Below are 57,671 nucleotides of genomic sequence, written 5' to 3' on the forward strand. Positions count from 1 at the left end.
CTGACGGATCATACGCTGTTCAAGACCATTTTCTCTTGAGATGCTCGACAGAGATTTATTTCTTTTTAATACCTGATTGACGATAGTCAATTTAAATTCTAAGCTGTGCTTAACTTGTCTACTCATAAAAATGCCCCCATAAAGTGTCTAACTTTTTGGGGGCACTGCAAAATTGAAGAGGGGTTTTATATTTATAAATGGTTATCTATTTCAACTTACTTAAAGCTGTTTTAATTCTCGGTAACATGTCTTTAATATCTTGCAAGGTACAAGCACCTACCGATGCCCGGAACCAAGGCATACTGTGTTCGTTTCCGAATGCAGAGAATGGCACCAAAGCTGCTCCAGCTTCTTTAATTAAATAGAAGTTAACATCGGCACTATCTTTTAAAAGCTGACCATCTTCAGTTGTTTTTCCGATATAATCAATTTTAATGGTGAGGTAAATGGCCCCCATTGGCTCTACCGCATCAACATTAAATCCTTCGGCCTTTAAAGCGTTAAAACCATTATAAAGCGCGTTTAAGCTATCTTGTATCTGGGCCTTAAAGCTGGTTAAGAACGCATCAACCTGCGGCTTGTCGTTAAAATAGTTAGACATGGCAACTTGCTCTGCTTTTGGCGCCCAGGCACCCATGTGGCCAACAAGTGCTTTCATCCGGTTTACAATATCTTCCGGACCAAATCCCCAACCTACACGTACACCAGTTGCAGCTAAACATTTAGAGCTACCATCTACAAAAATGGTAAACTCGCGCATAGCCGGACGTAAAGAAACCGGATTTACATGCACTTTATCAAAAGTTAAAAGCGAATAAATCTGATCGTACATCAGGTAAAGTGGTTTTTCATCAGCTCCTCTGGTTGCATTTTCTTCCAGCACAGCATCACAAATCTCAGCTAAAGCATCGGCATCGAACATGGTACCGGTAGGGTTTAGTGGCGAACACAGCGCCAGTAAAGTAGCACCTTTTAAATGCGGTTTTAATTGTGCCGCAGTAGGCATAAAATTATGCGCTGCATCGGTTTCAACTGCAATGGCCTTTGCTGATGTTAAATGACAATAGTGGTTATTGTTCCATGATGGAGCCGGAAACACTACAGTATCGCCCGGATCAATTAGTGCCAGAAAGGTAGCATAAATTAACGGACGCGAACCTCCCGAAACCAAAATACTGTTGGTATTGTATTCCAGACCAAATCTGTCTTTTAACAATTCTGAAACGGTTTCACGTAAAGGCAAAACACCATCAGCAGGTGGATAATTGGTTTGGTTGGCATTGTAGGCTTCCACAATTCCAGCTTTTAACTCAGCAGGGATTGGATAAATATTCGAATCGAAATCGCCGATAGTAAGGTTAGCAATCGATGCGCCTTTGCGCTTCATTTCATTAACTTCGTTACCAATTTTTATGATTTCTGAGCCAATTAATGAGTTGGCTATTACTGAAACTTTCATATATATTTTTTTATTCGCTACGTAGGTCTTATTTCTTCTTGTTATTCAGCGTGATAATATTCGCAAAAAGTTTACCTGTCTCATCCTTACCCAATTCTACCTTTCTTATCATTGTTTTGCTTGCTAAGAAATTCTCCATGATTTTTAACGCACTGCTATTAACTTTAATTAGTCCTTGATTTTCAACAGGAACCTCATAATATTTAAAGAAGGTTGTTAAATTCATTACCTCTGCATCTTCTTTCAAAGAAACATCAATACCTACCGATTTATCTATCTTTGGCTTTAACATGTCCGCAGCGTTTATGCCAGACAAACCTACTGCTTTAAAATCTTTTGGGTCAACAAGTTGCGCAACCAGAATATCACAAGTATTGCCATTAAATGAAGCTTTAGATATCGGATTAGGTTTTTCCAGGCGACTAGGCTTTTTTTGTGCATTAGCAATATTTACAGCGAACAAAAAGGCGAAGGTAACTAGGTACAATTTCATTTCTTTAAATTATCTTTTGTAAGATTTCACATTCTGAGATTTAGTCAAATTTATTTAACCAAATCTGCTATTGCTTTATTCACTTTTTCGAAGCCAAACTGTGCCAATACAGCTTTCATTGATGCATCAATCTGCTCGTTGCAAAGATTACCTATACTCCCTTCGTGGGTATGGTGGATTTGGTTCGATGGTGCAAAAGTACCACTTTCAATCTGCTCACCAACAATTTTGTAAGCTTCTCTAAACGGAACACCTTGTAGGGCCAGTTCATTAACCACTTCAACACTAAACAGGTAATCGTACTTTTTATCTTTCAAAATATCATCCTTTATGGTAATGTTCTGGAACATAAAGGTGGCAATTTCCAGGCACTCATTAAGCGAAGTAATTGCCGGGAAAAGATTTTCCTTTAACAATTGTAAATCGCGGTGATAGCCTGAAGGTAAATTGGTAATCATCATGGCAATTTCATTTGGCAAAGCCTGAACCTTATTACAACGCGAACGGATCAGCTCAAAAACATCGGGATTCTTTTTATGTGGCATAATGCTCGAACCTGTAGTCAGTTCGGGTGGAAAGCTGATAAAACCGAAATTCTGGTTAATGAAAAGGCAAACATCCATGGCCATTTTAGCCAGAGTAGCTGCAACAGCACTCATGGCCTGCGCCAAAATTCTTTCTGTTTTACCACGGCCCATTTGCGCATAAACCACATTATAGTTTAAGCTTTCAAATCCCAGTAGTTGAGTGGTTAAAGTTCTGTTCAAGGGGAATGATGAACCATAACCAGCTGCAGAACCCAGTGGGTTTTTATTCGTAATTTTCCAGGCGGCCAACATCAGTTCCATATCATCGGCAAGGCTTTCTGCATAAGCACCAAACCACAAACCAAACGATGAAGGCATCGCAATTTGCAAATGCGTATAACCTGGCAATAATTTATCTTTATGGGTATTGCTCAGTTCAATTAACTGATTAAATAAAGTAGAAGTCTGATTAACCATATCTTCAATGCAGGCACGGAAAAACAGTTTTAAATCAACCAAAACCTGGTCATTACGTGAACGACCACTGTGGATTTTCTTACCCGCCTCACCAATACGTTGTGTTAGCAACCACTCTACTTGCGAGTGCACATCTTCAACTGTATCTTCGATGGTAAAGTTACCGGCCTCAATTTCGGCGTAAATATTTTTAAGTTCCTGCTGAACGGTTTTTAACTCATCAGCAGTCAGCAAATTAATGGTTTCCAACATTTCGGTGTGAGCCAGTGAGCCCAGCACATCAAATTTCGCCATTTGCAGATCGAGTTCACGGTCTTTACCTACAGTAAAATTTTCTACAAACTGATTTACATCAATATTTTTTTGCCAAATCTTCATTTTAATTTATTTAACCGCAAAGGGCGCCAGGCTTTTCGCAAAGCACGCTAAGCATTTTATTGAATTTCTAAACAGGAGAATTCTTCCTGCTTTATAAATTCTTCTATTAATTCTTTTTTTGCTAAAAGTATCTGTGATACCGAGAGGGTTGTATTGTTGCGCGTTCTGAGCCAGATTATTTTCGGTGGATGCCCATATAAATTAGAAAATTCATAAAAATCGGCATCAAAAGTAACCACTGTAAAACCATTTTGACCAGCAAATGCCCAGATCTCTTTATCTGATTTATTCTCCAGATTTAATTTCCTGATTTGCTCACTCTGTGGGAAAGCCTGCTGAATAAGCTTAATAATCCGGAAAGAGATATTCTGATCAAATAGTAATTTCACTAGGCCACCCTTATTTTATGTTCCCGATCGGCAGCATAAGCCAAACAAGCTAAAATCTGTGCCTCGGTCAACTCATCAAAATCTTCCAAAATCTGTTCCAGGGTCATTCCGTTCGCAAACCAGTTTAAAACATCATAAACTGCAATTCTAGTTCCAATTATACAGGGCCGGCCGAATCGTTTATCGGCATTAATCTCGATAAAATTAGCATAGGTGTTCATAACCCAAAGATAAACATTATTTAAAGGAATTTATTTTAGCTATCCTACAACAACCGGCTTTAACATATTAACGTATCCTGCAACCCCTTCCGCAACCTCACGCACGTATAAAAACTCATCGGCCATGTGCGAACGGCCAGAAAAACCCGGACCAACTTTTACTGAAGGAATATCCAGCAATGCCTGATCTGAAGTAGTTGGCGAGCCATAAGTCGTTCTTCCCAAGGCTACACCTGCCTGCACAACCGGATGGTTTTTATCGATAGACGAAGGTTTTAAACGGATAGAGCGTGGCGTAACATCACAATCCACATTTGCACGGATAATTTCCAATACCTCTTCGTTGGTATATGCATCTGTTACGCGTACATCAACGGTAAAAGTACAATTGGCAGGCACCACATTATGCTGCGAACCTGCATTGATTATCGTTACCGTCATTTTCAAGGGGCCAAAAACTTCCGAAACTTTAGGGAACTGGTAGTTTCTGAACCACTCTATATCTTTTAATGCTTTGTAAATGGCATTCTCTCCTTCTTCGCGGGCAGCATGTCCTGCTTTACCGTGCGATACACAATCTAACACCAACAAACCACGCTCAGCAATTGCTAAATTCATTTCAGTAGGTTCACCTACAATACCAAATTCTAGCTCACCTAAATCAGGTAGCACCAGTTCTAAACCGTTATTCCCCGAAATTTCCTCCTCAGCAGTGGCTGCCAAGCAGATGTTATATTTTAAATTTTCCTGCTCGTAGTAGTACAAAAATGTTCCGATTAACGAAACCAGACAGCCACCTGCATCGTTACTACCCAGGCCAAATAATTTATCGCCCTCAATTGCCGCATCGTACGGATCGCGGGTATAACCAGAATTTGGCTTAACCGTATCGTGATGTGAGTTCAACAATAAGGTTGGCTTATTGGCATCAAAATGCTTGTTATATGCCCAAACATTATTCATTTTACGCTGGGTCTTAATCCCTCTCTCTTCCAGAAACTGAGCAATTAAATTCGCGGTCCTGTCTTCTTCTTTACTAAAAGACTGGATGCGGATCAATTGCCTCAATAAGTCCAGGCTTTCTTTTTGTATATTTTCTAGTAACATAGTATCAAGTAGTTAGTATCAAGTATCGAGTAGAGTTCAGACCCTACACCTTATACCTTTAACCTTCCTTTGTGTACAAATTCCCAGCTTTTAGGGCTGAAAGTTTAATACCTTTTATTAGCGATGAGCTAAAACCATTGTGTTCCATTTCATTTAAGCCGGCAATGGTGCAACCTTTCGGCGAAGTTACCTTATCTATTTCTGATTCCGGGTGTGTTCCGTGTAATAAAAGTAAATCGGCCGCACCTTTTGCAGTTTGCACAGCCATTTTCAGTGCTTCATCTGCATGGAAACCAATTTCTACACCACCTTGCGATGCAGCTCTGATCCCTCTTAAAAAGAAAGCAATACCACAGGCGCAAAGCGCAGTAGCCGAAGTCATCAAATCTTCATTGATTTTAACCACCGAACCTACAGTTTCGAACATGCGGGTAACATCTTCCATGTTTTGCGGCGAAGCATTGTCGCTCGCAATACAGGTCATCGATTGGCCTATCGCAATGGCGGTATTGGGCATTGCCCTGATTATCTGAACATCACTATCCAATTTTTCGCGAACCGCGGCACAGCTTACGCCCGAGATTACGGAAATTACCAAATGTTTGGCAGGATTAATGGCGGGTTGGATTTCATCCAAAACCAAATTCAGCTGTTGAGGTAGTACCGCTAAAATAATTACATCGGCTTCTGCAGCCGCTTCAGCATTATTGGCTGTAACTTTGTAGCGTTCCTGCGCAAATTTATAGAGGTTGGCCGTGTTTCGCCGGGTTAAGGTGATGTTTTTAGTAGTAGTATAATTGGCTTTAACCAATCCTTTGGCTAAAGAAAGACCAATGTTTCCGCTACCGATAATGGCAATTTTTTTCATTTGTGGTTCGTTTATTATTTCCTTCGGATTCATTTCACAGATCATGTGATTTCTCCGATTGCTGTTTATTTCTGAAAATCAGTTTCAGTACTTCTATTCATATGCAGTCCTGCTATCCGCTTTATCCCGATGAATCGGAATGCCCGCTACTATCAGGTTTATTGGGCAAAAACAGTAATTCTTCGGCTCCTTTTTCCTTGCAATATCAAAACCTTTCGCCCTCTACCTTTTAACCTTCCGCCTTCTCCCCCCTCAACCTTTAAGCTTTCTGCCGTACTTCAGCATTTTGGTACCAAAAGTACCGGTAGCCAACTCTACCAGCTCATCAGCCTTCCCAATATATACTGCCGAAACCCCTTTTTTAATGGCTTCGAAAGCGTTATGCAATTTCGGGATCATTCCACCAGCTACCGTTCCATCAGCCTTTAAGCCATCAAATTCATCTGCTTTAATTTCTCTCACTACAGAGCCATCGTCATTTACATCTCTCAGCACGCCCTTTTTCTCAAAGCAATATACCAAACGGGTTTCGTACAAGCCTGCCATAGCCACCGCTACCGATGAGGCAATAGTATCGGCATTGGTATTTAGCAATTGCGTTTCACCATCATGCGTAATGGCACATAAAACAGGTACCAGTCCAGCTTTCAATAAGTTATCTAATGTGGTTGCTGAAACGGAGTTTTCATCCAGATCGCCAACAAAACCATAATCAATTTCTTTAACCGGACGTTTTTTGGCCTGAATTACATTTCCATCGGCACCAGTTAAACCAATGGCGTTACTACCTTTAGCCTGCAATTGGGCAACCATATTTTTATTGATTAAACCAGCATAAACCATCGTTACAATCCGCAAAGTTTCAATATCAGTAATCCGGCGGCCTTCAACCATTTTCGCTTCAATACCTAAGCTTTCGCCCAGTTCGGTTGCAATTTTGCCTCCGCCATGCACCAGAATTTTATCGCCAGGTAAAGCCGTAAAATCCAATAAAAACCGGTGCAGGTTTTCAGAATTATCAATTACGTTTCCGCCAATTTTTATAATAGTGAGTTGGTTCATTTCTATTTATTAGTTAACCACAGATGTGCACAGATAAACACAGATTTAAATTATAAAAAGTATCTGTATTCATCCTTTTTATCTGTGATTAAATTTGGGCAAAATTATTATTTCAATTCTTCCAGTACCGCTTTAATTACAGCTTGTGCGGCCCATAAACGGTTCCCTGCTTCGTGGATTACCAATGAATTTGGACCATCCAAAATCTCTGAAGATAATTCCAGATCGCGGCGAACCGGTAGGCAATGCATAACCTTTGCATCGTTGGTAATTTTTAACTTTTCGTTATTCATCATCCAGCCATCAGGGTAAGTTAGTACCTTACCATATTCTTTGTAGCTGCTCCAGTTTTTCACATATACATAATCGGCACCAACCAGGGCTTCTTCCAAATTATATTCAATTTTAGCACCTGGTGTAAAATCTTCAGCCAGCTCATAACCTTCCGGCTGGGCAATTGTAAAATCAATCATACCCTCTTCCTGTGCTTTGCACATCCATTCGGCAAAGGAATTTGGAACGGCCTGCGGTAAAGCTTTTACGTGCGGTGCCCAGGCCAAAACTACTTTAGGTTTTGTGCCATCAGGTTTCTTGGTCCAGGTTTCGTGAATGGTTATGATATCGGCAAAACTCTGCAAAGGGTGGCGTGTTGCACTCTCCAGACTTACTACCGGTACTGCGCAGTATTTTACAAACTTGTTAAAAAAATCTTCACTGTAATCTTCCTCACGGTTGTTTAATTTTGGAAATGACCGCAAGCCCAAAATATCGCAATATTGGCCCATAACCGCGGCAGCTTCGCGAATATGCTCAACTGTAGAGCCATTCATAACAACTCCGTCCTGGGTTTCTAACGCCCAGCCTTCTTTATCCAGGTTCATCACCATCACATTCATACCTAAATTTAATGCGGCTTTTTGCGTGCTTAAACGGGTACGTAAGCTTGGGTTCATAAAAACCAAACCCAGGGTTTTGTTCTTACCTAAATCCTGATGTGCATAAGGGTTAGCCTTCAATGCCAATGCATCAGTTACAAATTGCTTGATGTTTCGAACATCGTGTACGGAAGTGAAAAGTTTCATAATAAGGTCTAAGGTTTGAGGTATAGGGTTTAAGGTTTTTCCCCTCCACCTGCTCTTAAAAATTTCAAAAATGAAATTAGCATAGCCCTAACTTCATTAATTGATTTGTTTACTTTTTTATAATCTTATTCGCTTATGTATTTCAATTCTGAAGCACATAAACAACAATAATCTATTTCATTTATTGAGCCCAAAGCCGTATCGAGAAAATGTGCAAAATCTTTGTCGGTAAACCTGCCGCATCCCTCTACAATATTTAAAGGTACAGATAATGAAGCTCGTGTAAGTTGAGACGTTAATTCAAACCTTTCTTCTTTTGGAAACTTTGTTGCTATCTCTTTTTAATGAACATATTTAGTTCATGAGATTTTTTCCAAACATCAAGCTTTTTGTAGTCTCTCATTACCTTAAGCCTTATGCCCTACACCTTTCACCGCTTTTGTAAACGCTTCCAAAAACTCATCAGCGTGCGATTTAGTTAAATTTAATGCTGGCAATAAACGGATTACATTTGGTTTTGCCTCACCGGTGAAGATGAAATGTTTAAATAATAATTCTTTTTTAACATGCGCCAGTTCCTCAGGCAATTCAATACCAATCATTAGACCACGGCCACGAACTTCTTTTACCTGTTCAAATTTCTTTAATTCAGCAATTAAATAGTTTCCAACCTCTTCGGCATTTTTCATCAGATTATCCTGCTCCATCACTTCCAGTACGGCTAATGCTGCAGCGCAAGCCAGGTGGTTACCGCCAAAGGTTGTACCCAATTCGCCATGCCAAGGTTTAAATTTAGGAGCAATAGCAATTCCAGCTACCGGAAATCCGTTGCCCATGCCTTTTGCCATAGTATACACATCGGCTTCTACTCCGGCCCAATCGTGCGAGTAAAATAAACCTGTACGGCCGTAACCACATTGTACTGAATCGGCAATGTAAACGGCATTATACTCATCGCACAACGAACGGATTTTTTGAAGGAAACTTTTCGAAGCTTCTTTAATTCCACCAACGCCTTGTATGCCTTCAATAATTACCGCACAAATTTCGTTGCCTTGTGCTTTAAAAGTCTCTTCTAAAGCCACTTCGTTGTTGTGTGGCAAAAAGATAACATTTTCAGTTTGGTTAACAGGAGCTACAATTTTGGGGTTATCGGTTACGGCAACTGCTAAAGAGGTACGTCCGTGAAAAGCGCCGGTAAAAGCAATCACCTTTTTTCTCCCATTGTAAAACGAAGCCAGTTTAAGTGCATTTTCGTTTGCTTCGGCACCAGAATTACATAAAAATAACTGAAAATCTTTTTTGCCTGATACTTCGCCCAGCTTTTCAGCCAGTTGTACCTGCAAAGGAATTTTAACAGAATTAGAATAAAAGCCAACCTTGTTTAACTGATCGGTTAAACGGCCTACATAATGCGGATTGGTATGACCAATTGAAATTACGGCATGTCCGCCGTATAAATCTAAATATTGTTGTCCGTTAGCATCCCAAACATTGCTGCCAGCTGCTTTGGTAATTTCTATATCGTTAAGTGGGTAAACGTCGAATAAGTTCATCTTGTTAAGGTTAAAGACTAAAGACTAAAGACCAAAGCTTCCTATCATTTTTTAAAATAGCAGTTAGCTCAATTCAATAGCATTCAATCCTGTTAAGGTCTTAGGTGTTTTATTAAGCCAATTAACATTGCTTTAACTTCACCTGTCATTTTATATATTTCTAAATACTTATTTTCTTCAAGGTATTCTAAATCCTTTGCCAGAAAACAAGCGTATTCCAACTCCTGAACCGAGCCCAAAGCATTGTCAAGAAAGTGGGCAAAATCCTTCTCAGTGCGCCTACTGGCTCCTTCAACAATGTTTAGCGGAACAGAATAAGCTGCCCGTTTCACCTGGCTTTGCAAATCATATTTTTCATGAGCCGGAAAATCAGGCAAAATAGCCTTGTAAACATATAAAACCATCAAATGTGATTTTTTCCAAACATCTAACTTTTGATAATCTCTCATATGTTTTAGCTATTCAGGCTTTGGTCTTTGGTCTTTCCGCTTTCGTCTAAAAGTTGGCTGCCTTCAATTTTAAGCCTGCGGTTTCATCCAATCCAAACATTAAGTTCATGTTCTGAACAGCCTGACCGCTGGCGCCTTTTAACAGGTTATCGATAATACTGATGACAAACAGTTTGTTGCCATGTTTCTCGATGTGTACCAATGCTTTATTGGTATTTACCACCTGCTTTAAATCAATGTTTTTCCGGCTTACATGTGTAAAAGGATGTGCGCTGTAATAATCTTCGTAAATAGCTTGCGCTTCTTCCAAAGTAAGATCGCTCTCCATGTACATTGCCGCCAAAATACCACGGGTAAAGGCACCACGTTGCGGGATGAAATTCAAGGTGTCAGTAAGCGAGGGTTGTAACTGCAACAAACTTTCACTGATTTCGTTCAGGTGCTGGTGTTCAAAAGCCTTGTAAATAGAAAGATTGTTGTTTCTCCAGCTAAAATGTGAGGTCGTAGCTAAGCTCTGTCCTGCCCCTGTTGAACCTGTAGTAGCATTAATGTGCACCTCTTGTTTAATTAAACCTTTAGCAGCTAAAGGCAATAACCCCAGCTGAATACAAGTTGCGAAACAGCCTGGATTGGCAATATTGCTTGTCGATTTAATTTTATCGCGGTTCAATTCCGGAAGTCCGTAAACGAATTTACGGTTTAAAAGCTGTGCATTTTGAGCCAGTCTGAAGTCCTGCGATAAATCAATAATCCTGATGTTATCGTTAATGGAATTAGCAGCTAAAAACTTCTTTGCATCACCGTGGCCAACACAAAGAAAAAGCACATCAATATCCTGAGGGATATCGTTTACAAAGCGTAAATCGGTATCGCCAATTAAATCCGTATGCACATCAGAAATCAGGTTTCCAGCATTACTGGTGCTGTTAACAAAAGCAATTTCAACATTTGGGTGGTTAACTAAAATGCGCAGCATTTCGCCGCCAGTATAACCTGCCCCACCAATTATCCCTGCTTTAATTTTATTCATCGCTATGAGTTTAGTACTATTTTATAAAGAAAAAAATTTTCGTCGTTTGCCTGTTTCACAAAGCCTATACTTTCATACAAATGCTGTGCGGTATAATTATCTACGGCTGTTTCCAGTTGTACAAATGTAGCTCCTGTAGTTTTGGCAAACTCCATGGCGGTTTTAATCAGCTTTTCGCCTATACCTTGTTTTCGGCAATCGGCATCAACATACAGATCGTTTAAGATCCAGTTTTTACTTAATCTTACCGATGAATATTTCGGATATAGCTGCGTAAAACCTATTGCTTGCTGATTGTCGGTATCAATGGCTACAAAAATGATCGATTCGTTTTGCTGCAAACGCTCATCAATAAAGGCTTTGGCCATCCCGATATCCGAAAACTGATTATAGAATATACGATATTGGTTAAACAGGCCAGCTACCAGATGACCTTCTGTTAATCCTATTCGTTTGATTTCTATATTACTCACAATCAGTTCTGTCGTTTAGGGTTGAAAAATGGTGTAGGGCGTAAGGTTTAGGGTTTAAGGCGCAGAAGCTGACCTTAAACCTTATGCCATTTACCTTATACCTTTTAAACTATGCTTCTTCGCCGTTTACTTTATGCCAGATCATTACCTGATTACCGAAGATTTTAGAGAAACCTTTTACATCTTCACCGCTCCAGGCATTGTTCATTTCGCCATAGCTACCAAATTTATTGCTCATTAAATCGTGGTTAGATTCAATACCGATAATCTGGAAACGATATGGCAATAGCTCAACAAAAACTTTACCGCTCACAAATTTCTGCGTATCAGCTAAGAATGCTTCGATATTCCGCATAATCGGGTCGTGAAACTGACCTTCATGTAACCAGTTGCCATAGAAAGAAGACAATTGTTCCTTCCAGCTTAACTGCCATTTGGTTAAAGTATGTTTTTCTAAAGTATGGTGCGCTTTGATAATAATTACCGGACCCGCAGCCTCGAAACCTACACGGCCTTTAATACCGATAATGGTATCGCCCACATGGATATCGCGGCCAATACCGAAAGGTTGTGCAATAGCCTGTAATTTCTGGATTGCTTTTACCGGCTCCAATTTTTCGCCATCAAGCGCTACCAGCTCTCCCTTTTCGAAAGTAAGTTCAATTTTACGCGGTTCGGTTTCAGAAACCTGCGTTGGCCAGGCACTTTCTGGCAGGGTTTCGTGAGAGGTTAACGTTTCTTTACCACCTACTGAGGTACCCCATAAACCTTTATTGATCGAGTATCTTGCTTTTTCGGCACTATACTCAACACCATGACCCGCCAAATACTCAATTTCGGCTTCACGTGATAATTTTAAATCCCTGATTGGCGTAATGATTTCAACACCTGGAATCAGGATATTAAAAATCATATCGAAACGTACCTGATCATTACCCGCACCTGTACTTCCATGTGCCACATAATCAGCACCAATTTTCTTTACATAGTTGGCAATTGCAGTAGCCTGACTTACACGTTCTGCACTAACAGAAAGCGGGTAGGTTGCATTTTTTAATACGTTGCCGAAAATCAGGTATTTAATACAATCGTCATAGTAACCTTCTGTTTCATCTACCACAGCATGCGATTTTACCCCTAAAGCGTAAGCTCTTTTCTCAATTTCCTGTAATTCCTCATCTGAGAAACCACCAGTATTTACAATCACCGAGTGAACTTCTAATCCACGGTCTTTTGCCAGGTAAATACAGCAAAATGAGGTATCTAATCCTCCGCTAAATGCTAAAACAACTTTTTTCATGCTATTTAAATAAAAGGGTAAATAAAAATAAAAGGGCTTTTAAGCCGGTTTTCGGCTTTGGTTTAACAACCAAACGTTGTTTGATGCGCATAAAGCGCTCGTATAATTTGGGTTTCTTTTGCAGTTCTTCGGCAAATTGCTTGGCTACTTCGTGTTTTTTCTCAGCCGGATCGTAAAGCATAGCAGTGCACATGCAGTTTTTACGTTCCTTCATTTTTAAAATCTCGAAGTTTACGCAACTCTGGCAGCCTTTCCAAAACTCTTCATCCTGGGTAAGTTCGCTGTAGGTTACCGGTTCGTAGCCTAAATCTGAGTTTATTTTCATTACCGCCAAACCAGTTGTTAAACCAAAGATTTTTGCTTTGGGATACAACCTTCTCGATAAACCGAAGATTTCATTTTTAATGGCTTTGGCCAATCCGGCTTTACGGTATTTTGGACTTACTACCAAACCACTGTTGGCCACAAATTGTCCGTGACTCCAGGTTTCGATGTAGCAAAATCCTGCCCATGAACCATCTTTGTGGAAAGCAATAACCGATTTGCCCTCCTGCATCTTGTTAGAGATGTATTCTGGTGAACGCTTTGCGATACCCGTACCACGCGCTTTCGCAGATTCGGCCATCTCGGTTACAATTTCTTCTGCAAATACACGATGTTCAGGAAGTGCAACCTGCACTATAAATTCGTTAATATCCATTCGTTTTCTAACGAAAAATTATTAGTATTCTTGTTAATTGGGTTTTTAGAGAGGATCAATTCCTCGTTACGTTTAGTTGAGTACTAAATACGTGGAGTAAAATTTTGCCGGCTTGTGGGGTAATAAAATACGGGCTGAAAACGATTAATAAACAAACTCTCACCAGCAACCAAATGGGCTGTGAAAACAGAAAGTTTATGTAAAAATTGTTTAATCATTTCCTGCGTATTAAAACGGCTTTAACTCTATTGAGGTGCAAAGGTTTAAATAAAAATCGAGTTACACAATATTATCCTCATTTTTTTATGCCTGGAGTTTAATTTTTTTAAACTAATCTGACTTAATTCTACCTCAAGGCACACATTCATTTAAAACTAAAAAGCAATTGTTAAACAGATCGGATTAAATCGGGCCTGCCAATATTAACATTGTTAAAAATATCAGGCAAACTTTAACATCTGCTTAACATCATTTAACATCCTTCAATAGGCTTTAAAAGCAATATTTGTAGGCCTGTAGCGAAAGCTTTTCGGCTAACGTTTTATGGTTACCCTTTAATATTTAAATCCAATTTCAAAAAGATGAAGAATTTTACTCCATTTAATCTCAAGTTTTTCCCCTTATTTATTTTCGCTGTGCTAACCGTACTAACTTCCTGCAAAAAGGAGGAGACAGATACTACGATTTCTTACTTAAGGGTGGTAAATGCCTCGCCTTCTTCGGCTACCTATAATGCCTATTTTAATGGTACTATGGTTAATTCTGCAGCCTTACCTTTTGGCGGCTCGGCTTCATATAGTTCTTACACACCTGGTGCTTACAGTTTAAAATTTACTACAGCCAGCAATGTCGAAAGCCTGCTCACCAAAACTATAACCCTGGGCGTAAACACCTATTATTCTACTTACCTGATTAATAAACCCGCAGCATTAGACATTTACACCATTGCTGATGATTTGAGCATCACCGCTACCGATAAGGCTTATGTACGTTTCATTAACCTATCGCCCGATGCACCGGCGTTAGATCTGGCCAAAACCAGCGCTACTACCTCACTAGCTACCAATAAGGCATTTAAAACGGCCAGCGCTTTTACTACGGTAGATGCAGGAACTTACACCCTGGATGCCAAAGAAACTTCGTCAGGAACTGTTAAGACTACTTCGGCCAGTACCACCTTTGTAGCGGGCTATCATTACGATGTTATTTGCGGCGGACTGGTAACACCAGCAAACGATACGGAAAGACCTTTAAGTTTACAGGTTATACTAATCAAGTAAGCTTAATTTCTCTGCTAATAAATAACGTCTTGTGTTTTACACGAGGCGTTTTTTGTTTTTATGCTGTTTTGATACCTGGCTTTAAATCCGAATAGCACGATTTATGCTTATTCAGGCGATTAATTAATGCTAAAAGTTAAAAAAGCAGCTTCCACAAAATTTAACACTTTCTTATTTAGAATTGTTCAAAATAATTTGGATTATCCGATTTTCTACCGTTATTTTGCATCTCTTTAGAATTAATCCAAATAAATTTTAAAAAAGACTAATACGCATGCTCTCCCTTAAAAATGCATTGCACAACATTCTTTAAAATAATAAAATGAATAAAACCAGACTACTCGTATTAACCGCAGTGATGCTCTTAATCCATACCATTACTTTTGCACAACAATTTGCAACCATAAAAGGTACCGTTACCACAGCTGATGGGAAGCCCGCTGCTTACATTTCTGTAGGCCTAAAAGGTAAAGGACTGGGTAACGTAACCAACGATAAAGGTTTATATGAAATTGCCAGGGTTAAGCCAGGTACTTATACCATTAGGGTTTCGGCTGTGGGGATGCAAAATCTCGAAAAAACCATTACCGTAGCTGCCGGCGAAAGCAAAATGATTGACTTTGTAATTAGCCAGAACGCTAACCAGTTGAACGAAATCAATATTAACCATGGCCGCACCAACCGTTATGTTACTAAAAAAAGTGAGTATGTATCTAAAATGCCACTTAACAATTTAGAAAACCCACAGGTTTACAATACGGTAGATAAAGCCATATTAGCCGACCAAATGGTTTTCTCGGTTGATGATGCCACCAGAAATATCCCCGGATTACAAAAAATGTGGGAACCTACCGGTCGTGGTGGAGACGGAGGTAGTTATTACAGTGTACGTGGATTCACTGCCCAATCGGCTTTAAGAAATGGTGTTGCGGGTTTGGTTACAGGAGGTATTGATGCTGTTAACCTCGAGAAACTGGAGGTATTGAAAGGCCCTTCAGGCACTTTATTCGGCAGTGCTTTAACTTCTTATGGAGGCGCAATTAACCGCGTAACCAAAAAACCATTTTTTACCACTGCAGGAGAAGTAAGTGTGGGTATGGGTAGTTCGGATTTTAGCCGTGTAAGTGTCGACTTTAACAAACCACTGGATAGCAATATCGCATTCAGGATAAATGCTGCCTATAATTACATCAACGATTTTCAGGGCGCAGGTTATGATAAGAGTTTCGCCATAGCGCCCAGCTTGTTATTTAAAATAACGAAGAAGTTAACATTATCACTAGATGCTGAAATCTTTAATACACAGGGTACCGGCAAACAGGCTATCTTCTTTTATTATCCTACTTCAGCTTTGGGTGCTACATCTCCTGCCGAAACCAAACTGGATTATAACCAACCTTACCGCGGCGATGGATTATTAAATACTTCGAGAAGTACAAACTTTTTTGCTCAGGCAGATTATAAATTTTCAGATCATTTTACATCAAGTACGGTTTTCACCAGTAGTCACAGTTTTTCTAACGGTTATGGACCGTATTTTTACCTGTTGCCAGATAATGTAGTTACAGGCATTGCAGCAGATGCAGGCAAAAGCAATTATCTGGTAAGGGCCGATCAGTCTACAGAGCGTTCAAAAAGCCAGTTATATGGCGTACAGCAAAACTTCAATGCAGATTTTAACATCGGCAGCCTGCGCAACAGAACAGTTGTTGGATTCGATTTCTTCAGAAAAAGCCCAACTATCAATTTCAATGGCATTAACCAGTTTGATATTGTACCGCTAAACGTTGCCGGATTCGATTACAGCCAGTTTAATGGCAGTACGGTAGCACAACGCTATATTCAGCAAAATATGGCACCTCCATATATCGTAAATGTTAAAACAAATATTTATGGTGCCTACATTTCGGATGTATTGAATATTACCGATAAATTAATGGCTTTGGCAGCGTTACGTTACGATTATTTCGACAATAAAGGCGGTGTTGAATACAGTCCTGTTGAGCCTTATGCACAGAAAGGATTTTCTCCAAAATTCGGTTTGGTTTATCAACCCATCAAAGACCAGGTTTCTATTTTTGCCAATTACCAAAACAGCTTTACCAATAAAGGCGCTTACCGTGCATTGGTTAATGGCTCACTTACCACGGCTATTGCCAAACTGGAACGTGCCAACCAAATTGAAGGTGGTGTTAAGTTAGATGCTTTTAATGGCAAATTGTCTTCAACCATCAGTTACTACAACATTAAAGTAGAAAATGTGTTGAGGGCCGACCCTAACGATCCGGCAAATGCACAAATACAAGACGGAACACAGCTTAGCAAAGGTGTTGAAGTTGATATTATGGCCAACCCGGTTAATGGCTTAAATATTAATGCAGGTTTTGCTTATAACGATTCGAAATATACTGAAGCTGATGCAGATGTAATTAACAGAAGACCAGCTACTGCCATGTCGCCTTACCTAGCTAATTTCTTTATCAGCTATCGTTTTAGCGGAAACGCTTTAAATGGCCTTGGGTTCGGATTTGGCGGTAATTACGCCAGTGCCAACAAAATTGTAAACAGCGTAAGCATGGGTGTTTATACCTTGCCGTCGTACACTGTTTTAAATGCCTCAGCATTCTATGACCTTAAAAGAATCAGATTTTCTGCAAAGGTTGACAACCTAACTGACGAAAAGTACTGGATTGGTTACACCACTCAAAATCCGCAACGCTTAAGAACCTACGCCGGCAGTATTACTTATAAATTTTAATCCTCATCAGGAGAAATTGGATCAGATCAATTTCTCCTGATTTAAAAACCGAAAACATGAAAACTAAAATTGCATTATTATTTTTCTTTATGGCCTTTAGCATCTCTGGTGCTTTTGCACATGCATTATGGATAGAAACCGCTGCCACTGGCAAAAAAGGCCAGGCCCAGGAAGTAAAAGTTTTCTTTGGCGAATATGAAAGCGGTGAGCCCGATTCGGCTGCCAAATGGTTCAGCAACCTTAAAGATTTTAAACTCGTTTTAACTGCACCAAATGGCAAAACGCAGGTTTTAACCGCCTCACCTGATGTACTTTTTTACAAAACCAGCTTTACACCCGATCAGGATGGTACCTACAAACTTTCTGTGGTGCATGAGGTAGCAACCGTTTACGAAAAAGCAAAAATCGAATATTATGCTTTTGCTGATGTAGCCGTAAGTACCCTGAAAATAAACACCAGCTTCCCTGCTGAAGCGGCTTTAACCATCAGACCGGATAAGCACGCTTTAAAGGCTGGAGAAAAAGCAATACACCAGGTAATTTACAACAAAGCTCCGTTTGCAAACCAAAAATTAACCGTTGTTGGTCCGGATAAAAAAGGACAGCAAACAGAGACAGATGCTGCAGGTAAATTCACTTTCAACCCTACCATTAAAGGAAACTATTTTCTGGAGGCTTTTACAGAAGACAAAACCCCGGGAAAATTAAACGGAAAAGATTACGATAAAATCTGGCACCTGGCTACCTATACTACCCAGGCCAACTAAGGTATTTTATCAAAACACTACTAACCAATTGACATTAAAACCGTCAATTGGTTCTTTATTAAATAAAGCTTAATGGCGCTAACAAAACCGGTACAGAAAAAAACGAAAAAATCGCGGCTCAGACGAATTAGTGATTGGCTGCACCTATGGCTGGGCATTGCTTCTGGCTTGGTGGTTTTTCACCTGGGTATTACCGGTTGTATTTTCGCCTTTCAAAAGGAAATTACGGAGTTCATTCACAGGAAAGAGGTTTTTGTTGAAGTACCGGCCAACCGAAAAACCATTGCTTTAAGTACTTTAACAGCAACGGCTGAAAAAGCCCTGGGTGGTAAGAAAAAAATCACTTTCCTATCCAGCTATACCGAACCAGACAGGGCCTGGGAATTTGGCACCTACAAAGCTGGTAATCCTAAAGCCTTTTGGTATTTCGATTCGATAGATTATTACGATCTGGTACTCATTAACCCTTATACGGGCAAGGTTACTTTGGTAGCCGATCACAAATATGAGTTCTTTGGCATCATTAAAATGCTTCACTGGAGCTTTCTCATTAACCACCCCATCGGGCAGCAAATTATTGGCTGGTCTACCATCATTTTTGTCTTTCTTTTAATCTCCGGGATGATTATGTGGTGGCCCAAAAATCTTAAAAAATCAAATTTCGACAAGAGTTTTAAGATTAAGTGGAAGGCTAAATTTAAACGGGTTAATTACGATATGCATAATGTACTGGGCTTTTATGTGATGATTATTTGCCTGATGCTGGCCTTAACCGGTTTGGTTTGGGCTTTCCAATGGTTTCAATCAACCGTATATGTGGTGGCTGCTAGAAGCACTACACCGCCTAAACAACCTGAAGCCAAATCAGATTCAACTAAAACCATTACCGCCATACCTTTTGATGTAGCTTTTGAAACCGCTAAAAAAACTTTCAAAGATGCCGATCGCATTGGCATGTCACCTGCCGAAGGTGGAACAACTCCCATATATGCTACTGGGTACAGGGGATCGGAAACTTACTGGAATTTTGATCTACTGCTGTTTGATCAGTACACCGGTAAATTGCTGGCCCGTAAAAACCAATCCGAAAAAAATGCCGGCGAAGCACTAATTGGCATGAATTACGACATCCACGTGGGCGCAATTTTAGGCCTCCCTGGAAAAATTATGGCTTTTTTTGCCAGTCTTATTGCGGCCAGCCTGCCCATAACCGGATTTATTATCTGGTGGGGCAAAAAGAAAAAGAAGAAAAATCCCGCAGTTGCGGAAAAACAAGCACACCTCTAATTTATTATAACATGAAATTTTTAAACCTGATTTTGGTGCTTAGCGGTATGATTACGCTTAACGCCAATGCACAAACAAAAGTTGATGCTCCGGAAGATAAACTGGAAAAAGATAGAAAAGCAATCAAATCACTGGCCGGCTTTTACAAAGTGAATTTTAATTATGGAGAAGTAACAGCACCTGATCCTAACTACCAGTTCAGCAAGCCTTACCGCAGCCACGCAAAAGAGTGGGCAGAAATTATTGTTGATGAGCCTAAAAGAATCGTTATTCAGCACATGCTGGCCATTGATGATACTACAGTAATTAAACACTGGCGCCAGGACTGGACTTACGAAGATCCGAACATTATGCTTTATACACAAGATAATGCCTGGAAAAAAGGCAGTTTCACGGCAGCCGATGTAAAAGGTAAATGGACACAAAAGGTTTATCAGGTAGATGATAGCCCACGTTATCAGGGTTTCGGAACCTGGAGCCACGTTGGTGGTCATGATGCCTGGTCGAGCGAAACCGATTCACCGCTGCCAAGAAGAGAATCTACTGTACGTAAAGATTATAATGTATTAACACGTGGCAGCCGGATTACCATCACCAAGGAAGGCTGGATGTTTGAACAAGACAATAAAAAAGTAGTGCGCACACCACAGGGCGATAAATTATTGGCAGTTGAAAAAGGTTATGAAGAGTTTACCAAAATAGACCCTAAAACTTTTGCCTATGCACAAAAATGGTGGACAAACCAGCAAAATTACTGGGCCGATGTACGTAACGTTTGGGCTGATGTTATCGGATCTGGCGATACACTAAAAGTAAAAACCATGGCCAATGGCAAATTATTGTACGAAACACTTTTCAGTTTGGGAGATCAATCGGTTAAAGAAAAGTGGACAGCAGCTCAAAATAAAGAAAAGGTAAAAACAGCTTTACAACCTTACTTAAGCAAGTAGAACAGATTGTTTATAGTATAATGGTTGATGGTTAATAGCAGGGGTCTGTTAACCATCAGCCATTTTTTTGTTCACAATGTTGGTCTGGATTTGTAATCCATACTAAATGAACCGTGGATTTTTAATCCACCTGATGAATTGTTTTATTTTACTAAATTCAGGCATGAAAAAACTCTGCTTTCTCCTCTTTTTATGCTTTGCTTTTAAAGGTTTCGCTCAAGATTCTACTTATACCCGTAGTGTAATTAATACGCTTACCTCGAAGCAATTTTGGGGCAGAGGTTATACTAAAGACGGGATGAAAAAAGCTGCCACTTACCTCGCAGAATCCTACAAAAAAATTGGCCTGTTACCCATGGGTTCTGGTTTTCAACAAGATTTTAGTTTCCCCGTAAATACATTTCCTGGTAAGATGTTAGTCGAAATTAATGGCAAAAAACTGATTCCTGGTAAAGATTTTATCATCAACAACGAAAGCAAAGGGCTTAAAGAACGAGCAGTATTGCAAAAAATAGATAGCACTAAATATCAGGCCGGTCAGGAACTTCAACTGTTATTGAAGGATAAGCTAACCTGGTCTGTTGCAACAGAAGTAGCCACTACCACGACCATTCAGCTAAACAAAAAAAGTATCAGCACTACCCCCAAAGAAATTAATGTTGATATTGAAAACCAGTTTATCGAAAATTTTACTGCAGCAAACGTCTGTGGTTTGGTAAAAGGAACCCAATATCCCGATTCAATTTTAATGATAACGGCACATTACGATCATTTGGGAGGCATGGGTGCAGACACCTATTTCCCGGGTGCAAACGACAATGCTGCAGGTGTGGCCACGCTCTTGAGTCTGGCTAAATATTACGCTGCAAACCCGCAACCTTACAGCATTGGCTTTATTTGCTTCGCTGCCGAGGAAGCCGGATTACTGGGCTCGCGCTATTTTGTAGAAAACCCTTTGGTGCCCTTAGCCAAGATCAAATTCCTGATTAATTTAGATCTGGTAGGTACCGGGGAAAAGGGAATGACGGTGGTAAATGCCAGCGTTTATCCGAAGGCTTTCGCCGATCTGAATCAAATCAATGATGAGTACCACTACATCAGTAAAATTAATCCCCGTGGAAAGGCCGCTAACAGCGATCACTATTTCTTTACTGAAAGTGGTGTACCTGCATTTTTTATCTACACCCAGGGAGGGCCGGCGGCCTATCACGATGTGTTTGATGTAGCCGAAAATCTACCGCTTACCGAATACAACGATTTGTTTAAACTCATTGTCGGTTTTAATCAAAAGCTAATGGGAACTAAATAAGTTAAGATTGCCATCCGATAGCTATCGGATCAAGCTGGCAATGACGATTACGGCTACATGGACTGCAAATTGTGCTCACACGACAAATTCTTATGTTGGGATAATATTATGAGCCTTTGGGATAATTAAATAGCACAGCTAACGCACACTAAGCATCTTTGAACCAACAAAAACAAACCCGGTTCAAGATGAAAACTATAACAAAATTAAGCCTGGCATTATTGCTTTTAATTGGAATTTCTGTTAAATCAAATGCCCAAAACCAGATCGAAATTGTAATTGTAGGTTCGGCCCACGACAATTCTAAATCAACCCAAAATTTTCAGCTAATTATTGATAAACTGAAGAATTTCAACCCAGACATGGTTTTTGGTGAATATTTGCCCCAAAGCGATTTCGCAAAGCTTGAAGCCGATAACTGGGCAAGAAAAGTGTTCGACAAAGGCCATAATTATATCGAGAAACGCAATCCCGAAAACGTTAAAAATTTATCGGCACAGATTAAAAAAGATAAGAAAGCCCTGGCATCATTTCCCTATTACCACCAAACACGCATGAACCTGGCTGTTAACTACGCCAAAAACTGGGATCGTGGCAATGCAGATTATCAGATTTTTGTACTCGAAAACTATATGAAAAAAAGTTTCGGAGAAGAGGAACAAGTCGCTTACAATAAAATATTCGGAGGTACCGACTCGCTGAAGAAATTTGGTTTTTATCGTGCTGGCAGCGAATATGTTAAAATCTATTTTCCGCTGATTTATCAGTTAAAACAAGAACAGATTTACAATATGGACTGCCAAACCTATGATAAACCCTGGAGCGTCGCCTGGGCAAAAACAGATTCGCTATCTCAAATATTGATTAAAAAAGCTAAAGCTGATAGTAGTTCGGCTGAAGCAGCAACTATGAAAGCGATAGAAGCTTATTCAAGCTATACGCCTGAAGAAGAAAAGGCTTTTAACGCAGATGCCTATGCCGGAATGAATACGGCAAAATATGGCGTATTGGACGAAGCCTGGAATTTTTATGGTGGACCGCATTTTTATGGATACGCAGGTTTCCCGACAGAAAGCGTTAAAGCAATGATTGCTCAATGGACCTTAAGAAATGAAGGCATGTGTAAAAACATCATCGAACAGGCAAGAGCAAAAAAAGCCAGGCGTGTTGTAGTTGGTGTTGGTGCTTCGCACCGCAAGTGGATGGAAGAAATTTTAGCTAAAAACCCGGATGTAAAAATCGTTAACTATAACGATCTGCATTAGTTTATCCAACAAGCTACAGGAGTGTTGTCAGATAGCAGTATCTGACAACACCTTAAATTTTACTGCAAAAACATTTCTGCCAGTAACTGATATGATTTGATCCGGTCTTCGAAATGTTCGGTAATGGTAACCGCCATTAATTCGTCTACATCATAATCGGCAGCCAACTTACTCAGCCTTGCCTTAATCACCTCAGGCGTACCATAAATCATGCGGGGTTTATTCACGTTTATCCGTTCCTGCTCTGCAGCTGTATAGGTTAGGTGTTTAATATCTTCCCAGCCGGTTGAAGTTAAGCCCCCTCCTTTTTCCAATTGTAGAAAGCGATAACTCATCAAAGCTTCCTGCTGCCTTACTTTTTCTTCATCTTCAGAGCAGAAAACAAAAAACGCCACATTATCAACCGGCTTTGCCAAATCAACCGATGGTTTAAAATGATCACGATAATATTGAACGGCCTGTGGTCCACCATGTGGATTAATAAAATGGGCGAATGAAAAACCCAGACCAAAATGTGCGGCAAATACAGCGCTTTGTCCACTGCTGCTCAAAAGCCACTGTGTAGGTACAGTTTCCGAAATCGGGATGGCTTTGATCTTCGCCTGGATGCCCCCATCAGAAGTATCGTGAAGATAATGTTGCAAATCACGTAATTGCTCCATAAAATCCTGCTCACTCCAGTTGTTTGACGGATTTAACATCGAAGCTGTGATGCGATCGGTGCCTGGAGCTCTGCCCATTCCCAGATCGATGCGGTTTGGATGCATCACCTCGAGTAAACGGAAACTTTCTGCAACTTTTAATGCACTGTGATTCGGAAGCATAATACCTCCCGAACCAATACGAAGGGTTTTGGTATGGTTTGCCAGATGGGCAATTAATATCTCGGGTGTAGATCCGGCTAAACTGGTTGTATTGTGATGCTCGGAAACCCAGAAACGATGGTAGCCTAACCGCTCGGTTTCTTGTGCCAGCAAGGTAGTTTCTTCAATTGCCCTGCGTGCGCTAACTCCTTTGCGCACCGGCGACTGATCTAAAACGCTTAATTTAATTTTAGTACTGCTCATTTCAACAAATGTAACAGACGGCTATTTCAATTAATCAATGCGAAAGGCTTTATGACTTTAAAATTATTGCCCCAGCGTCAATTTTACCAAATACTGATCTTCGCCATCATCAAAAATAATTTCGCAATGCCAACCCGTTTCAACAGCTATCGATTTAATGGTTTCCTCATCCACGTAAATCCAGTTAAACCAGTTTCCTTTTTCTCCCTTATACTCATATTGGTAAGAAACCTCGCCATAGTATTGGTTTTGAGGCTTCGGCATGTCTTCATACAGGTAAGCAATATCCGATGAATCGAAAATTAACTGTCCGCCGGGATTAAGCAAGCTTTTTATTTTACTCAGGAAATCTTTAAAACCAGACAAAGTACCCGTAAGGCCAATGCCGTTCATCAGCATTAAAATGGTATCGAATTTTTCCTGGTAAGTAAAAATATCCTGTACCAATGCTTTTTTTACACCACGGTCTTTCATGATATTTACCGCAGCTTCCGAAATGTCAATAGCAGTGACATCAATATTAAAGGCTTGCAACAACAGGGCATGGCTCCCCACTCCTGCTCCAATATCCAAAACCTTTCCGCTGCACATGTGCAGTGCCTGCAGCTCTAAAACCGGCATATCTTCATCATCCCTGAAGAAAAATTCTAAAGGCATTTCCTCGGCTTCGCCATAAGAGTTATGCAGCCACAAAATATCGGCTTCGCCGGTTCTGTAAATATCAGTAAGTGCTTTACCAAAAACATCCATGGGGCAAAGATAGGTAGGAAAGCTGAAAGACTAAATAAAAGTTAGTCGGGATTTGCAATAGCGATATAGATTTAACTAAGGTCTGGATTTAAAATCCAGACCAGCCAATATTAATTAATATCAAATACCTGATGATATTCTGGTATAGCTACATGTTTAAAACCATGATCTTTTAACCGGGTGGCAAAATGTTGCTGCACCTCATATTCTCCATGTACCAAAAACAATTGCTTCACTTTTGCAGGGTCCTGGGCAGATAAGAAACGTAACAAATCTTCGTAATCGCCATGGGCACTCATTGATTTTATGGCGCGCACTTCGGCTTTAACTTCGTACTTATCTCTAAAAATATCTACTACTTTTTGTCCTGCAATTAATTTTCCTCCCAGAGAATTTGGCTCGCAATAGCCCACCATTAAAATGGTATTTTTAGCATTGCCAATATTGTTGCGAATATGATGTTTTACGCGTCCGGCTTCGGCCATACCAGAGGCAGAAATGATTACACATGGCCTTGGATCTTCGTTCAAAGCCTTCGATTCCTCAACGCTTTCGATAAAACGCAAACCTTTAAACGCAAAAACATCGTGATCGATCTTTAGTGTTTCTTTCACCCCGTTGTTATATACTTCGGGATGGTTTTTCAGAATTTCGGTCGCTTTTGAGGATAGCGGACTATCTACATAATAAGGCACGTCAGGCAATTTACCCTTTAGCTCCAATCCGTTTAAAGCATAAAGCAACTCTTGCGTACGCCCAACAGCAAATGCAGGAATAATTACCTTGCCTTTTTTAATATTGCAGGTATTGTTAATGATTTCCAGCAGCATGTTTTCGATTGGATCGAGATCCTTGTGCAGCGAATCGCCATAGGTAGATTCCATCAAAATATAATCAGCCTGATCAAATTGTTGCGGACTTTTTAAAAGCAAATCGCCATAGCGGCCCACGTCGCCTGAAAAGGTAATCCGCGTTGGTTTTCCATCTTCAGTAAGGGTTAAATGCACTGCCGCACTACCTAAAATATGGCCTGCATCTGTAAACTTTAACCGGATACCGGGCTCAATTTCGAAATCTTCTTCGTACTCCACAATTTTCATCTGGCTTACCGTCTGCACAACATCATCTTCAGTATAAAGGGCTTCTTCCATTTCTTCACCATGGCGGAGGTGGCGATTGGCAAATTCAGCATCCTGCTCCTGTATTTTGGCCGAATCCATCATTAAAATACGGGCGAGGTCCATAGTAGCGGAAGTGCAAAAAATCTTTCCGCTAAAACCTTCGGCAACCAGTTTGGGCAGTAAACCGCAATGATCGATATGCGCGTGCGACAAGATCATGTAAGTAACCTTTTTAGCATCGAAGCCAAAATAGTCGTTCAGTTTATCGGTAACATGCCCCATTCCCTGGAAAAGGCCACAATCTAATAGTATTTGGGTATCGTTTTTTAGGGTAATAAGGTGCTTACTCCCGGTAACAGTACGGGCAGCACCATGAAAAGCAATTTTCATTTAGGTGGTGGTTAATATTATACAAGAATAAAAATGCCGGATATTTCCGGCACTTCCAATTCTTTAAGCATTTATTTCTGCTATTTTATCTTTAACCTTATCGGCAGCATCTGTAGCTTTACCAGCCAGGCCTGCGAGTTTATCTTTTGAGGCATCTAAAAGATCGGCGAAAAAGTCTGATACTTTGCCTTTAAGATCGCTGGTCGAATCTGATGATAATGCCAATGCGATGGTTGCTCCTAATGCTGCTCCGGCTAAAACGCCTACTATAATTTTTGTCTCTTTTTTCATGATATTAGTGATTTACTTATTAAACATATTTAGCGAAAAGGTGTTTTAATTTTTTTGATCTACAAGGCTTCAAACAAAAACCAATCCACAATGAAAAGCATATTCTTTATAGATTTAGATAATACCATTTATTTTACCAAACCGAACGAAACACAGTTAATGGGCGAATTGTACCGGTTTTTAGAAAAACAGGATCTGGGAATTAGTAATGAAGCTTTTGCACTTGCCAAACAGGAAATGTTGCGTACCCCTTTTCAAAAAGTAGCTAAAAAATATGGTTTCAGGGAAGAAGCGATGCCTGCCGTATTGGCTTATTTACAGAACAGGGAAGTAAGCCAACCTTTAAAACCCAGCGATGATTATCCATTTATCAAGAATTTAAAAGGCCGGAAATTTATTGTAACTGCCGGCTTTACCAAACAACAAAATTCGAAAGTAAAAATGCTGGGTATTGCAGCCGATTTCGAATCTGTTGATGTGGTTGATGTATCGGTTAGCAATAAAAAGAAAGCTTTTCAGCAACTCATTGATAAACATAAGCTAAACAAAAACGATATTTTAATTATTGGCGATGATGCCGAATCGGAAATCAGGTTTGGCCTCGAGCTCGGTATCGATACTTTTCTGCTTGATCCGGAAAACCTGCATCCCGATGCGCCAAGTACCTTTAGAGGTGTTGATTTGAGTAACTTGACTGCTGCAGCAGGACAGTAATGTAGTGCTGTATTTTCGCTAATTTCTAATCCCCGTGAAAGTCGAACCAGTATTTTTCGCCAGCTTATCCCCCTATTAGTCTAAATTTATTTTTTGCACTTAATTAAAAATACTTAGTTTTATCTTACAGTGAAACTAAAAAATGGCGATTAAACCTCTTCCAAATGAAAAAGAATTGCTTCTTGAAATCGCAAGGGGTGATGGGATTGCCTTTGCCGAAATGTTTCGTGCCTACCACGGTCCTTTAATCAAATACATTTATACTTTAATCGAATCGGTTCAGGTCTGTGAAGAGATTGTACAGGATGTATTTTTGAAAGTATGGGAAAACAGAGCAACATTACCTATACTGGACAAGTTTACTGCATATCTTTTTATTGTAACGCGTAATTATACCATTAGTGCTATTCGCCAAATGGCGAAGCATAAAAAACATAGCCAGCTATATGCTGAAGAAGTATTAAACCTTAATGAAGGTGAAGAAGTTTTTAATTTAGATCAGGAATATCAGCATATTCTTACTAAGGCTATTGCAGAATTGCCTCCTTCTCAACAAAGAGTATTACAATTGCGCCAGCAAGGGCTAAAAAGCAGAGAAATTGCCGGAGAAATGGGAATATCTATAGAATCTGTAAAAAAATACCAGCAGTGGGCAACCAAATCAGTATCTAAATTTCTAAAACTACATACCGCAATAACCATTTCTATTATTCTGAGCATAAATTGAGCCTTTCCCCCCTGGCTTTATTTTTTTTTTTATTTTTTATATCCCGTTTTCTGTTTCTCTGCGTCTTTAGTAAAGATTCGCCAGAAATCGTAACCAAATATGACTGAAAACCAGAGATTGAATTTTTTATTCAATCGGCAATTGCAGTACTTAAATTCTACTGAAGAAAAGGAAGAATTTATATTGCTAATGGCCGATCCCATAAATGAAGAGCAGGTTAAACAATTGCTTAACAGCTATTGGGAAGAATTTGATGAAAATGAATTTAGTCCGGCTGTTTTCCTGTTTGGTGATGGCGAAAAAATGCTCTCAAAAATACAAAGTGAAAATATTTATCCTTTACCAAAAGCCCGGCGAAAACCAAAACTCTGGATAGGAATTGCAGCTGCCCTGGCGATCATGCTATTCGGTGCCAGCTTATTTTATTTAAAGCAAAATGCTGGTTTGGCCGATACAAAGGCATACATTAAACCAGGCTCAGCAGGTGCAACACTTAAACTCGCAAACGGCAAAACAATTAAATTATCTGCCGCAGTAAATGGCGAACTTGCAAATGAAGCTGGTGTAACCATTACCAAAACTACAAACGGGCAATTGGTTTATGAAATAAAAGGAACAACAAGTCCTGATCAGATTAATACGCTCTCTACCAGCAATGGGGAAACCTATCAGGTTCGTTTGCCTGATGGGTCCCTGGTTTGGTTAAACTCTGCATCCAGTCTTTCTTATAGTACTGCTTTGGTTCAATCCGGAAAACGCTCCGTTAAACTGCTTGGGGAAGCATATTTTGAAATCGCAAAAGATACCAAACACCCCTTTATTGTTAAAACCGGTAACCAGGAAGTGGAAGTATTGGGTACACATTTTAATGTAAATGCATACGATAATGAATCACAAGCAAAAACAACATTGCTGGAGGGAAGTGTTAAAATTAAAAATAAAGCGAATCAAAAAATCATTTCGCCCGGTGAGCAGGCAACAGTAACCGGAGATGATATCTCTGTTGAAAAAGTAAATACCGGATATGCTGTAGACTGGAAAAATGGAGTTTTCAGGTTTACCGATAAAACACTCGAGGCAGGTATGCTTGAAGTGGCCAGATGGTACAATGTGCAGGTTATTTATAAGCGACCGGAACTTAAAAATGAGATACTGGGCGGCAGGATTTCCAAATATGCAAGTATTACTCAGGTATTGAAAAAAATGGCAATAACCGGGGCATTCAGGTTTACGGTAAAAGATCGTGAAATCATTGTAGAATAAGCAGAACCAATTAAATATTATATCAACTAATCCCCTAAAAACCGAACATGAAGAAATCAGATTACCATTAACAGAAAAACCTTTTCAGGTAAGTTTAAAATAAAAAACTGGAAGTGCGACCAACACTTCCAGCAAATGACTTGCCTGAGTAAAACTAGCTTGCGAACTATTTTTTTGACCTAAAACAAGACAAACCAAATGTATAAATTTTACCTAAGAATATTAGGCCTCTATTCCCGTATACCTAAAATCCTGCGAATTATGAAATTAACGACGTTATTACTCATTGTAACGATCATGCAGGTCAGCGCTGTCAGCTACGCACAAAGACTCACATTTAAACAACGAAATGTCAGTATTGCCCGGATATTTGAAGAGATTGAAAAACAAACAGGTTATGATGTTTTCTATCTTCCGAAAGTATTAAAAACGAGCCGTACCATCGATGCTGATTTTAACAATAGCTCATTAGATCAGGTAATGAAAACCTGCCTCATGAACCAGCCGCTGGCATTTACGATTGATGAGCGAACAATCGTAATCACAAAAAAAGAACAGCCAATACCCGATCAAAGGCCGGCAATACCTAAGCCCGTTCTTGAACAGGCAAAGTATAAAGTTAACGGAACAGTTAAGGATGAATTAGGCGCACCCCTCCCAAATGTTACGGTACGTGTAATGCATACCAAAAATGGCATACAAACAAATTTAAATGGTAAATATACTATTGATGTAGAAGCGACTGACACACTTGAATTTTTATACGTTGGGTATAAACGGGCAGAAGTAGCTGTACGAAACAGGGTAGATATTGATATTACACTGGAGCCTGAATCGGGAAGTTTGAACGAAATCGCCGTTATTGGTTTTGGACGTCAGAAAAAGGTAAGTGTGGTAGGGGCCCAGGCCACTATTAAACCCGAAGAACTAAAGGTACCTGTAAGGGATTTAACAAGCGCGCTGGCCGGACGTCTTGCAGGGGTTGTATCCACACAACGCGGCGGAGCACCGGGCGCAGATGGAGCCAATATTTTTATCCGCGGTATTGCAACTTTTGCCAGTAGCCCGCAATCGCCATTACTCGTTGTAGATGGCGTTCCGGACAGGCCAATCAATAATATTGATCCTGAGGATGTAGAAAGTTTCACCATTTTAAAAGATGCAACAGCTACCGCCGTGTACGGTACTAGAGGTGCAAATGGCGTAATCCTCATTAATACCAAAAAAGGTAAAATCGGAAAACCTAACATCAATGTAGAGTTAAACAGTTCGCGCTCAAAATTTACGGAGCTTCCGGATTTTATAGATGCGCCTACTTTTATGAATTTGTATAATGAGAGTTTATCAACCAGAGGAAGAACACCACAATATGATCCGGCTGTTATCGCGAAACACGCCAGCGGGGAAGACCCTGATTTATACCCTAATGTAAACTGGTACGATTATTTGTTTAACGATTTTTCGAGTGCCAGCAGAGCAAATCTGAATGTAAGCGGTGGTGTAGATGCAGCAAAATATTATGTATCGGCCGGTTATTACACAGAAAAAGGCATGTTCAAGCAAGCTGAAGCACAATCTTTCAATTCGACCCTAAAGCTTGACCGGTTTAATTTTAACAGTAATGTAAGTGTTAAGGTAACCAAAAGCACCAACCTTGAACTTGGCATTAACGGATTCATTACCAATTATAATGCACCATCAGCTGGTGTAAATGCAATTTTCGATTATGCTACACAGCAGGCACCACATGTGGTACCTCCAATATATTCAAATGGCCAGTGGCCAAAATACCCAGGTGTTCCGTTCAATCCCTACTACTACCTAGTTGCCAATGGCTATTCAAACACTTATTCAAATACTGTTAGAAGTAATATCAAAGTAATCCAGGAACTTGATTTCCTAACCAAAGGCTTATCTTTTTCAACCATGTTCGCTTTTGACGCTGTTAACGGGAGCAGCTTAACCCGGTCAAGAACCTTGCAATCTTATCTGGCTACAGGCCGCGATGCAAATGGCAAACTGATTACCAGAATTGCTGAGACGGGTTCAGATGTATTGGGCTTTTCGGCTGACAGGAATAGTAACAGAAGATTTTATACCGAAACCTCTCTCAACTATTCGAGAAAATTCGGTAACCATGATGTTTCCGGCTTATTGCTTTTCAATCAATCCGACTATGTAGATGGAAATGCGTCCGATCTGATCAGCTCTATTCCTTTCAGGCAACGTAGTTTGGTTGGACGGGTAAATTACGGTTATAAAGACAAGTACTTTATTGAGTCCAACTTTGGTTATTCAGGTTCTGAAAACTTTGTTCCCAGCAAACGTTTTGGTTTCTTCCCTTCAGTGGGTGCAGGCTGGGTAGCTTCAAATGAAAAGTTTTTTGAGCCGGTTAAAGACGTCGTATCCTATCTGAAAGTCCGTTATACCTATGGTCTTACAGGTAATAGTAATACCGGTTCACGCTTTTTATTCTTATCTACCTTAGGCGATGCATTTTCGTACACTTTTGGTATTCCGGGAGCTGACAGGGCTTATACAGGTTACCAGGAAAGCCGCATAGGCAGTGAAGTACAATGGGAAACCGGTTTCAGGCACAACCTCGGTGTTGAAATCAATTTCTTAAAAGATGATCTTCAATTAATTGTTGAGTTGTTCAAAGAGAAAAGAAACGACATCTTACTTCAAAACTATACCATTCCTTACATTTCGGGTTTTACAAACGCTAATATTCCTTACGTAAATGTGGGTAAAACAGCAAACCGTGGTATCGATGTGACTTTAAGTTACAATAAAAGCTTCAGAGATGGATTTGTAACCTTCAGGGGAACCTTCAATATGAATGAAAACAAGAACATTTTTGATGGTTTACCACCATGGCAATACTCGTGGCTTAACCGTACCGGTCATGCTATCGGGCAGCGTTTTGGTTACGTAGCCATGGGATTATTTAAAGACCAGAATGAAATCGATAATGCGCCTACACAGGCAGGCGATGTACGCCCTGGCGACATCCGCTACAAAGATTTGAATGGAGATGGGATTATTTCTTCGTTTGACCAGCAAGCTATTGGTTACGGCAGTACCCCAAGAATTTTATATGGTTTAAACGTTGGCGCAGGTTACAAAGGCTTTGATTTTGTACTTTTTTTCCAGGGAGCAGGACAGGTTGATTTCAGTTACAATGGTGGTACCGGCACAACGCCTTTCTCTCAGGGGGCTACTTTCGGTAACATGTACTCCAAGGTTACTGATCGCTGGACAGTAGATAACCCTAATCCAAATGCGTTTTATCCACGTCTATCCACCAATCAGGATGTCACTACAAACTATTACTCAAGTACCTGGTGGGTTAAGCGTGCAGATTACATCCGCTTGAAAAGTGCCGAAGTGGGTTATACTTTTGGTATAAAAGCATTGAGTAAAGTTGCTATCAAAAAACTAAGGATTTATGCCAATGGCACCAATCTGTTAACCTTTTCAAAATGGAAATTTTGGGACCCCGAACTGGGTGATGGCCGTGGGGCATCTTATCCAAACATTTCAACTTTCAACTTAGGTTTACGTGCTAATTTTAACTAATTATGAAAAACACATTCGCAAAAAGAATAATTCTGGCGCTATTCATACCGTTCCTTTTTATACCTACAAGCTGTAAAAAGGGATATTTTGATACTGTACCAGATAATATCAATACTATAGATAAAGTATTTTCGAACCGGGCCAATACCGAACGCTGGTTCTTTGGCCTGTACGCAGGTATACAGGATATATGGGACCAGCCTTATGGTTATCAGTATGCCGGCATCAGTGATGAGCTGGAGTATGCCAACTGGGGAACGGGCAATGCCCTGACCATCAACTCCGGAGCAGTTACCAGCGATAATTCGCCAACCCGTTTCGAAACGTATTATCAATTGATCCGGAACATTAACATTTTTCTGGAAAGGGTTGATGAGTGTAAAGAGCTTTTGGAACAACAGAATGGCGAATCTATTGTCAAAGAATACAAAGGAGAAGCACGTTTTTTAAGGGCCTATTACCACTGGTTACTCATGAAAGAAGTAGGGCCCGCGGCCATAGCTCCCTTAGTTTCAGGTTTACCTAATGATAACTTTCAGATTCCAAGAAGCTCCTGGGATGAATGCATAAAGTTTGTGATGAATGAAATGCGTGCTTCAGAAGCCAGCCTGACAAGCTTACACCTTACAGGCTCCAACACCGTTGATGATTATCAGGTAGGCCGGATTACAATACCTGTAGCAGCAGCAATTGAAGCGCAGGTTTTACTGGCACATGCCAGCCCGTTGTTTAACGGAAATGCAGAATTTGCCGACTGGAAGAACTTTGATGGGAAACAACTATTTAACCAGACTTATGATCCTGCACGTTGGCAGACTGCAGCTGAGGCCATGAAAAGAGCCATTGATTTAAATATAGCCCAGGGCCGTAAATTATTTATTAAACCCAATGCCAATTTATTTCTTCAGGGATTTAATTCAACAAGGGATATGTTTTGGGACGGCTGGAAAGATGAAGGTGTTTGGCTAAGAAGAGCCAACAATGTATACTCTTGGTCTCAGCATTCTGCGCCGAAAAACTCCCTTTCAGGTAATGGCTGGAACGGTATTGGTGTGCTTCAGGAACTTGTTGATGATTTCAGGATGGCAGATGGTCGTGGCATAAAAGAAACACCTTCCTATAGCGAAACAACCTTTACCAATACGGCAACCCCTTATTATTCTGCCGGCACAAATAACATGTATGTTGGAAGAGAACCGCGTTTTTATGTAGACGTAACCTTTAGTGGAGCCGTAATACCAGTTATACCTGCGGCAGGACAAACCTATGTTACTTATTTTTCTACCTCACCATCGGGCAAAAAAGCAAATGCCAGAGATTATCCAAAAACAGGATATACTGCCAGAAAAAACATCCATCCCAACACCAATTTAAGTACCGGAAGTAATCCTGCCCGCCCGGCTATGTTAATCAGAATGGCCGAATTGTACTTAAGTTATGCCGAGGCATTAAATGAATCGCAGCCTGGCCATGCCGATGTACTAAAATACCTGAATGATGTGCGCACACGGGCAGGCATACCCGAAATTCCGGCCGATCTTGGCCAGATAGAAATGCGTAAACAAATCCGTCTGGAAAGGCGAATTGAGCTCTGCTATGAGTCAGGGCTCAGATTTTGGGATGTACGCCGCTGGAAAATCCCTAACGAAGCAGGGTCTAAGCAAGGTGGCGATTTTTATGGTATGAACATGGATGCAGGTACATCTTTGTCTGACCCAACCTTTTATAAACGGGTTGTTGCAACCACCAGGGCGCAATGGCAACGTAAATTTTATTTCCTTCCTTACCGCCAGAATGAAATGGACAGGAACAAACAAATTGTTCAGCTTCCGGGCTACTAACCTAAAACGATGTTATAATGAAATTATATAAAATATTATCCTGTATCATAGCTGTTATTACAGTTATGGGTGCATGTAAGAAAGAAGAGGGGTACCTTGAAAAATCAGATACAAAAGAAGGTGCATTGATTTATGTTTCCAGACAAGCCAACGCACAAAAAATAACCGTTTATCCGGCAAAGGATACACTTATATCCTACGATTTTGGCGCATCTTTCGCAGCTGTAGGTTTGCCGTTAAACAATATTGGCGTAAAATTTAAAGTAGATGATAAGGCTTTTGATAGTGTAAATGTTGCGCGTACCAGTCAAAACCTTAGCCCATACATAAAACTCCCCGAAAGTGCTTACACCATTAGCGGATTGGATGTAACCATAGCAAGCGGAGCAATAACTTCCAACCTGGTTTCCTTAAAATATAACGCCAAAAACCTGGATCCCAACAAAGCATATATGTTACCAATTAGTATAATTGATGCTTCGGGATATAAGATCAATCCTTTGTTAAAAACAATGTTTATTACTACGGTGAAGTATAAGGCACCAGAGATTCTTGCAGACAGGACAGGCTGGGCTATTACTGCCTCAACCACACAGGCTGGCGATGGATCACTTGCCAGCGTACTTGATGGCGATCTGGCAACTTTCTGGCATTCGCAATATTCGCCTGTTGCCTCATCATACCCGCATTGGATACAGGTAGATATGCTTGCGTTAACCAATGTAACCAGCATATCTATGGCTCCCCGCAACAACAACAATACAGGTTTTACCAAATTTAACCTGAAAGGAAGTGTTGATGGAACTGTTTGGATTGATCTTTTAACTGCCAAAGCCATGGATCCCAACTTAAAAGATTTACAGAACTATGAGCTCGATGCCCCTACCAAAGTAAGGTTCCTGAAGCTGGAAATGACCGAAGGACCTCAGTCTTACACGCACCTGGCAGAATTTCAGGTTTTTAAAGTAAAGTAAATATTCATTAATAATACGGCTTCTTCTTAAAATCCATTTGGATAAGCACAAGCCCTAAATCATAAAAAAGTCCCGGTTTGCACCGGGACTTTTTCTATTTATCCTCTGCCACCTCTTGATGGTCTTCCGCCTTCAGAACCGCTTCTTTCTCCGCCCCCACCGCGTTGTTGCGGAGCTTCCATCCTTCTTTGTTCCTGACGTTGTTGCATCTGTTGCTGTTGTTGTGCCCTTTGCTGCTGTACCTGAGCATCACGTTGTGCACGTTCCTGTTGCTGTTGTTGTGCACGTTGTTGTTGCATTTGCTCATTACGCTGTTGTTGCATCTGTGCATCTCGCTGAGCTCTTTCCTGCTGTTGTTGTGCACGTTGTTGCTGCATTTGCTCATTACGCTGTTGTTGCATCTGCGCATCGCGTTGTGTTCTTTCCTGTTGTTGTTGTTGGGCACGTTGTTGTTGCATTTGCTCGTTACGTTGCTGCTGCATCTGAGCATCACGTTGCTGTTGTAATTGGCCATCACGCTGAGCACGTTCTTGCTGCTGTTGTTGTGCACGTTGCTGGTCAGCTTGTCCACGTTGTTGCATTTGTATATCACGCTGTGCGCGTTGCTGATCCTGACTCATACGATCCTGCTGGCTACGTTGCTGGCGCATCTGCTCAAAACGTTCTTGCTGCTCCTGGCTTCTGTCTGGGTTAGACTGACCATTTCTGCCATCAATACCATTTGATCCGTTCCTGCTCATTCTTCCATTCGCATCCCTGTTGTAAGCTTCACCCCTGTTATTATTGGGCTGGTTATCCCTACCTACGTTGTTATCGTTACGTCTATCAGGTTGCACCGAACGGTTGTTATCATTTCTTGATCCAAAACGGTTGTCGTTATTGTTGCCATTGCGTTGCTCACGCGTAGCATAACCTTCATTTCTGCCGTTTCTGCTGATACCAGCATTGCCTTGCTCAAATCTTCTTGGCGCTGCATTACGATTATCAACCTGGTTACGTTCTGGTCTTGGCCTGTAAATAGATACTTCTCTGCCACCTACACGGCTTGCACCTGGTCTGTTGCTTTGCGCATATCTGTAAACGGTTACATCGCGATTGGTTGCCCTTCTGATATCTTCAATCCTCGGTCCTCCATAGTAACTTCTTCTGTTGTATACATAAGTATTGTTAATGATTGTGGTGTTACGGATGTACACATTGTTACGACCATAATCATAACGCGGGAAACTGCTGATATAAATATTGCGCTGCGGAATAAAGTTCCAGCAGAACTCTGGCACTACATAACGGCGGCCGAAGCTTAAATTGATACTGATAGTTGGTGCCATAGGTGCCCAGCCGTAATAACCATCACCACTTCTCCAGTCAACCCATGCTGGTCCCCAGGTAGTATCAGGTAACCAGATCCATTGTCTGTAACTGTTAATTACCCAGCGGCCATAGTGAAAAGGTGCCCAGCCCCAATCGTAATTAGAAACCCAGGTATTTCCATACTCAGTCATTGCCCAGCGGCCATTGCTATAGTACGGACGGAAATCGCTCTGGTCTACATCCGGACGCCAAACATAACCATATTGCGGGTCTTGTATCCAGGTACCATAGGGCGAAAGCTCATCGTAGAAAGTTTGTAAAGAAATATTGCCAGTACTATAACCATCGTCCTGGTAATCGTTCTGATAGTCTTGTGCCCTGACAAGGGTAGTGGTTCCGGCAAGGAGCCCAAAAAGCCCCAGCACAAGTGCCGTAAATTTCAGTGTTTTCATTTGTGTGTTTTATTTTAATAACCTAATGTGTGTGTATCAATTAGAGCACCAAAAATTTAGAAAGTTTAATATGCATGCATAGTTTCCGTATTTTCCTGCAAATATTGCCCTGCAGCGCATATTTAACTATTATTTAACGTTTTAAGCAAAGTTTAATTGTGCAGAAAATAAGTCAGTTAGAAATAAAATTTGCTACACCTGTGCTTACAAAAGAGATTATATTGCAATGGAGTTAAACTTTAAAACTTAAATCCTATTTATTGTGAGTATTTTTGCAACATGCAAAACGGCACTTTATACCTTATTCCGGTACCGCTGGCTGAAGAGGCAGCACATAAAACTTTTACACCTTACCTGGTTGATACGATTAACCAGATCGACACCTATATTGTAGAAAACAGTAAAACGGCGCGCCGCTTTTTAAAAGAAGCCGGACTTAAAACCCCGCAAAAGGACTTAATTGTTCACGACTATGGAAAACACAACCGCAACGATTTAGGTCAGTTTTTTACTGAGCTTACTGCAGGTAAAGATGTTGGTTTAATGAGCGAAGCTGGTTGCCCGGGCATTGCCGATCCTGGCGCCGATATTGTTGCCGAAGCACACAAGCGCGGTATAAAAGTAGTGCCTTTGGTTGGCCCAAGCTCTATCCTACTGGCACTTATGGCCTCTGGCTTTAACGGCCAAAGCTTTGCTTTTTGGGGTTATTTGCCAATTGATAAGGAACAACGCACCAAAAGGATTAAAGATTTAGATTTATCGGCCAGCCGTTATAAACAAACCCAGATTTTTATCGAAACACCTTTTCGCAATAACCAGTTGTTTGAAGAGGTTTTAAAAAGCTGCAAACCCAATACCCAGGTTTGTGTAGCCTGCAACTTAACTGCTGAAGATGAATTTATTAAAACCCAAAGCGTTTACAACTGGCGCAAAGCGGAAATAGATCTGCATAAAAAACCAACTATATTTTTGTTGTATTAGGTGGTTTAATCGTTCATTAGCCATTGGTTTATTGGTATTGCAAACTGCCCACTGTAAACTGCATTATGGTTAATTGTTTAATCGGTTAATTGGAGCCAAACTTGGTTATTGTTAACTGAAAACTGTATACTGACTGAAAGCTTTTCTCTAAAAAAACAAAACATATTGCAAAACGAGCGGTTATTATAATAACGCTCAGCAATATGGTTACACTAAATTTTAGAGTTATGAAAAACACGGGCACACCAAAAAATAACCCAACCGTTCAGGGAACTTCGATCGCAGATAGGGCTAATCACGATGTTAAAACCGACAAAAAAATACAGGGAATAACCAATGGCGGTGGTCAAAGATCCGACCAGACTTCCAATAAAGACAATCAGCGGAAGTACGATAACAAGAAATAATAAAAAAAGGTGATGATCCCGAGGATCATCACCTTTTTTTATGCCCTAACATGATACTTAGTCCATTGGGTGGCTTGGATAATAACCATCAGTAGAAATGATGTATATCGCACCTGCTACCGATGGGAGTTTAGGGAGGGCAAAATTCGAAATCCCATCGCCGCCATAGTTCGTTTTGAGGATAGAAAACAGTTTTACATTTTTAGTGATCGATAGCAGTGCACCATCGCATACTGCAAATCCTTGAGGCGCATAGTCGCCGGCAAAAAGGGTTATTGCCCCTAGCATTACATACATAGTGTGATAATTTAGTTGTTCAATACTACTAAAAAAAACAACACGAAAATCTTATTTAGCCATCACATTATAAAAATTATAATCCGTCATGGGCGCGCCGGTAATCCCTAAATTGTGGCAAATGGTTATAATTTGTCCGCGGTGGTAAGTACTGTGGTTAAACACATGCATCACATATTCAAAGTTCTGAAAATCGCTGGTAAACCAGGGGCTCTGAATTGGTGTATTTTCCTCAAGCCTACTTTCGCTTAGTGCTGTAACGTATACCGCAAGGTTCTCCGACTGTTTTAGCAAATCATCAAAGACATTATTCAGGCTTCCATACTCGCGAAATTCAAATTCAGTTTTGCTTAAAATCGAATACCAATACTCTTGTGTTTGTAAGATATGTGCTAAGGTTAATTTTACACTTTTAAAGCTCGATAAAACCTCTTGTTCCAACAAATGTTCCGGATGTTTTTTTAACCAGTTTACCAGGGCTAAATTGGCCCAGAAATTATAGTTAGCATAATTTTTCATTAAATAAACAAGAGAAGTTTCTTCTTTTGTTTCAGCGAATAATGGTTCTTGTATCATATCTTTTTGCTTTAGTTATACAAAGAAACTACCCCCCACTGACAACCCTATGGCAGTGTAGTTTTTACACAAAAAATATTTTTGAAAATTATTTACCACCCTGTAAAAATCTTTTTAAGAAATCTTAAAAAAAACAATATAAACATACAAAATATAAGGCATTAAAAATATACTTGTGTAAATTTTAAAATACATTATTGATTTTAACCAAGCTACAACACAGTACAATTCAGTTTTCGTGTAAAATTCCGTCACAATCAAATCTCAATGTAACAAGTTGTGTTACATTTGTTTTGTTACCGAAACAACTAACTTATTATTTATGAAAAAATTAATTCAAACTATCGCTGTGGCAGCGATGATGACCCTTGTAATCGTATCGTGTAAAAAAAACCAGGAAACGATAACCGACGAACCACAGGCAACCGTAAAAAATGCCGACAAAGTTTTGCAATACATCAAAGATCTGGGCTTCCCGGCCGAAAGTATTGTAGATAACGGAAGCGAATTTGTGGTAGAAGAAGATATCCTGTTTCCGAAAGATATGGTAGTTCCTTTTGTTACTGAAGGCCCAAAAACGGAGCAATATTATACAGGGAGCATTGTTAACAGCACCAAAAAGTTAAACATCAGGGTTTTTATAGATCCTTCTATGACCTCAATGACCAGTGAAATTAACAGCGGTATTGCCCAATGGAATGCAGTACCTAACTCTACACTCCGCTTTAATGTGGTAACCGCAGCGCCTTACGATATCCTGATTAAAGATGAAAATTTAGGATCGGGTACCTGTGGCCAGGGTCAATTCCCATCAGGAGGAAGCGCTGGTGCTTTAATCAAAATCAACAAAAGTTACATTGCCGGCAATTCATTTGCACAACGTGCCAGAACGATTTGTCATGAATTTGGACATTGCATCTCATTCAGACACACCAATTGGTCTGCACGTGGCGAATCAACCGCTACAAATGTACCTGGTGTTACCGGAACCGATGCCTTATCGCTCATGAACGGTGGCCAGTGTAATTCTGGGGCAACGGTATTATCACAAAAAGATAAAGATGCTACGGCAGCTTTATATTAAAATATTTTTCAGATCATTTATTAACCTAATTCTGTTTGGGTAACAAGATAAGCTCAGGTAGCCAGCAGGCGCCCGAGCTTATTCTTTGGCCAAAGCAATAATATCTTTTCCTTCCAAAACACGCCTTTCGTTATGGTGCTTAAAGGTATGAATCATGGCATCGCTTAACTCGGCCATGGTGCAGAAACCATTTGGATAAATCGCCCTCCCAATGGGAAATAGCCAGTTAATGTATTTGTAAAATTTATGCGCATATTTTTGACCAGGCAAAGGTTTAATAAAACCCGGGCGAAAATTAAAAACCTGGTAAAAAGGCAACCTCGTTAAATCATTTTCGGTTTTACCTTTTACCTGAGCCCACTTTAAACGGCCGTTTTCATTTGTACCACCGCCAGATACATAACAAAAAGTCATGTCGTTATTCAACCTGCTCAATGTTTCGGCCACATGCATAGTTAGGGTATAAGTCATTTTGTAATACACTTCACCATCAACCCCTACCGAACTGATGCCCAGACAAAAGAAACAGGCATGATAACCCGATAGCTGGCTTTCGATGGCTGAAAAGTCAAAAAAATCGGCATGGATAATTTCTTTAAGCTTAGGGTGTGTATAACCACAGGGCTTTCTGTTAATTACCAAAATAGCATCTATCTCCTCACTTTCCAGGCACCGCATTAAAACACCCTCTCCTACCATGCCCGTAGCACCAGTGATAATTACATTGTGTTGAGCTCTTTTTTTCTCCATGATCAACGTATTTTGTTATATCCGAAAATACAGGTTATTTAAACAAAAAGAGCAGCTAATTGCTGCTCTTTAAAAATATTATCTGCCTCCTGCACCTTTCATCTGGTAATCTTTTGGTATTTCTGCACCTAAAAGATTTTGCACAAAGTAATCCCAGCGGCGGCGCATCATGTAAGGCGAATAAGCACCATAACCATGTGCACTATTGGGGAAAATAACCAGGTCGAAAGATTTATTGGCTTTTTCTAAAGCTTCTACAACCAACAGGGTATTGTAAGGCGGAACGTTATCGTCCATCATACCATGCACCAGCATTAATTTACCTTTTAAGTTTTTTGCATAGTTCTGGTTGGCCTGTGCTTCGTAATCCGAATTTTCTACCAAACCATTATAGCGTTCGCCCCAGTCATCCTCGTAGTTTCTGTTATCGTGGTTTCCTGATTCGGCGATACCTACTTTAAAGAAATCGGGAAAACGGAACATGGCCGCTGCCGTGGCAAAACCACCGCCCGAGTGGCCCCAGATACCCACTTTAGTTGTATCCATAGGATATTTGGCCGAAAGCTGACGGATAGCAGCAATCTGATCTGGTAAAGTATTTTCGGCCATGTTGCCATAGCTCATATCATGAAAACTCTTAGAGCGATCAGGGTTGCTCGTACCTTCAATTACCACTACAATGAAGCCCAACTCGGCCAGGGCCTGGTTATCACCACGTGAGGCCGCAAATGCCCAGCTGCCTACACTCCCGCCCTGCGGACCAGGGTAAATGTAATCAATAACCGGATATTTTTTAGTTGCATCCATTTGGGTTGGCGTAAATACCAAACCATAAATATCGGTTTTGCCATCTTTTGCCTTAACCGAAACCGCTGCAGGTGCTTTCCATCCGGTAGCGGCTAAACGCGAAACATCGGTTTTCTCTAATGTCTGAATCAGATTGCCTTTAATACTCCTCAATACGGTAACCGGCGGAACATCAGGCTGCGAATAGCTATCGATAAAATATTCGAATGACGGCGAAAAGGTAACCTGGTGGTTGCCCGCTTCTGGAGTTAAGGATACCAGATTTTTCCCGTCAAAACCAATTTTATATAAATGGCTGAAGTAAGGATTACCTGCTTCGCGGCCATTAGCAAAGAAATAGAGCGTACGGTTTTTTTCATCTACCTTAACCAAACGGCTTACTACCCAGTTTCCTTTGGTAATCTGATTTTTCACTTTTCCGGTGGTTGCATCGTATAAATACAAATGTCCCCAGTTATCGCGCTCCGAATACCAGATAATTTCTTTAGAAGCAGGTAAGTAACGCCAGTTAATGGCGCCTTGCCCTGATTCGTACTGTGTTTTTACGGTTTCTTCGAAAACTTCGCGAACAGCTCCGGTTGTTGCATTGGCAATGCGGAATTTTTCCTGTTTATGATCGCGCGAGGTAGATACGAAAGCTACTTCCGAACCATCGGCTTTCCAATCGATATCATCGAAAGTGCCGCTGCTTGAAATGTCATCGCTTAAAGTTGCACGATGTGGATCAGCAGGGATATCTAAAGAAACTACTTTGGGGTTTTCTATATCAATCACTACACGTCTGATAGTGGCAATTTGTTTATCACCAGGTAAAGGATATTTCCAGGCTTTTAAAACAGGCGCTCCCACGTTAGTGGTTACCAGATACATATCTTTAGAATTTCTCTGATCCTGCTGAAAGGTGGCTATTTTTTTTGAATCAGGAGACCAACGCAAAATCGGGGCATCGCTATGCTTCCAACCCGCATTATCAGTGGCGTAGCCATAATCTTTAACACCATCAGTAGTGAGCTGGGTTAATTGGCCTGAGGCAATATCTTTTACAAAAAGGTTGTAGTCTTTTATCAGAATGGATTTTTTACCATCTGGCGATACCTCTTCGTTGCGGCCTCTATACATTCGTGCAGGCAAAGCAGGAGAATTTTTATACTCAGTGGTTAAGGTTTTGGTTTTCTTTACCGGATCAACCAGGAAAGTTTGCTCAGTGCTTTGGTTTTTGGTGGTGTACCAGAATTTATCGCCCTCTAGCCAGTTGGGTTGTACACTGGCATGATCGATGTACTTTGCAGTATTATAACTCATAAAACTCTCCGCCCTTTCGTAATCTTTAACGGTTAAAGCTTTTTGCTGAGCATTTGCCGCAAAGGCTAAAGTACAAGCCACTACGGTGAACCATTTTTTATTCATAATATGTTGTTGGTTAATCTCGGCGATAAAAATAAGACTGTTTTGGCATATAAATGGTATTAAAGCTGATACAAATTTAGCCAGATGAGTATTTCATTTAGCCTGTACTGCTGTTTAAAAAAGACTGTACAAACAGCGTGGTAAATGATGAGAGGTTTCAACTCTGCATAGCTTTTTTATCAAGACAGCTAATAGTTTAGCTGTGGTAATTTGGTTTTATCATTTCCTTTATTAACTTTGAAATACAAAGCACTTTTAAAAAACCAAACATGAAGCTATCTGGTCAGCTACAACAATTTCAGGAAGAAGCCCGTTACAATATCTGGTTTCGCATTTTTACTGTTTTTTGCCGTGTAGCACTCGCAGCAAGCTTTATTCCATCGGGCATAGTGAAGATTATGGGCGAAAGATTTACTGCCCTGCCTCCCAATAACCCATTGGGGCATTATTTTGATGCATTACACCTTACTGGCTATTATTATACATTTATCGGCATTACGCAGCTCTGCATAGCCTTGCTCCTGCTTATACCCCGAACAGCTTTTTTGGGTGCATTGGCTTACTTCCCCGTAATTATTAATATTTGCATTTTAACTTACGCCACCCGGTTTGAAGGCACACGGATTGTTACCCTGATGGTACTGGCCAATCTCTATCTGCTTTGCTGGGATTATAAACGTTTAAAAGCTATTTTATGGTCAGCAAGCCTACCCAAAGGTTCCTTAAGTAAAAAGTTTCCTTTTGCTTTTGCGGGATTTGTCATCCTGGCCATTGCTGCAGTGGTACTTGGCAATCAATTTCTGTACGAAATCAGGCCAGGAAATTCTATGCCCGAATGTAAAAATCAAAGTGCCGGCAGTAAAAATCCTGAAGGATGCGCTATTTTTTGCGATTGCATTTACCAAAAAGGGTTACCACTTGATAGCTGCGTGAAGCAATATAAGCAGTCTAAAATATATCAGAAACGGCTCAGATAAGGAATTAATCCAGCCCCGAAATGCCTTTGTGTAAATTATACCTGGTTTGGATCAAATTCAACAATCCACTCTATACCATATTTGTCTCTAAACATTCCGGCATACGTACCCCAGGGACTTTCGCCAATTGGACCTTCAATATTTCCACCGGCAGATAGTCCGTTAAAAATTAGGTCTGCTTCTTCCCGGCTCTCGGTGCTGATAGATATTTTGGACCTGTTTTCGTTTTCATTTACTTTCCCCATAAATTCAGGAACATCGTTAGCGATTAACACATTGTGTTTCCCCACGGGCAAAACAATAGTCATGATCTTATTTGCTTCGCTCTCGGGCACCTGAAATTCAGCACTGGCCAGATCCTTAAACCGGACGATCTTTGTAAACTCGCCGCCAAAAACTGATTTATAAAACGTGAATGCTTCTTCAGCATTTCCATTAAAATTGATCCAGGGGTTTATTGCTCTCATGATTTGATTTTTAAATTTATACCGCAAACTGCCAAGATTCTGCTTGTTATAGGAACTGACAATTTACATAATTTAAAAAGAAAATAGCCTGCTAAAACCAAATGCTTTAGCAGGCTATGTGATGGAAATGCGGAGAGAGAGGGATTCGAACCCTCGATACCGTTGCCAGTATACAAACTTTCCAGGCTTGCTCTTTCGACCACTCAGACACCTCTCCGGTAAGGCTGCAAAAATATATTTTTTATTGGTAAAAAAAATGCTCCCGGTATAAATCGGGAGCATTTCTAAATAGATTAATCGCTATCAGTCTATAACAGTGATTTTTAACATATTGGTTTTACCTTTAGCTTCGATTGGAATAGCTGCAGTATTGATAATAATATCACCTTGTTTAACCAGTTTTTTACTTTTTAAGAATTCGTTCACCTCAATGATGGTGTTATCGGTACTTTCCCACTTATCGTAGTAAAAACCTCTTACCCCCCAAAGCAAGCTTACTGCATTTAATAAAGCGCGGTTGCTGGTAAAAATAAAGGTTAATGCTTCAGGACGGTGGCTCGAAATTTCGAAAGCAGTATAACCGCTTAAAGTCATCGAAACAATACCTACTGCATTGGTTTGCTTAGCTAAGAAACAAGCCGAATCGCAAATCGCATCACTTAAGAAAGACTCTGATTTTGGTTTTAAAAACTTATCTGGATTGAACGGATAGTTGTTCTCTTCAATATTCTGGATAATTTTTTGCATGGTTTCGATAACGATCAATGGAAACTCACCAACAGATGTTTCACCACTTAACATTACCGCATCGGCACCATCCAACACAGAGTTGGCTACGTCGTTCACCTCAGCACGTGTAGGGCGAGGCGTAGTAATCATACTCTCTAACATCTGTGTAGCAACAATTACAGGCTTAGAAGCTGCTCTACATTTGGCAACAATCATTTTCTGTAATAATGGTACCTCTTCCATCGGACATTCAACACCTAAATCGCCACGTGCAACCATAATACCATCAGTTGCAGCAATAATCTCATCGATATTTGCAATCGCTTCAGGCTTTTCAATTTTGGCAATTACACGCGCAGATTTACCACGCTCGGCAATTATTTTTTTAAGTTCGATAATATCCTCTGCTTTACGCACAAAAGATAAACCAACCCACTCTACATCGTTATCCAATACAAAATCAAGGTTCTCGCGGTCTTCTGGTGTTAAAGAAGGAATAGAAACTTTAGTATTTGGCAGGTTTACGCCTTTTCTTGAAGTTAAAATACCACCGTGAACAATCTCGCAAACTACTTCATCTTTCAGGTTGGTAGATAAAACTTTCATTTGAAGCTTTCCATCATCCAAAAGGATAATCTCGCCAGCCTGTACATCCTGAGGGAAGTTTTGGTAAGTGATATAAATTCTTTCTTCATTACCAATACATTCGTTGGTGGTAATTACGGTTGTTTTACCGTTAATGAGGTTAATACCACCTTCTTTTACCAAGCCGATACGGATTTTAGGTCCCTGTAAATCGGCAAGGATACCTACATTATAATCGTATTTTTTGTTTAAATCGCGGATGGTATCCAAAACCGCCTGGTGATCGGCCTGCGATCCGTGCGAAAAGTTTAGACGGCAAACATCTAAACCTGCGTTAAACATACTATATAATACATCTGGTTTTGCCGATGCAGGCCCTAGTGTGGCTACAATTTTGGTTCTCGAATGAAAAGGTTTCATTTAATTAATTGATTTTAGGATGCGGTTTTAGAAAAACACAATTGTTTATCTAAAATAGACAAACCGCATTAAATTTTATATATTTTGTTTTTTTGTTCTTTGTTTGTAACCGTCAAATATAGTGTATTTAATACACCAAGTATATAATTTTTATATTACCAAATTCTCCTTACTCTTTAACCTGGTCGGATCTATTTTTGCAGCAACCTGTATATCAGGCAGTTTATTTAATCCGTTTAACAGATAATCCAAATCTTCCTTATCTATAAATTCTTTAATAATAATGAAGAAATCGACCTTGTTCATCTCCGGAATCAGAAAACCATCACTGCTCCGGTTACTGATCAGGTAATATTCTACCTCGCCTTGCTCTACAAAAAAGTAATATTTGGAGAAACACCAGGCCGGTTCGTCGATATTAAAAAAAATTTCGTGGTCTTCTATCTTTTCAAATTGTGTGTTTAAACGGGTATTAATTTTGTGGCAAAGCACATAGTCTTTTAGGGGTGCAGTAATCGCAATTAGTATAAAATCAAGGTCTAAGGTAAGTTTTAGGTATGTTCTATTCAAAGCGAAATAATTAATTTACAGAACGAAATTAAAAAACTAATTCTATATTCGCTGTGTTATTGAGGTACCAAAATTACGTATCGAAATAAAAACATTTGAAAATTGTAAGAATTTATTTTTCTTTGCACAGAATTATTTAACCATTAAATTATAAAATTATGTCTGATATTGCTTCAAGAGTTAAGGCTATTATCGTAGAAAAACTAGGTGTTGACGAAAGCGAAGTTACGCCAGAGGCTTCATTCACCAACGATTTAGGTGCAGATTCTTTAGATACCGTAGAGTTGATTATGGAATTTGAAAAAGAATTCAATGTAGCTATTCCTGATGATCAGGCTGAAACCATCGGTACTGTTGGTCAGGCAATCGCTTATTTGGAAAAAAACGTTAAATAGAATTACGCTTTTTCAGTATAAATGGAATTAAAAAGAGTAGTAGTAACAGGGTTGGGTGCGCTCACTCCTATAGGCAATAATGTTCCTGATTTTTGGGAAGGATTGACTAACGGGGTGAGTGGCGCTGCTCCTATTAAGGGTTTTAACACTGAAAAGTTTAAAACTAAATTCGCATGTGAGGTTAAAAATTTCAATCCAGAAGACTTTTTGGAGAAAAAAGAGGCCCGCAAGCTAGATCCGTTTGTACAATATGCCCTTGTGGCTACAGATGAGGCTGTGAAGGATGGAGGTTTCGATTTCGAAAAATTAGATACCAACCGAATCGGCGTAATCTGGGGTGCGGGCATAGGTGGATTGAAAACATTTTTGGATGAAATTTCAAATTTTGCCAAAGGTGATGGTACGCCAAGATACAATCCATTTTTTATTCCTAAAATGATTATTGATATTGCTCCAGGGCATATCTCTATCAAATACGGTTTACGTGGACCGAATTTTGCAACTGTTTCGGCATGTGCTTCTTCTACCAACGCCATGATTGATGCATTTAACTATATCCGTTTGGGTATGGCTGATGTGATTATCAGTGGAGGTTCTGAAGCAATCATTAACGAAGCAGGTATGGGTGGTTTTAACGCCATGCATGCATTATCAACCCGTAACGAAGATCCGGCAACCGCATCACGTCCTTTTGATAAAGACCGCGATGGCTTCGTAGCTGGTGAAGGTGCAGGAACCATTATTTTAGAAGAACTTGAACACGCTAAAGCAAGAGGTGCAAAAATTTATGCAGAACTTGTAGGCGGAGGAATGAGTGCTGATGCTAATCACATCACTGCACCACATCCTGAAGGTTTAGGTGCCAGAATGGTAATGACAAATGCACTAAAAGATGCGGGCTTAACACCTGCTGATATAGACTATATCAATGTTCATGGTACTTCTACACCACTTGGTGATATTAGCGAAACCAAAGCCATTGGTACATTATTTGGTGAAGATGCTTACCGTTTAAACATCAGTTCTACCAAATCAATGACTGGCCACCTTTTAGGTGCTGCCGGAGCTGTTGAAGCAATTGCCGCAATTCTTGCTGTTAAAAATGATATTGTTCCTCCAACAATCAATCACTTTACAGATGATCCTGCATTTGACCCTAAATTGAACTTTACTTTTAACAAAGCGCAAAAACGTACTGTTAGAGCTGCTTTAAGTAATACATTCGGCTTTGGTGGTCATAACGCTTCTGTGATTTTCAAGAAATACGAAGATTAATTTAGCGCAGCTGCCATATAATTTTGTATGCTAATTAAAAATAGATAACTTAGTTAAATATGCTGATTAGCCGTTAATTGTGTTATTTATTTAATGCCGATATTAAAATTATATAAACTTTATCTTTCTCCCGAAAAGGAGTTTGTTAAAAAGCTGAGAAATATTTTAGGCTTTATTCCAGGGAATGTTACGCTATATAAAATGGCGTTCAGGCACCGCTCTGTGGCTAAGGTTTTAAAAAATGGCAGCAGAAGCAGCAATGAACGCCTCGAGTTTTTAGGCGATGCTGTTTTAGGGTCGGTAATAGCAGAATTACTTTTTAAACATTATCCCTACAAGGAAGAAGGTTTCTTAACCGAAATGCGCTCTAAAATTGTAAACCGAGCTAACCTTAACCAATTGGCTAAGAAAATTGGTTTCGATAAGCTTATTCAATTCGATCAGCGTTCGGTAAGCATTCAAACCAAGCACAATTCGATGCTTGGCGATGCTTTTGAAGCCATTGTTGGGGCCATTTACATGGATAAGGGCTATAACTTTACCAAAGAGTTTTTGCTTCGCCGCATTGTAAAACCCCACATTGATATTCATACCCTCGAGCAAACAGAAACTAATTTCAAAAGCAAGCTGATTGAATGGTGCCAACGCCACGGCAAAGACGTGATGTTTGAACTGGTACAGAACGGCGAAGGCGAAAGTGCCAAACTATTTACCATCAGTGCCATTGTTGAAGGCGAAAAATACGGTACCGGAAGAGACTATAACAAGAAAAATGCTGAAAAACTAGCAGCCGAAAAGGCCTGCGAAGCGCTTAGTATTTAGAAGTTCATCAGTTCACTGGTCATTAGTTCATTGGTAACTGCCTATTGCAAACTGTATTAGAGTTAACTGACTCCAAACGAATATCGTCATTGCGAAGCCGAACTGTGCGAGCTGAAGCAATCTTTTGGATTGTATTCACCGACTCCAAACACTCAACTCCAAACTTATTAATGAGAATAACTGCAAACCGCCAACTGTGAACTGTACAATGGTTAATCGGTTAAATGTTTAAATTGGTTAACTGGTCATGAGTAACTGCAGACCGCTAACTGCAAACTGTACAATGGTTAATCGGTTAATTGCTTAAACTGGTTAACTGGTCATGAGTAACTGCAAACCGCTAACTGCAAACTGTACAATGGTTAATCGGTTAAATGTTTAAATTGGTTAACTGGTTATGAGTAACTGCAAACCGCCAATTGTAAACTGTACAATTGTTAATTGCTTAAACTGGTTAACTGGACTCTCAACTCCGAACTCCAAACTGATTCCAGACTAAGGACTCCTCTACTACTACTACTTCCCTTTTCCGAGCGTATCGGTAAATTTCTTTGAAGATTCTTTAATATACTTGATGTAATCGTAGCTATTCCAGTATTGGGCTTTATCAAATTCAGGGCGGCAGTTGAGCATATATTTCTCTAAGGTATCGCCTCTTAATTCTGTATTGTTTTTAATGATACTCTGGTTAAAATAAACATCAATCTGCGATTGCTTAATCTCATTATCTGCATAACGGCCAAACCTGCGCGCGTTCTTAGGATCGCTGCCAAATAAATTGTACAGGGCATTTAGCGGACTGAATATAGCCGATAATAATGTGGTTTTACCACCATTGTATACCCCCTTGTTTCGATATTCCCTTTTAATTTCGGCTAAATCCTGTTGTTTGGTATTACCATAAACGGTTACATCATCAAGTGTGGTACTTGCGCGTACCAGATAAACAATAATGTCTTCCTGGCTTTTTACCACCACCCTTTGGTCGATCAGATTCCGTTTTATTACCAAAAGGGTATCACCAATTTTAGCTTTAAGTTGAAACATCCCGATATCATTACTCCCTACACCAATACCGGTACGCAAATTGGTAATTTCGGATAGCGCAATCCGGATATTCGACCCCTTTTCGATCACCACACCTTTCACAATAAAATCCTGCGCTTTGGCTAATAAGCCTATCGTGGTTAAAAGAATGAGTAGGATGATAAATTTAAAATTCTTCATGTTGTATTTAATTGGTACGTTTCAAAGTATCGGTATATTGTTTAGCCGATTCTTTGATGTATTTAACAGCATCGTAATTGTTCCAATTGCTTGCCATACTGCTGCTGGGATAATAATCAAGCAAAAACTTATCCAGTTCTTTCCCCCTCAAACTGGTATAACTGGTTACCAGGCTTTTATTAAAAAATTTATCGACCTCAATTAAACTCAGCTCTTTTCTATAATATCGGTTAAATTTACGCGCCCTGGTTGGAGTTTTCCCAAATAACTCATAAAAAAATGTTAACGGGCTGCCACCAAAGGGATTTAGTAAAATTAATGGTGGTTTACCCGCATAAAAAGAGCCGCTATTCTTAAAATCGCGCTTAATATCTTCCATCTCCTGCTTTTTGGTTTGCCCTTTAACCGTTACTTCTTCCAGCATAGTACTGCCTCTTACCAGATAAATTACCAGATCATCTTCCGTTTTAACCACGAGTTTTTGATCGGTTAAATTCCTTTTTTTAACCAATAAGCTATCTCCTACCCTGGCATTGAGCTGAAACAGGCCAATTTCATTACTGGTTGTGCCCATTTTATTGTTCAGGTTGGTAATCTCGGCCAGGGCAACCCGCACATTCGAACCTTTTTCAATCACCACACCCTTAAGCACAAAATTTTGGGCCATGCCATTAAGGCCTTGTGTCAAGCCAATCAGTAAAAGAATAAGTTTCAAATGCTTCATGATTTATAGTGGCTTATTTAAAGTATCTAAATATTGCTGTGCCGATCTTCTGATATAACCTGCAGCATCATAAATGTTCCAGTTTTTAATCTGTGCATGCTTTGGTCGGTAATTCACCATAAACAACGCTAATTGTTTTCCTGTTAAGCTCGTATTTCTTTTAACCAGGCTAAGATTAAAAACCGGTCAACCTCCTGTTCTTTGAGCTCCCGATCGTAATATCGATCAAAACGTCTGGCTCTTTTTCTTTCTGCACTAAACAATTCCATTATAGCTGCAATCGGGTAGCGGATATAGTGAAGCGGACTTCTATTCTTTCCGTAAAAATAAGTTTTCTTTCTATGTTCTAATTTAACAGCCAATAGGCTTTCTTGTTTGTTTTCAGCCTTAATTGTTATATCATTCAGCAGCATATCTGCACGAATCAGATTTACAACAAAATCCTTATCGCTTTTAACTATGATTAACTGATTATCGAACTTTCTTTTCTGAACCAATAAAGTATCGCCGATTTGGGCAGCGATTTGGAAGAAACCCATATCATTGGTTCCCACACCCTGATTGGTACGCATATTGGTTACTACCGCCAGGGCGATCCTGATATCTGTTCCTTTTTCAAAAACAACTCCTTTTGAAACAATACCCTGTGCATTAATACTTTTCGATGCAAGTAGAAAGCTGAGTGAAAGAAAAAAGAGCGTAAAAAATGCTTTCATATCTCTAAGATATTTTTCGTAAAATTAACATTTGTTACACGTTCAAACTGTTAACAAAACGTTAATAACATGAGAAAGCTACTGGGCGGATTTTATTTATTGTACGCAGCAATTGTATTTTTTATACTCATGGTTATGGTGTGCCCCTTCATTCTCCTCAGCATGGGCATTTTTAACGAGAAAACCGGCCGCAAGATTTCGTTCTGGTTTTTGAAATTCTGGGCCTGGGGCTTTAGTTTACTAACCTGCCTGTGGTTTACTACCCGGGGCACTCCAATTGACACCAGAAGGGCTTATATCTATGTTGGCAATCACAGTTCGTTTTTAGATGCTATTGCCATTGTACTGGGCATTCCGCAGGCCTTTAGCCCGCTGGGAAAAATAGAAATGCTTAAAATACCCGTATTTGGCTGGATTTATAAACGTTTGGTGGTGATGATTGACCGCAGCAGCCGCGAAAGCCGCGACCATTCGGTAGCTGAATTACGGAAAGACCTGGCCGAAGGACAATCGATTTTAATTTTCCCTGAAGGAACAATGAATAAAACAGACCAGCCATTGGCTCCTTTTTACGATGGTGCTTTTCGCCTGGCGATAGAGACCCAAACGCCCATTTTACCTTTTGCCATACGCAATAGCAGGGCACATTTACCGCGCACCGATCCACTTTTGTTAAATCCTGGCATTATTAAAACGGTATTTGGCGAAGCTATTGAAGTGAAGGGTTTGGTAGCAGAAGATTTAGAAAAGCTGAAGCAAAAAACATTTGACGCGATTTTAAACCTATTGGAAAAATAGGCTCATTTTATTAGAAAATGAGGGCTCCGGTACTTTTGGCCAAATCAGTCCTGCTGTCCGTTTTATCCCGATTATCCCGATAGCTATCGGGACGGGGATGTCACTTCCATCAGGTTTAAGAACCAAGGTTCTGCACTTTGTAGGGAACAGGTTTGGCCAAAAGCTACAGATCCAGTAAATAAACCCGATTGCAATGAAAAGCCCACAGCGCAGCGAGGACTTGTAATGAAAAGCGGGGCTGCAATTGCCAAGGAATACTGAACGCTGGTTTTCTAAATATCAGCAATGTCATATTTTATTTGCAACTATCCACAATTCTGAGGCCCGGCCATTATTATTTCTGCTTTCAGCTTAAAACCCTATCTTTGCGCATGATAAAATCCATGACAGGATACGGCTTAGCAACAGCCGATTATGCAAATGCAAAGTATAGTGTCGAAATCAAATCGCTCAACAGCAAATTCCTGGAGCTCAATTTAAAATATCCTAAATCTTTTTCTGATAAAGAATTGATCTTGCGCAATGTATGCAGCAAAGATATTGAAAGAGGAAAAGTAAGTTTAAGCATCAATGTAGAACGCAGCAATGGCGAAGTTACAGGAGCTACCATTAATACTGCTTTATTGAGCCATTATTACCAGCAACTGGTTGCCGTTAACAACGAATTAGGTGCCGATAGCAGCAATTTACTGCAAACAGCCTTAACTTTCCCTGATGTAATTAGTTATAAAGAAGAAAGTGTTAGCGAAGACGAGTGGAACCACCTTTACAAGATTTTTACTGAGGCCCTGGCCAATTTTAACCAGTTCAGGGAAGATGAAGGTGCCGTTTTAAAGGCCGATTTAGAATTGCGCATTAAAAATATCCTGTCGTACTTTAAATCTGTTGAAGAACTGGAGCCCAAAAGAATTACCGCTATCCGCGATAAATTTAACCAGTTTTTAGAGGATGCGGTGGGTAAGGTTAACATCGACCAGAACCGTTTTGAACAAGAGTTGATCTACTACATTGATAAGATTGACATTACGGAAGAAAAAACACGTTTAAAAAGTCACTGCGACTACTTTTTACAAACGTTAACCAGCAAGGAAGCAAACGGTAAAAAAATGGGCTTTATCTCGCAGGAAATAGGAAGAGAAATTAACACCATGGGTGCTAAGGCTAACGATGCCCAGATGCAACAGTTTGTGGTGGGAATGAAAGAAGAATTAGAAAAGATAAAAGAACAATTACTGAATGTGTTGTAACGTTGGGCGGAAAGCGATAAGCGCTTAACGCCAGACGCCAATCGCAAAACTATTAAAAATGCAAGGCAAATTAATTATATTTTCGGCACCATCAGGAGCAGGTAAAACAACTATTGTACATCATTTATTAAAGAAATTTCCTGAGCTGAGCTTTTCTATTTCTGCAACTACGCGCGAGTTAAGGGGAACGGAAAAACACGAGAACGATTACTATTTTATCAGTAAGGAAGAGTTTTTACATAAAGTAGCCCATCAGGAATTTGTAGAGTTTGAAGAAGTTTACAACGGTACTTTTTATGGCACTTTACGCTCAGAGATCGAACGGATCTGGAACGAAGGTAAACATGTTATTTTCGACATTGATGTTGAAGGAGGTATCCGTTTAAAAAGAAAATATGAAGAAGATGCGCTGGCCATTTTTGTTCAGCCACCATCGTTAGAGGTCTTAAAAGAACGTTTAAGCGGTCGCGGAACGGATAGCCCTGAAAAACTACAGGAACGCTTTGTCAAAGCCGAAAAGGAATTGCTTTATGCTGATAAGTTTGATGTGATTTTAAAGAATTATGATCTGGCAACCGCCTGTGCAGAAGCCGAGCAATTGGTGGGTGATTTCTTGAAAAGTTAACAGTTTACAATTTGAAGTTTTCGGTATTTGAAGTATAAACACAGCGAGACAAACATTTAATAACGGATATCAGGATTATTTATGGGCGATTTCTTTGATTTATTAGTGTATAAGAAGTCATTTGAACTGGCCATGAATATTTTTGAAATCAGTAAATCTTTTCCCAGGGAAGAAACCTATTCACTAACCGATCAGATCTGAAGATCTTCACGTTCTACCAACATATGTTTAGTTGAGACTTATAGAAAACGTAGATATAGAGCTCATTTTATCAGCAAACTTTCAGATAGCGATATGGAGAATAGCGAAACTAAAGGCTGGTTAAAGTTTGCTTTCGAATGCAAGTACCTGACAGAAGAACAATACGAGAAATTGACAACTCAAAGCGATGAGGTTGGGAAACTCCTAAACCATATGATGAGTAATCCTGAAAAATATGGTGCTGCTTAACTGTTATACTAATTAAGTGTTATCCAACTGAAAATTGTTAACTGAAAACTGGAATATGTCAACAGAAAACCGCCAACTGAAAACTGGACTCTTCTTCGGTTCTTACAACCCCATCCATACCGGTCATTTAATTATTGCCAATTACATGGCCAACCATACCGAACTGGGTGAGGTTTGGCTGGTGGTTTCACCGCATAACCCGCTAAAGGATAAAAATGGGTTAACCAATATGTACGACCGCCTGGAGATGGCTAAACTTGCGACCGAAAATGCCGAACACATCCGCGTTAGCGATATTGAATTCGCCCTCCCACAGCCCTCGTACACTATTGATACATTAGCTTACCTGCATGAAAAATACCCGGAAAAGGAATTTGTATTGATTATGGGGGCAGATAACCTGGTTTCTTTCAAAAAGTGGAAAAACTATGAGGTACTGCTAAAAAACTATCAGATTTATGTGTACCCGAGGCCTGGAGCAAACCTTACAGAGTGGGAAAACCATCCGGCAATTACCTTTACCCAAACACCATTGATGGAAATTTCTTCAACCTTTATCCGCAAGGCAATTAAAGCACAAAAGAATGTTCAGTTTTTCCTACCCGATAAGGTAATCGATTTTATTGAAGGTAAAGGAATGTATAAATCCTAATCTATATCCTGCATAATGAGCACTTTTAATAAAATACTGTATTAAATCGATTACTTGGATTAGTTTTTGTTTAATACGGCTTTGGTTTATTAATTTAGCTTACCTGATACAACAAAACAAGTGAAAAAAAATCTTTTTATACTCATTACCCTTTGTGGCGCTGCGTTTTCTGGCAGTGCACAACAAAAAACCTATTTAGAAATGTTAGCCAATCAACCTAAATGGGTCGATTCGGTTTTCAATAAACTAAACCGCAGGGAGCGTATTGCACAGATGTTCTTTGTACGTGCGCACACTAACCTGGGGCAAAAATATACCGATTCGGTTGGTCAGGTAATTAAACGTGAACAATTGGGTGGGGTAATCTTTTTTCAGGGTGGTCCGGGCCGGCAGGCCATTGCCACCAATGCCTATCAGAAACTAAGCCACGTGCCTTTAATTGTAGCCAATGATGGTGAATGGGGTTTGGGTATGCGTTTAGATAGTACCATTTCCTATCCTTACCAGATGACTCTTGGCGCTATTCAAAACAAAGAACTTTTGTACAAAATGGGCTTAGAGGTGGCCAAAGATTACAAACGCATGGGTATGCAAATGAATTTAGCCCCTGATGCCGACATCAACAACAATCCCAAAAATCCGGTAATTAACTATCGTTCTTTTGGCGAAAATAAATACAACGTAGCAACCAAAGTTGCTGCCTATATGAAAGGTATGCAGGATGGTGGTTTATTAACCACTTTAAAGCACTTTCCAGGCCATGGCGATACCGATGTAGATTCGCACTATGATTTGCCACAGCTTACCTTTTCGGCTACCCGGTTAGATACTTTAGAAATGTACCCTTTTAAAGAACTGATTAAACAGGGCGCCTCGGGCGTGATGATTGCCCACATGAATATTCCCTCACTTGATAATACGCCTAATTTACCTTCCACTCTATCTAAGCCTATCGTTACGGGCATTTTAAAACAAAAACTTGGATTTAAAGGTCTAATCATTTCTGATGCAAT

General features: G+C 40.0%; 56 protein-coding genes, 1 tRNA gene and 1 pseudogene (1 of these 58 running past the window's edge). 26 read left to right on the plus strand and 32 right to left on the minus strand.

All coding sequences use genetic code 11. From position 1 onward, the window contains the following. Positions 1–205: 205 nt before the first annotated feature. The 16 genes from OC25_RS22350 to OC25_RS22420 form a co-directional block, all read right to left on the minus strand. Positions 206–1,459: a pyridoxal phosphate-dependent aminotransferase gene (locus tag OC25_RS22350; RefSeq protein WP_039480938.1), complete on the minus strand. Its 1,254-nt coding sequence runs from the start codon at positions 1,457–1,459 to the stop codon at positions 206–208. A gap of 28 nt (positions 1,460–1,487) precedes the next feature. Next, positions 1,488–1,952, minus strand: a complete 465-nt coding sequence (locus tag OC25_RS22355; protein WP_039480941.1) for a hypothetical protein — start codon at positions 1,950–1,952, stop codon at positions 1,488–1,490. A 50-nt stretch (positions 1,953–2,002) separates the two neighbouring features. Further along, positions 2,003–3,334: an argininosuccinate lyase gene (argH, locus tag OC25_RS22360; RefSeq protein WP_039480945.1), complete on the minus strand. Its 1,332-nt coding sequence runs from the start codon at positions 3,332–3,334 to the stop codon at positions 2,003–2,005. Positions 3,335–3,390: 56 nt separating this feature from the next. Beyond that, positions 3,391–3,723: a DUF5615 family PIN-like protein gene (locus OC25_RS22365; RefSeq protein ID WP_039480948.1), complete on the minus strand. Its 333-nt coding sequence runs from the start codon at positions 3,721–3,723 to the stop codon at positions 3,391–3,393. Beyond that, positions 3,723–3,944, minus strand: a complete 222-nt coding sequence (locus OC25_RS22370; RefSeq protein ID WP_039480951.1) for a DUF433 domain-containing protein — start codon at positions 3,942–3,944, stop codon at positions 3,723–3,725. Before OC25_RS22370 ends, OC25_RS22365 begins: the two co-directional genes overlap by 1 nt. Before the next feature lie 39 nt (positions 3,945–3,983). Continuing rightward, on the minus strand, positions 3,984–5,051 hold the full coding sequence (locus tag OC25_RS22375; RefSeq protein ID WP_039480954.1) for a M20 family metallo-hydrolase: 1,068 nt from the start codon (positions 5,049–5,051) through the stop codon (positions 3,984–3,986). A gap of 58 nt (positions 5,052–5,109) precedes the next feature. Then, positions 5,110–5,919, minus strand: coding sequence for a pyrroline-5-carboxylate reductase (gene proC / locus OC25_RS22380; protein WP_039481136.1), 810 nt, complete (start codon positions 5,917–5,919; stop codon positions 5,110–5,112). Positions 5,920–6,171: 252 nt separating this feature from the next. Continuing rightward, a complete protein-coding gene (gene argB / locus OC25_RS22385) occupies positions 6,172–6,981 on the minus strand; it encodes an acetylglutamate kinase (protein WP_052266393.1) in 810 nt (269 codons plus the stop codon). Positions 6,982–7,088: 107 nt separating this feature from the next. Further along, positions 7,089–8,063, minus strand: a complete 975-nt coding sequence (locus OC25_RS22390; protein WP_039480958.1) for a Rossmann-fold NAD(P)-binding domain-containing protein — start codon at positions 8,061–8,063, stop codon at positions 7,089–7,091. A gap of 125 nt (positions 8,064–8,188) precedes the next feature. After that, positions 8,189–8,398: a four helix bundle protein gene (locus tag OC25_RS28395; protein WP_245222127.1), complete on the minus strand. Its 210-nt coding sequence runs from the start codon at positions 8,396–8,398 to the stop codon at positions 8,189–8,191. Between the two features lie 72 nt (positions 8,399–8,470). After that, complete coding sequence (locus OC25_RS22395) at positions 8,471–9,619, minus strand: aspartate aminotransferase family protein (RefSeq protein ID WP_039480961.1); 1,149 nt, start codon at positions 9,617–9,619, stop codon at positions 8,471–8,473. Between the two features lie 92 nt (positions 9,620–9,711). Further along, on the minus strand, positions 9,712–10,068 hold the full coding sequence (locus OC25_RS22400; RefSeq protein ID WP_039480964.1) for a four helix bundle protein: 357 nt from the start codon (positions 10,066–10,068) through the stop codon (positions 9,712–9,714). Between the two features lie 46 nt (positions 10,069–10,114). After that, entirely contained in the window at positions 10,115–11,098 is a 984-nt protein-coding gene (argC, locus tag OC25_RS22405; RefSeq protein ID WP_039480969.1) for an N-acetyl-gamma-glutamyl-phosphate reductase, read from the minus strand. A 2-nt stretch (positions 11,099–11,100) separates the two neighbouring features. Next, entirely contained in the window at positions 11,101–11,571 is a 471-nt protein-coding gene (locus tag OC25_RS22410; protein ID WP_082018689.1) for a GNAT family N-acetyltransferase, read from the minus strand. A gap of 109 nt (positions 11,572–11,680) precedes the next feature. Next, positions 11,681–12,871, minus strand: coding sequence for an argininosuccinate synthase (gene argG, locus OC25_RS22415; RefSeq protein ID WP_039480972.1), 1,191 nt, complete (start codon positions 12,869–12,871; stop codon positions 11,681–11,683). Between the two features lies 1 nt (position 12,872). Next, entirely contained in the window at positions 12,873–13,571 is a 699-nt protein-coding gene (locus OC25_RS22420; RefSeq protein ID WP_039480975.1) for an N-acetyltransferase, read from the minus strand. A 581-nt stretch (positions 13,572–14,152) separates the two neighbouring features. Between OC25_RS22420 and OC25_RS22425 the strand changes: the two genes are divergently transcribed. The 7 genes from OC25_RS22425 to OC25_RS22455 all read left to right on the plus strand — a co-directional run bounded on the left by OC25_RS22425 (position 14,153) and on the right by OC25_RS22455 (position 23,187). Further along, positions 14,153–14,851, plus strand: a complete 699-nt coding sequence (locus tag OC25_RS22425) for a DUF4397 domain-containing protein (protein WP_039480978.1) — start codon at positions 14,153–14,155, stop codon at positions 14,849–14,851. Positions 14,852–15,173: 322 nt separating this feature from the next. Continuing rightward, entirely contained in the window at positions 15,174–17,609 is a 2,436-nt protein-coding gene (locus OC25_RS22430) for a TonB-dependent receptor (RefSeq protein WP_039480982.1), read from the plus strand. Between the two features lie 56 nt (positions 17,610–17,665). Next, positions 17,666–18,376, plus strand: coding sequence for a DUF4198 domain-containing protein (locus tag OC25_RS27085; RefSeq protein ID WP_052266394.1), 711 nt, complete (start codon positions 17,666–17,668; stop codon positions 18,374–18,376). 72 nt (positions 18,377–18,448) lie between these two features. Beyond that, the gene (locus OC25_RS22440; RefSeq protein WP_039480985.1) at positions 18,449–19,663 is read left to right on the plus strand and encodes a PepSY-associated TM helix domain-containing protein; all 1,215 of its coding nucleotides are present in this window, start codon (positions 18,449–18,451) and stop codon (positions 19,661–19,663) included. Between the two features lie 11 nt (positions 19,664–19,674). Further along, entirely contained in the window at positions 19,675–20,613 is a 939-nt protein-coding gene (locus tag OC25_RS22445) for a DUF6607 family protein (RefSeq protein ID WP_039480988.1), read from the plus strand. Positions 20,614–20,776: 163 nt separating this feature from the next. After that, the gene (locus OC25_RS22450; protein ID WP_039481150.1) at positions 20,777–21,922 is read left to right on the plus strand and encodes a M28 family metallopeptidase; all 1,146 of its coding nucleotides are present in this window, start codon (positions 20,777–20,779) and stop codon (positions 21,920–21,922) included. 188 nt (positions 21,923–22,110) lie between these two features. Next, entirely contained in the window at positions 22,111–23,187 is a 1,077-nt protein-coding gene (locus OC25_RS22455; RefSeq protein ID WP_039480991.1) for a DUF5694 domain-containing protein, read from the plus strand. A 59-nt stretch (positions 23,188–23,246) separates the two neighbouring features. Here the strand turns inward: OC25_RS22455 and OC25_RS22460 are convergent, their stop codons facing one another. From OC25_RS22460 to OC25_RS22475, 4 genes are all read right to left on the minus strand, one after another. After that, positions 23,247–24,254: an LLM class flavin-dependent oxidoreductase gene (locus tag OC25_RS22460; protein WP_039480994.1), complete on the minus strand. Its 1,008-nt coding sequence runs from the start codon at positions 24,252–24,254 to the stop codon at positions 23,247–23,249. A 63-nt stretch (positions 24,255–24,317) separates the two neighbouring features. Then, the gene (locus OC25_RS22465) at positions 24,318–25,004 is read right to left on the minus strand and encodes a class I SAM-dependent methyltransferase (protein ID WP_039480996.1); all 687 of its coding nucleotides are present in this window, start codon (positions 25,002–25,004) and stop codon (positions 24,318–24,320) included. A gap of 110 nt (positions 25,005–25,114) precedes the next feature. After that, positions 25,115–26,515, minus strand: coding sequence for an MBL fold metallo-hydrolase RNA specificity domain-containing protein (locus OC25_RS22470; protein WP_039481000.1), 1,401 nt, complete (start codon positions 26,513–26,515; stop codon positions 25,115–25,117). 63 nt (positions 26,516–26,578) lie between these two features. After that, the gene (locus OC25_RS22475; protein WP_039481004.1) at positions 26,579–26,806 is read right to left on the minus strand and encodes a YtxH domain-containing protein; all 228 of its coding nucleotides are present in this window, start codon (positions 26,804–26,806) and stop codon (positions 26,579–26,581) included. 90 nt (positions 26,807–26,896) lie between these two features. On the opposite strand from OC25_RS22475, the gene OC25_RS22480 reads away from it, so the two are divergent. The 6 genes from OC25_RS22480 to OC25_RS22505 all read left to right on the plus strand — a co-directional run bounded on the left by OC25_RS22480 (position 26,897) and on the right by OC25_RS22505 (position 35,907). Then, positions 26,897–27,520 (plus strand): HAD family hydrolase, encoded by a 624-nt coding sequence (locus OC25_RS22480; RefSeq protein ID WP_039481007.1) that lies wholly within the window; start codon positions 26,897–26,899, stop codon positions 27,518–27,520. Between the two features lie 142 nt (positions 27,521–27,662). Next, entirely contained in the window at positions 27,663–28,247 is a 585-nt protein-coding gene (locus tag OC25_RS22485; RefSeq protein ID WP_039481010.1) for an RNA polymerase sigma factor, read from the plus strand. A gap of 141 nt (positions 28,248–28,388) precedes the next feature. After that, positions 28,389–29,510: a FecR family protein gene (locus OC25_RS22490; protein ID WP_167335429.1), complete on the plus strand. Its 1,122-nt coding sequence runs from the start codon at positions 28,389–28,391 to the stop codon at positions 29,508–29,510. Between the two features lie 261 nt (positions 29,511–29,771). After that, a complete protein-coding gene (locus OC25_RS22495; RefSeq protein WP_039481018.1) occupies positions 29,772–33,092 on the plus strand; it encodes a TonB-dependent receptor in 3,321 nt (1,106 codons plus the stop codon). Positions 33,093–33,094: 2 nt separating this feature from the next. After that, positions 33,095–34,933 (plus strand): RagB/SusD family nutrient uptake outer membrane protein, encoded by a 1,839-nt coding sequence (locus tag OC25_RS22500; RefSeq protein WP_039481022.1) that lies wholly within the window; start codon positions 33,095–33,097, stop codon positions 34,931–34,933. A gap of 17 nt (positions 34,934–34,950) precedes the next feature. Beyond that, entirely contained in the window at positions 34,951–35,907 is a 957-nt protein-coding gene (locus tag OC25_RS22505) for a discoidin domain-containing protein (protein ID WP_082018691.1), read from the plus strand. A gap of 98 nt (positions 35,908–36,005) precedes the next feature. Here OC25_RS22505 and OC25_RS22510 read toward each other — a convergent pair whose 3' ends face one another. Further along, positions 36,006–37,670, minus strand: coding sequence for a DUF6600 domain-containing protein (locus OC25_RS22510; protein ID WP_039481028.1), 1,665 nt, complete (start codon positions 37,668–37,670; stop codon positions 36,006–36,008). Between the two features lie 279 nt (positions 37,671–37,949). Here OC25_RS22510 and OC25_RS22515 point away from each other — a divergent pair, with 279 nt between their 5' ends. Both OC25_RS22515 and OC25_RS22520 read left to right on the plus strand, forming a co-directional pair. Further along, positions 37,950–38,651 (plus strand): SAM-dependent methyltransferase, encoded by a 702-nt coding sequence (locus OC25_RS22515; protein ID WP_039481032.1) that lies wholly within the window; start codon positions 37,950–37,952, stop codon positions 38,649–38,651. A gap of 227 nt (positions 38,652–38,878) precedes the next feature. Further along, positions 38,879–39,058, plus strand: a complete 180-nt coding sequence (locus OC25_RS22520) for a hypothetical protein (RefSeq protein WP_039481034.1) — start codon at positions 38,879–38,881, stop codon at positions 39,056–39,058. Between the two features lie 57 nt (positions 39,059–39,115). On the opposite strand, the gene OC25_RS22525 is transcribed toward OC25_RS22520, so the two are convergent. Continuing rightward, complete coding sequence (locus OC25_RS22525) at positions 39,116–39,355, minus strand: phage tail protein (RefSeq protein WP_039481037.1); 240 nt, start codon at positions 39,353–39,355, stop codon at positions 39,116–39,118. A 51-nt stretch (positions 39,356–39,406) separates the two neighbouring features. Continuing rightward, on the minus strand, positions 39,407–39,931 hold the full coding sequence (locus OC25_RS22530) for a DinB family protein (protein ID WP_052266396.1): 525 nt from the start codon (positions 39,929–39,931) through the stop codon (positions 39,407–39,409). Between the two features lie 322 nt (positions 39,932–40,253). Here OC25_RS22530 and OC25_RS22535 point away from each other — a divergent pair, with 322 nt between their 5' ends. Further along, on the plus strand, positions 40,254–41,015 hold the full coding sequence (locus tag OC25_RS22535) for a M57 family metalloprotease (protein ID WP_039481040.1): 762 nt from the start codon (positions 40,254–40,256) through the stop codon (positions 41,013–41,015). Positions 41,016–41,093: 78 nt separating this feature from the next. On the opposite strand, the gene OC25_RS22540 is transcribed toward OC25_RS22535, so the two are convergent. Next, positions 41,094–41,765 carry an NAD-dependent epimerase/dehydratase family protein gene (locus OC25_RS22540; RefSeq protein ID WP_039481044.1) on the minus strand — a complete coding sequence of 224 codons (672 nt, stop codon included), beginning with the start codon at positions 41,763–41,765 and terminating at the stop codon, positions 41,094–41,096. A gap of 78 nt (positions 41,766–41,843) precedes the next feature. Further along, positions 41,844–43,979, minus strand: coding sequence for a S9 family peptidase (locus OC25_RS22545; protein WP_039481046.1), 2,136 nt, complete (start codon positions 43,977–43,979; stop codon positions 41,844–41,846). Between the two features lie 269 nt (positions 43,980–44,248). Here OC25_RS22545 and OC25_RS22550 point away from each other — a divergent pair, with 269 nt between their 5' ends. Beyond that, a complete protein-coding gene (locus OC25_RS22550) occupies positions 44,249–44,956 on the plus strand; it encodes a hypothetical protein (protein WP_039481049.1) in 708 nt (235 codons plus the stop codon). 35 nt (positions 44,957–44,991) lie between these two features. Here OC25_RS22550 and OC25_RS22555 read toward each other — a convergent pair whose 3' ends face one another. From OC25_RS22555 to OC25_RS22570, 4 genes are all read right to left on the minus strand, one after another. Continuing rightward, the gene (locus OC25_RS22555) at positions 44,992–45,423 is read right to left on the minus strand and encodes a VOC family protein (RefSeq protein ID WP_039481050.1); all 432 of its coding nucleotides are present in this window, start codon (positions 45,421–45,423) and stop codon (positions 44,992–44,994) included. Between the two features lie 130 nt (positions 45,424–45,553). Next, positions 45,554–45,640: transfer RNA gene (locus OC25_RS22560), tRNA-Ser, on the minus strand. A gap of 86 nt (positions 45,641–45,726) precedes the next feature. Next, entirely contained in the window at positions 45,727–47,157 is a 1,431-nt protein-coding gene (pyk, locus tag OC25_RS22565; RefSeq protein ID WP_039481053.1) for a pyruvate kinase, read from the minus strand. A gap of 150 nt (positions 47,158–47,307) precedes the next feature. Beyond that, positions 47,308–47,727 (minus strand): IPExxxVDY family protein, encoded by a 420-nt coding sequence (locus tag OC25_RS22570; protein WP_039481057.1) that lies wholly within the window; start codon positions 47,725–47,727, stop codon positions 47,308–47,310. 158 nt (positions 47,728–47,885) lie between these two features. Here OC25_RS22570 and OC25_RS22575 point away from each other — a divergent pair, with 158 nt between their 5' ends. The 3 genes from OC25_RS22575 (at position 47,886) to rnc (ending at position 50,219) form a co-directional block, all read left to right on the plus strand. Then, entirely contained in the window at positions 47,886–48,122 is a 237-nt protein-coding gene (locus OC25_RS22575) for an acyl carrier protein (protein ID WP_008508386.1), read from the plus strand. A 21-nt stretch (positions 48,123–48,143) separates the two neighbouring features. Further along, entirely contained in the window at positions 48,144–49,397 is a 1,254-nt protein-coding gene (gene fabF / locus OC25_RS22580) for a beta-ketoacyl-ACP synthase II (RefSeq protein ID WP_039481073.1), read from the plus strand. A gap of 93 nt (positions 49,398–49,490) precedes the next feature. Beyond that, positions 49,491–50,219: a ribonuclease III gene (gene rnc, locus OC25_RS22585; protein ID WP_052266397.1), complete on the plus strand. Its 729-nt coding sequence runs from the start codon at positions 49,491–49,493 to the stop codon at positions 50,217–50,219. Between the two features lie 516 nt (positions 50,220–50,735). Here rnc and OC25_RS22590 read toward each other — a convergent pair. From OC25_RS22590 to OC25_RS22600, 3 genes are all read right to left on the minus strand, one after another. After that, complete coding sequence (locus OC25_RS22590; protein ID WP_039481077.1) at positions 50,736–51,446, minus strand: hypothetical protein; 711 nt, start codon at positions 51,444–51,446, stop codon at positions 50,736–50,738. A 7-nt stretch (positions 51,447–51,453) separates the two neighbouring features. Continuing rightward, entirely contained in the window at positions 51,454–52,170 is a 717-nt protein-coding gene (locus OC25_RS22595; RefSeq protein ID WP_052266398.1) for a hypothetical protein, read from the minus strand. 143 nt (positions 52,171–52,313) lie between these two features. Continuing rightward, on the minus strand, positions 52,314–52,886 hold the full coding sequence (locus OC25_RS22600; RefSeq protein WP_039481081.1) for a hypothetical protein: 573 nt from the start codon (positions 52,884–52,886) through the stop codon (positions 52,314–52,316). Positions 52,887–52,955: 69 nt separating this feature from the next. Between OC25_RS22600 and OC25_RS22605 the strand changes: the two genes are divergently transcribed. The 6 genes and pseudogenes from OC25_RS22605 to OC25_RS22630 all read left to right on the plus strand — a co-directional run. Then, positions 52,956–53,684: a lysophospholipid acyltransferase family protein gene (locus OC25_RS22605; RefSeq protein ID WP_039481085.1), complete on the plus strand. Its 729-nt coding sequence runs from the start codon at positions 52,956–52,958 to the stop codon at positions 53,682–53,684. A 383-nt stretch (positions 53,685–54,067) separates the two neighbouring features. Next, entirely contained in the window at positions 54,068–54,931 is an 864-nt protein-coding gene (locus tag OC25_RS22610) for a YicC/YloC family endoribonuclease (protein WP_039481089.1), read from the plus strand. Positions 54,932–54,989: 58 nt separating this feature from the next. Continuing rightward, positions 54,990–55,556: a guanylate kinase gene (gmk, locus tag OC25_RS22615; RefSeq protein WP_039481095.1), complete on the plus strand. Its 567-nt coding sequence runs from the start codon at positions 54,990–54,992 to the stop codon at positions 55,554–55,556. Between the two features lie 81 nt (positions 55,557–55,637). Continuing rightward, positions 55,638–56,006 (plus strand): annotated as a pseudogene (locus OC25_RS22620) (four helix bundle protein). A 55-nt stretch (positions 56,007–56,061) separates the two neighbouring features. Then, a complete protein-coding gene (gene nadD, locus OC25_RS22625) occupies positions 56,062–56,658 on the plus strand; it encodes a nicotinate (nicotinamide) nucleotide adenylyltransferase (RefSeq protein ID WP_082018692.1) in 597 nt (198 codons plus the stop codon). Between the two features lie 120 nt (positions 56,659–56,778). Next, positions 56,779–57,671, plus strand: partial view of a glycoside hydrolase family 3 protein gene (locus OC25_RS22630; protein ID WP_039481099.1) — the 5' portion only. The gene runs 808 nt beyond the window's last position; the window shows 893 of its 1,701 coding nt (coding positions 1–893); it begins with the start codon at positions 56,779–56,781; its stop codon lies beyond the right edge, outside the window.

Origin of the sequence: Pedobacter kyungheensis (assembly GCF_000812965.1) — a bacterium.
Classification (GTDB): domain Bacteria; phylum Bacteroidota; class Bacteroidia; order Sphingobacteriales; family Sphingobacteriaceae; genus Pedobacter; species Pedobacter kyungheensis.

Coding starts and splice junctions, on each gene's coding strand:
- OC25_RS22350 (WP_039480938.1), bottom strand. CDS start 1,459: ATGAAAGTTTCAGTAATAGCCAACTCATTAATTGGCTCAGAAATCATA.
- OC25_RS22355 (WP_039480941.1), bottom strand. CDS start 1,952: ATGAAATTGTACCTAGTTACCTTCGCCTTTTTGTTCGCTGTAAATATT.
- argH (WP_039480945.1), bottom strand. CDS start 3,334: ATGAAGATTTGGCAAAAAAATATTGATGTAAATCAGTTTGTAGAAAAT.
- OC25_RS22370 (WP_039480951.1), bottom strand. CDS start 3,944: ATGAACACCTATGCTAATTTTATCGAGATTAATGCCGATAAACGATTC.
- OC25_RS22375 (WP_039480954.1), bottom strand. CDS start 5,051: ATGTTACTAGAAAATATACAAAAAGAAAGCCTGGACTTATTGAGGCAA.
- proC (WP_039481136.1), bottom strand. CDS start 5,919: ATGAAAAAAATTGCCATTATCGGTAGCGGAAACATTGGTCTTTCTTTA.
- argB (WP_052266393.1), bottom strand. CDS start 6,981: ATGAACCAACTCACTATTATAAAAATTGGCGGAAACGTAATTGATAAT.
- OC25_RS22390 (WP_039480958.1), bottom strand. CDS start 8,063: ATGAAACTTTTCACTTCCGTACACGATGTTCGAAACATCAAGCAATTT.
- OC25_RS22395 (WP_039480961.1), bottom strand. CDS start 9,619: ATGAACTTATTCGACGTTTACCCACTTAACGATATAGAAATTACCAAA.
- OC25_RS22400 (WP_039480964.1), bottom strand. CDS start 10,068: ATGAGAGATTATCAAAAGTTAGATGTTTGGAAAAAATCACATTTGATG.
- argC (WP_039480969.1), bottom strand. CDS start 11,098: ATGAATAAAATTAAAGCAGGGATAATTGGTGGGGCAGGTTATACTGGC.
- argG (WP_039480972.1), bottom strand. CDS start 12,871: ATGAAAAAAGTTGTTTTAGCATTTAGCGGAGGATTAGATACCTCATTT.
- OC25_RS22420 (WP_039480975.1), bottom strand. CDS start 13,571: ATGGATATTAACGAATTTATAGTGCAGGTTGCACTTCCTGAACATCGT.
- OC25_RS22425 (WP_039480978.1), top strand. CDS start 14,153: ATGAAGAATTTTACTCCATTTAATCTCAAGTTTTTCCCCTTATTTATT.
- OC25_RS22430 (WP_039480982.1), top strand. CDS start 15,174: ATGAATAAAACCAGACTACTCGTATTAACCGCAGTGATGCTCTTAATC.
- OC25_RS27085 (WP_052266394.1), top strand. CDS start 17,666: ATGAAAACTAAAATTGCATTATTATTTTTCTTTATGGCCTTTAGCATC.
- OC25_RS22440 (WP_039480985.1), top strand. CDS start 18,449: ATGGCGCTAACAAAACCGGTACAGAAAAAAACGAAAAAATCGCGGCTC.
- OC25_RS22445 (WP_039480988.1), top strand. CDS start 19,675: ATGAAATTTTTAAACCTGATTTTGGTGCTTAGCGGTATGATTACGCTT.
- OC25_RS22450 (WP_039481150.1), top strand. CDS start 20,777: ATGAAAAAACTCTGCTTTCTCCTCTTTTTATGCTTTGCTTTTAAAGGT.
- OC25_RS22455 (WP_039480991.1), top strand. CDS start 22,111: ATGAAAACTATAACAAAATTAAGCCTGGCATTATTGCTTTTAATTGGA.
- OC25_RS22460 (WP_039480994.1), bottom strand. CDS start 24,254: ATGAGCAGTACTAAAATTAAATTAAGCGTTTTAGATCAGTCGCCGGTG.
- OC25_RS22465 (WP_039480996.1), bottom strand. CDS start 25,004: ATGGATGTTTTTGGTAAAGCACTTACTGATATTTACAGAACCGGCGAA.
- OC25_RS22470 (WP_039481000.1), bottom strand. CDS start 26,515: ATGAAAATTGCTTTTCATGGTGCTGCCCGTACTGTTACCGGGAGTAAG.
- OC25_RS22475 (WP_039481004.1), bottom strand. CDS start 26,806: ATGAAAAAAGAGACAAAAATTATAGTAGGCGTTTTAGCCGGAGCAGCA.
- OC25_RS22480 (WP_039481007.1), top strand. CDS start 26,897: ATGAAAAGCATATTCTTTATAGATTTAGATAATACCATTTATTTTACC.
- OC25_RS22485 (WP_039481010.1), top strand. CDS start 27,663: ATGGCGATTAAACCTCTTCCAAATGAAAAAGAATTGCTTCTTGAAATC.
- OC25_RS22495 (WP_039481018.1), top strand. CDS start 29,772: ATGAAATTAACGACGTTATTACTCATTGTAACGATCATGCAGGTCAGC.
- OC25_RS22500 (WP_039481022.1), top strand. CDS start 33,095: ATGAAAAACACATTCGCAAAAAGAATAATTCTGGCGCTATTCATACCG.
- OC25_RS22505 (WP_082018691.1), top strand. CDS start 34,951: ATGAAATTATATAAAATATTATCCTGTATCATAGCTGTTATTACAGTT.
- OC25_RS22510 (WP_039481028.1), bottom strand. CDS start 37,670: ATGAAAACACTGAAATTTACGGCACTTGTGCTGGGGCTTTTTGGGCTC.
- OC25_RS22515 (WP_039481032.1), top strand. CDS start 37,950: ATGCAAAACGGCACTTTATACCTTATTCCGGTACCGCTGGCTGAAGAG.
- OC25_RS22520 (WP_039481034.1), top strand. CDS start 38,879: ATGAAAAACACGGGCACACCAAAAAATAACCCAACCGTTCAGGGAACT.
- OC25_RS22525 (WP_039481037.1), bottom strand. CDS start 39,355: ATGTATGTAATGCTAGGGGCAATAACCCTTTTTGCCGGCGACTATGCG.
- OC25_RS22530 (WP_052266396.1), bottom strand. CDS start 39,931: ATGATACAAGAACCATTATTCGCTGAAACAAAAGAAGAAACTTCTCTT.
- OC25_RS22535 (WP_039481040.1), top strand. CDS start 40,254: ATGAAAAAATTAATTCAAACTATCGCTGTGGCAGCGATGATGACCCTT.
- OC25_RS22540 (WP_039481044.1), bottom strand. CDS start 41,765: ATGGAGAAAAAAAGAGCTCAACACAATGTAATTATCACTGGTGCTACG.
- OC25_RS22545 (WP_039481046.1), bottom strand. CDS start 43,979: ATGAATAAAAAATGGTTCACCGTAGTGGCTTGTACTTTAGCCTTTGCG.
- OC25_RS22550 (WP_039481049.1), top strand. CDS start 44,249: ATGAAGCTATCTGGTCAGCTACAACAATTTCAGGAAGAAGCCCGTTAC.
- OC25_RS22555 (WP_039481050.1), bottom strand. CDS start 45,423: ATGAGAGCAATAAACCCCTGGATCAATTTTAATGGAAATGCTGAAGAA.
- pyk (WP_039481053.1), bottom strand. CDS start 47,157: ATGAAACCTTTTCATTCGAGAACCAAAATTGTAGCCACACTAGGGCCT.
- OC25_RS22575 (WP_008508386.1), top strand. CDS start 47,886: ATGTCTGATATTGCTTCAAGAGTTAAGGCTATTATCGTAGAAAAACTA.
- fabF (WP_039481073.1), top strand. CDS start 48,144: ATGGAATTAAAAAGAGTAGTAGTAACAGGGTTGGGTGCGCTCACTCCT.
- rnc (WP_052266397.1), top strand. CDS start 49,491: ATGCCGATATTAAAATTATATAAACTTTATCTTTCTCCCGAAAAGGAG.
- OC25_RS22590 (WP_039481077.1), bottom strand. CDS start 51,446: ATGAAGAATTTTAAATTTATCATCCTACTCATTCTTTTAACCACGATA.
- OC25_RS22595 (WP_052266398.1), bottom strand. CDS start 52,170: ATGAAGCATTTGAAACTTATTCTTTTACTGATTGGCTTGACACAAGGC.
- OC25_RS22600 (WP_039481081.1), bottom strand. CDS start 52,886: ATGAAAGCATTTTTTACGCTCTTTTTTCTTTCACTCAGCTTTCTACTT.
- OC25_RS22605 (WP_039481085.1), top strand. CDS start 52,956: ATGAGAAAGCTACTGGGCGGATTTTATTTATTGTACGCAGCAATTGTA.
- OC25_RS22610 (WP_039481089.1), top strand. CDS start 54,068: ATGACAGGATACGGCTTAGCAACAGCCGATTATGCAAATGCAAAGTAT.
- gmk (WP_039481095.1), top strand. CDS start 54,990: ATGCAAGGCAAATTAATTATATTTTCGGCACCATCAGGAGCAGGTAAA.
- nadD (WP_082018692.1), top strand. CDS start 56,062: ATGTCAACAGAAAACCGCCAACTGAAAACTGGACTCTTCTTCGGTTCT.